The organism is Rodentibacter genomosp. 1 (assembly GCF_001999285.1).
In the GTDB taxonomy this organism is placed as follows: domain Bacteria; phylum Pseudomonadota; class Gammaproteobacteria; order Enterobacterales; family Pasteurellaceae; genus Rodentibacter.
This window is the reverse complement of record NZ_MLHN01000001.1, coordinates 57672-115342: the sequence shown is the minus strand read 5'-3', so window position 1 is coordinate 115342 and position 57671 is coordinate 57672. Positions and strand designations below refer to the sequence as shown.

Annotated in this window: 43 protein-coding genes and 3 pseudogenes (1 of these 46 only partly in view); 17 read left to right on the top strand and 29 right to left on the bottom strand. The window is 40.1% G+C overall.

What is annotated here, in order from left to right:
- On the bottom strand, positions 1-161 hold the beginning of the coding sequence (locus BKK54_RS00510) for a recombinase (protein WP_077540527.1). It extends 1792 nt beyond the left edge of the window; only the first 161 of its 1953 coding nucleotides appear in the window; it begins with the start codon at positions 159-161; the stop codon falls past the left edge of the window.
- A gap of 359 nt (positions 162-520) precedes the next feature.
- On the opposite strand from BKK54_RS00510, the gene BKK54_RS00505 reads away from it, so the two are divergent.
- Both BKK54_RS00505 and BKK54_RS00500 read left to right on the top strand, forming a co-directional pair.
- A complete protein-coding gene (locus tag BKK54_RS00505; RefSeq protein ID WP_077540476.1) occupies positions 521-3445 on the top strand; it encodes a YadA-like family protein in 2925 nt (974 codons plus the stop codon).
- Positions 3446-3538: 93 nt separating this feature from the next.
- Positions 3539-4675 (top strand): DUF2827 family protein, encoded by a 1137-nt coding sequence (locus tag BKK54_RS00500; RefSeq protein WP_077540474.1) that lies wholly within the window; start codon positions 3539-3541, stop codon positions 4673-4675.
- A gap of 173 nt (positions 4676-4848) precedes the next feature.
- Here BKK54_RS00500 and fbpC read toward each other — a convergent pair whose 3' ends face one another.
- The 3 genes from fbpC to BKK54_RS00485 all read right to left on the bottom strand — a co-directional run bounded on the left by fbpC (position 4849) and on the right by BKK54_RS00485 (position 9369).
- The gene (gene fbpC / locus BKK54_RS00495) at positions 4849-5898 is read right to left on the bottom strand and encodes a ferric ABC transporter ATP-binding protein (protein ID WP_077540472.1); all 1050 of its coding nucleotides are present in this window, start codon (positions 5896-5898) and stop codon (positions 4849-4851) included.
- A 60-nt stretch (positions 5899-5958) separates the two neighbouring features.
- On the bottom strand, positions 5959-8010 hold the full coding sequence (locus tag BKK54_RS00490) for an ABC transporter permease (RefSeq protein ID WP_077540470.1): 2052 nt from the start codon (positions 8008-8010) through the stop codon (positions 5959-5961).
- Positions 8011-8328: 318 nt separating this feature from the next.
- Entirely contained in the window at positions 8329-9369 is a 1041-nt protein-coding gene (locus BKK54_RS00485) for an ABC transporter substrate-binding protein (protein WP_077540468.1), read from the bottom strand.
- Between the two features lie 165 nt (positions 9370-9534).
- On the opposite strand from BKK54_RS00485, the gene udk reads away from it, so the two are divergent.
- Genes udk through BKK54_RS00465 form a run of 4 tightly spaced genes read left to right on the top strand, consistent with a single transcriptional unit; the run spans position 9535 to position 13138 of the window.
- Positions 9535-10176, top strand: coding sequence for a uridine kinase (gene udk / locus BKK54_RS00480; RefSeq protein WP_077418073.1), 642 nt, complete (start codon positions 9535-9537; stop codon positions 10174-10176).
- An 8-nt stretch (positions 10177-10184) separates the two neighbouring features.
- Positions 10185-10769 (top strand): dCTP deaminase, encoded by a 585-nt coding sequence (gene dcd / locus BKK54_RS00475; protein ID WP_077540466.1) that lies wholly within the window; start codon positions 10185-10187, stop codon positions 10767-10769.
- The gene (locus tag BKK54_RS00470) at positions 10770-11960 is read left to right on the top strand and encodes a hypothetical protein (RefSeq protein WP_077540464.1); all 1191 of its coding nucleotides are present in this window, start codon (positions 10770-10772) and stop codon (positions 11958-11960) included.
- On the top strand, positions 11960-13138 hold the full coding sequence (locus BKK54_RS00465; RefSeq protein WP_077540462.1) for a sugar transporter: 1179 nt from the start codon (positions 11960-11962) through the stop codon (positions 13136-13138). Before BKK54_RS00470 ends, BKK54_RS00465 begins: the two co-directional genes overlap by 1 nt.
- A 48-nt stretch (positions 13139-13186) precedes the next feature.
- On the opposite strand, the gene BKK54_RS00460 is transcribed toward BKK54_RS00465, so the two are convergent.
- The 14 genes and pseudogenes from BKK54_RS00460 to BKK54_RS11940 form a co-directional block, all read right to left on the bottom strand.
- The gene (locus BKK54_RS00460) at positions 13187-14173 is read right to left on the bottom strand and encodes a peptide ABC transporter ATP-binding protein (RefSeq protein ID WP_077540460.1); all 987 of its coding nucleotides are present in this window, start codon (positions 14171-14173) and stop codon (positions 13187-13189) included.
- Positions 14170-15171: a dipeptide ABC transporter ATP-binding protein gene (dppD, locus tag BKK54_RS00455; protein WP_077540458.1), complete on the bottom strand. Its 1002-nt coding sequence runs from the start codon at positions 15169-15171 to the stop codon at positions 14170-14172. Before dppD ends, BKK54_RS00460 begins: the two co-directional genes overlap by 4 nt.
- A gap of 8 nt (positions 15172-15179) precedes the next feature.
- Complete coding sequence (locus BKK54_RS00450; protein WP_077540456.1) at positions 15180-16067, bottom strand: ABC transporter permease subunit; 888 nt, start codon at positions 16065-16067, stop codon at positions 15180-15182.
- 14 nt (positions 16068-16081) lie between these two features.
- Entirely contained in the window at positions 16082-17083 is a 1002-nt protein-coding gene (locus tag BKK54_RS00445) for an ABC transporter permease subunit (protein ID WP_077540454.1), read from the bottom strand.
- 206 nt (positions 17084-17289) lie between these two features.
- Positions 17290-19470, bottom strand: a complete 2181-nt coding sequence (gene uvrD / locus BKK54_RS00440) for a DNA helicase II (RefSeq protein WP_077540452.1) — start codon at positions 19468-19470, stop codon at positions 17290-17292.
- Positions 19471-19835: 365 nt separating this feature from the next.
- The gene (gene cas2 / locus BKK54_RS00435; RefSeq protein ID WP_077540450.1) at positions 19836-20129 is read right to left on the bottom strand and encodes a CRISPR-associated endonuclease Cas2; all 294 of its coding nucleotides are present in this window, start codon (positions 20127-20129) and stop codon (positions 19836-19838) included.
- Positions 20130-20182: 53 nt separating this feature from the next.
- Positions 20183-21196, bottom strand: a pseudogene (gene cas1c / locus BKK54_RS11865) (type I-C CRISPR-associated endonuclease Cas1c).
- 287 nt (positions 21197-21483) lie between these two features.
- Positions 21484-23328, bottom strand: a complete 1845-nt coding sequence (locus tag BKK54_RS00425; protein ID WP_077540448.1) for a DUF262 domain-containing protein — start codon at positions 23326-23328, stop codon at positions 21484-21486.
- A 60-nt stretch (positions 23329-23388) separates the two neighbouring features.
- Entirely contained in the window at positions 23389-24042 is a 654-nt protein-coding gene (locus tag BKK54_RS00420) for an IS1595 family transposase (RefSeq protein WP_077540447.1), read from the bottom strand.
- Positions 24043-24152: 110 nt separating this feature from the next.
- Positions 24153-24329, bottom strand: a pseudogene (locus BKK54_RS12200) (CRISPR-associated protein Cas4); the annotation flags it as partial.
- Positions 24330-24354: 25 nt separating this feature from the next.
- A pseudogene (gene cas5c, locus BKK54_RS00410) lies at positions 24355-24944 on the bottom strand (type I-C CRISPR-associated protein Cas5c); the annotation flags it as partial.
- An 80-nt stretch (positions 24945-25024) separates the two neighbouring features.
- Positions 25025-26860, bottom strand: coding sequence for an ATP-dependent nuclease (locus BKK54_RS00405; RefSeq protein WP_077540444.1), 1836 nt, complete (start codon positions 26858-26860; stop codon positions 25025-25027).
- A gap of 207 nt (positions 26861-27067) precedes the next feature.
- Positions 27068-27595 carry a CRISPR-associated endonuclease Cas3'' gene (locus BKK54_RS00400; RefSeq protein ID WP_244153065.1) on the bottom strand — a complete coding sequence of 176 codons (528 nt, stop codon included), beginning with the start codon at positions 27593-27595 and terminating at the stop codon, positions 27068-27070.
- Between the two features lie 4 nt (positions 27596-27599).
- A complete protein-coding gene (locus BKK54_RS11940) occupies positions 27600-27875 on the bottom strand; it encodes a CRISPR-associated endonuclease Cas3'' (protein ID WP_244153064.1) in 276 nt (91 codons plus the stop codon).
- Positions 27876-28335: 460 nt separating this feature from the next.
- Between BKK54_RS11940 and BKK54_RS00395 the strand changes: the two genes are divergently transcribed.
- Positions 28336-29376, top strand: coding sequence for an ABC transporter substrate-binding protein (locus tag BKK54_RS00395; RefSeq protein WP_077540442.1), 1041 nt, complete (start codon positions 28336-28338; stop codon positions 29374-29376).
- 66 nt (positions 29377-29442) lie between these two features.
- Here BKK54_RS00395 and fdhD read toward each other — a convergent pair whose 3' ends face one another.
- On the bottom strand, positions 29443-30255 hold the full coding sequence (gene fdhD / locus BKK54_RS00390) for a formate dehydrogenase accessory sulfurtransferase FdhD (protein ID WP_077540440.1): 813 nt from the start codon (positions 30253-30255) through the stop codon (positions 29443-29445).
- 271 nt (positions 30256-30526) lie between these two features.
- Here fdhD and fdnG point away from each other — a divergent pair, with 271 nt between their 5' ends.
- From fdnG to fdhE, 4 genes are all read left to right on the top strand, one after another.
- Positions 30527-33610, top strand: a complete 3084-nt coding sequence (fdnG, locus tag BKK54_RS00380; protein WP_143541388.1) for a formate dehydrogenase-N subunit alpha — start codon at positions 30527-30529, stop codon at positions 33608-33610.
- A gap of 3 nt (positions 33611-33613) precedes the next feature.
- The gene (fdxH, locus tag BKK54_RS00375; RefSeq protein ID WP_077540435.1) at positions 33614-34537 is read left to right on the top strand and encodes a formate dehydrogenase subunit beta; all 924 of its coding nucleotides are present in this window, start codon (positions 33614-33616) and stop codon (positions 34535-34537) included.
- Positions 34530-35240: a formate dehydrogenase subunit gamma gene (locus BKK54_RS00370; protein WP_077540433.1), complete on the top strand. Its 711-nt coding sequence runs from the start codon at positions 34530-34532 to the stop codon at positions 35238-35240. The genes fdxH and BKK54_RS00370 overlap by 8 nt, the downstream gene beginning before the upstream one ends.
- Positions 35241-35309: 69 nt before the next feature.
- On the top strand, positions 35310-36221 hold the full coding sequence (gene fdhE, locus BKK54_RS00365; RefSeq protein ID WP_077540431.1) for a formate dehydrogenase accessory protein FdhE: 912 nt from the start codon (positions 35310-35312) through the stop codon (positions 36219-36221).
- A 39-nt stretch (positions 36222-36260) separates the two neighbouring features.
- On the opposite strand, the gene rimI is transcribed toward fdhE, so the two are convergent.
- The 3 genes from rimI to BKK54_RS00350 are packed head-to-tail and all read right to left on the bottom strand — an operon-like array spanning position 36261 to position 37698.
- On the bottom strand, positions 36261-36701 hold the full coding sequence (gene rimI, locus BKK54_RS00360) for a ribosomal protein S18-alanine N-acetyltransferase (protein WP_077540429.1): 441 nt from the start codon (positions 36699-36701) through the stop codon (positions 36261-36263).
- Between the two features lie 4 nt (positions 36702-36705).
- Positions 36706-37110 (bottom strand): DNA polymerase III subunit psi, encoded by a 405-nt coding sequence (holD, locus tag BKK54_RS00355; RefSeq protein ID WP_077540427.1) that lies wholly within the window; start codon positions 37108-37110, stop codon positions 36706-36708.
- Between the two features lie 9 nt (positions 37111-37119).
- Positions 37120-37698: a hypothetical protein gene (locus BKK54_RS00350; protein ID WP_077540426.1), complete on the bottom strand. Its 579-nt coding sequence runs from the start codon at positions 37696-37698 to the stop codon at positions 37120-37122.
- Between the two features lie 112 nt (positions 37699-37810).
- On the opposite strand from BKK54_RS00350, the gene rsmC reads away from it, so the two are divergent.
- From rsmC to BKK54_RS00320, 6 genes are all read left to right on the top strand, one after another.
- Complete coding sequence (rsmC, locus tag BKK54_RS00345; protein WP_077540424.1) at positions 37811-38803, top strand: 16S rRNA (guanine(1207)-N(2))-methyltransferase RsmC; 993 nt, start codon at positions 37811-37813, stop codon at positions 38801-38803.
- 3 nt (positions 38804-38806) lie between these two features.
- Positions 38807-39751 carry a LacI family DNA-binding transcriptional regulator gene (locus BKK54_RS00340; RefSeq protein ID WP_077540422.1) on the top strand — a complete coding sequence of 315 codons (945 nt, stop codon included), beginning with the start codon at positions 38807-38809 and terminating at the stop codon, positions 39749-39751.
- 307 nt (positions 39752-40058) lie between these two features.
- Positions 40059-41474, top strand: a complete 1416-nt coding sequence (gene treB, locus BKK54_RS00335; protein ID WP_077540420.1) for a PTS trehalose transporter subunit IIBC — start codon at positions 40059-40061, stop codon at positions 41472-41474.
- Between the two features lie 13 nt (positions 41475-41487).
- Positions 41488-42336: a class A beta-lactamase gene (gene bla / locus BKK54_RS00330; RefSeq protein WP_077540418.1), complete on the top strand. Its 849-nt coding sequence runs from the start codon at positions 41488-41490 to the stop codon at positions 42334-42336.
- A 58-nt stretch (positions 42337-42394) separates the two neighbouring features.
- Positions 42395-44020, top strand: a complete 1626-nt coding sequence (gene treC / locus BKK54_RS00325) for an alpha,alpha-phosphotrehalase (protein ID WP_077540415.1) — start codon at positions 42395-42397, stop codon at positions 44018-44020.
- Between the two features lie 79 nt (positions 44021-44099).
- Positions 44100-44597: a YbhB/YbcL family Raf kinase inhibitor-like protein gene (locus BKK54_RS00320; protein ID WP_077540413.1), complete on the top strand. Its 498-nt coding sequence runs from the start codon at positions 44100-44102 to the stop codon at positions 44595-44597.
- Between the two features lie 24 nt (positions 44598-44621).
- Here the strand turns inward: BKK54_RS00320 and uhpC are convergent, their stop codons facing one another.
- From uhpC to BKK54_RS00285, 7 genes are all read right to left on the bottom strand, one after another.
- The gene (gene uhpC, locus BKK54_RS00315) at positions 44622-45893 is read right to left on the bottom strand and encodes an MFS transporter family glucose-6-phosphate receptor UhpC (protein WP_077540411.1); all 1272 of its coding nucleotides are present in this window, start codon (positions 45891-45893) and stop codon (positions 44622-44624) included.
- Position 45894: 1 nt separating this feature from the next.
- Positions 45895-47406: a signal transduction histidine-protein kinase/phosphatase UhpB gene (gene uhpB / locus BKK54_RS00310; protein WP_077540409.1), complete on the bottom strand. Its 1512-nt coding sequence runs from the start codon at positions 47404-47406 to the stop codon at positions 45895-45897.
- Positions 47403-48011, bottom strand: coding sequence for a response regulator (locus tag BKK54_RS00305; RefSeq protein WP_077540407.1), 609 nt, complete (start codon positions 48009-48011; stop codon positions 47403-47405). Before BKK54_RS00305 ends, uhpB begins: the two co-directional genes overlap by 4 nt.
- Before the next feature lie 246 nt (positions 48012-48257).
- Positions 48258-49646 carry a hexose-6-phosphate:phosphate antiporter gene (uhpT, locus tag BKK54_RS00300; RefSeq protein ID WP_077540523.1) on the bottom strand — a complete coding sequence of 463 codons (1389 nt, stop codon included), beginning with the start codon at positions 49644-49646 and terminating at the stop codon, positions 48258-48260.
- Positions 49647-50026: 380 nt separating this feature from the next.
- On the bottom strand, positions 50027-52759 hold the full coding sequence (locus tag BKK54_RS00295; RefSeq protein WP_158074603.1) for a M16 family metallopeptidase: 2733 nt from the start codon (positions 52757-52759) through the stop codon (positions 50027-50029).
- 86 nt (positions 52760-52845) lie between these two features.
- Entirely contained in the window at positions 52846-55479 is a 2634-nt protein-coding gene (locus BKK54_RS00290; RefSeq protein ID WP_077540403.1) for a Plug domain-containing protein, read from the bottom strand.
- Between the two features lie 170 nt (positions 55480-55649).
- Complete coding sequence (locus tag BKK54_RS00285) at positions 55650-57437, bottom strand: ABC transporter ATP-binding protein/permease (protein ID WP_077540401.1); 1788 nt, start codon at positions 57435-57437, stop codon at positions 55650-55652.
- Positions 57438-57671: the final 234 nt, after the last annotated feature.

Sequence of the window (57671 nt, the reverse complement as noted above, 5' to 3'; positions counted from 1 at the left end):
TCTTTATCTTGTTTTAAAATACGTCTGATTAAACGGATATGAGGGACAATCTGATATACTCGGCTTTCCCGTAAAAGTTGGCACCAACCTTCGATCAAGCCAAAAGCATCATTTTCAGCCACTTTCTGACGAATAAATTGTGGCAGAATTTCCGGTTTTATCGTTAGTTTCAAAGAATCCTCCTCTATTTTTTATAAAAGCGCGCCATTATACAGAGAGAACAGAGAAAGGGAAAAGAAGAAAAGTGCGGTCAATTTACCATTTAAATAGATCATGTTTATCAAAAAAAATTGCTCATTTTTATTAACTTTATCCGCAGGTAGTATATAAACACTTTCTTGCAATTTTTACTCATCTTCTCTCCGTTTTTTCCCATTGTAAAAATAATTCCAAACAGATAGAATCCGATCCCAACTTTACATTAACTTGGTATTAGGTACTTACACTGGGATAAATACTATATTTATATGTTAAGTTACTTGTAAACCCATTCTTCCACTCTAAATACTAGGAGAGTTTTATGAATAAAATTTTTAAGGTTATTTTCAATCATGTTTCTCAAACTTGGGTCGTGGTATCCGAGTTGAGCCGTGCAACAGGAAAAACCAAATCATCAACAAATCAACAGTCCTCAACCAAGAATAAAATTTCTGTTTCAGCGACATTAGTACTAATGTTAGCCAGTGCTAATGCACTGGCTGCGGTTCAAATTGGTTCAACTAATGGGGATACAATGAGCGCTAACGGAGCAACAGTACCTACTTCACCAAATAACCATATTGCGATTGGTAACGCTAGTGCTGGTGTAAAGGATGATGGTCAAGCTGGAGCAGGTGCTTCTATTGCGATTGGTAATGAAGCTAATGCCAGTGGGGAAACAGTGATAGCGATTGGTTCAAAGGCTGTTGCAACAAGTGGTGGCACAGTGGCCATTGGTCAGCGTGCAACGGTTAACACTAATCACGGTATTGCCATTGGTCAAGATGCTAAAGTTCTTCAAGGAAAAGAGGCAGGTATTGCAATAGGTATTAGTGCCACCGTTAATCATGAAGGCTCAGTTGCCTTAGGTCGTAACTCAGTAACAAGTGCAAATGACCAAATATCTGTTGGTAATAACGATTTAAAAAGAAAAATTGTAAACGTGGGAGATGCATTATTAAACGCCTCTTCAGCTGATGCAGTAACCGGTAAACAGCTCTATGCTACCAATACCGCCGTAAGTACAGCCCAATCTACGGCTAATACTGCTTCAACAGCAGCAGTGGCTGCACAAACAACCGCTAATAACGCTTCAACGGCTGCATCGGCTGCACAAACAACTGCTAATGCCGCTTCAACGGCTGCATCGGCTGCACAAACAACTGCTAATGCCGCTTCAACGGCAGCAGTGGCAGCACAAACAACCGCTAATAACGCTTCAACAGCAGCGACAGCTGCTCAGTCAACAGCAGATAAGGCTCAGAGTACAGTAAGTGCGGTCTCAACTGCAGTAAATAACAAGGCAGATTCCGGTCGAACATTTACTTTTAGTGTAGAAAACTCTTCTGCAGAGCTAAGCAATAATTCCGGTAATGCGGATCAATGGACATTATCAAATGATGATTCTTTAACTTTTGGTGCAACTACTGATCTTAGCGTGACAACGGATGGATCCGGAAAAATTATTTATGGCTTGTCTTCTACTGCAAAAGCTGCAGTTTCTGCTGCAAGTACAGCGGCTCAAACTGTTAGTGATAATCTAGCTAAAATTGAAACTGCCGCATCAGCAGCGACCAGTGCCGCCTCAGCTGCTGCAAGCTCTGCAACTAAAGCAGATTCTTCTGCCACTGCCGCATCAAACTCAGCGTCTGCCGCTGAAAGCTCTGCAAGCAAAGCAGATTCTTCTGCAACCGCAGCATCAAATTCAGCCTCTGCCGCTGAAAGCTCTGCAAGCAAAGCTGACTCTTCTGCCACTGCGGCATCAAACTCAGCGTCTGCTGCTGAAAGCTCGGCAAGCAAAGCAGATTCTTCTGCAACCGCAGCATCAAATTCAGCGTCTGCCGCAGAAAGCTCCGCAAGCAAAGCAGACTCTTCTGCCACTGCAGCATCAAACTCAGCGTCTGCAGCTGAAAGCTCCGCAAGCAAAGCGGATTCTTCTGCCACTGCAGCATCAAATTCTGCTTCTGCGGCTGAAAGCTCTGCAAGCAAAGCAGACTCTTCTGCAACCGCAGCATCAAACTCGGCGTCTGCTGCTGAAAGCTCTGCAAGCAAGGCTGACTCTTCTGCAACCGCAGCATCAAACTCGGCGTCTGCTGCTGAAAGCTCTGCAAGCAAGGCTGACTCTTCTGCCACGGTAGCATCAAACTCAGCGTCTGCCGCTGAAAGCTCTGCAAGCAACGCGGCTTCATCCGCTACTGCTGCTGATAGTTCCGCAAGTAACGCAGCAGCATCTGCAACCTCTGCTGATAGTTCCGCAAGTAACGCAGCATCATCTGCAACTGCTGCCGATAGTTCCGCAAATAATGCTGCTTCATCGGCAACCGCTGCTGATAGCTCCGCAAGTAACGCGGCTTCATCTGCAACCGCTGCCGATAGTTCTGCAAGCAGCGCAGATTCATCTGCAACCTCTGCCGATAGTTCCGCAAGCAACGCAGCTTCATCTGCAACTGCTGCCGATAGTTCTGCAAATAATGCAGCATCTTCTGCGAATGCAGCAAGTAGCTCTGCTACTGAAGCAAATGCTGCTGCAAGCAGTGCAAGCTCTTCATTGCAGAAAATTGAAGATTCTGGTTTGATCAGTGCAGATGGTAAAACTTCTTTCGGTGCTGATAATTCTGATAATGATGCAAGTGCTAAGGCTACAGGCAAAAACTCAACAGCTTTAGGTTATGGTGCTGAAGCTACCGCAGAAAATACGACAGCAGTAGGTAATAAAGCGAAAGCAACAGGATCAAATGCGACTGCAACCGGTCAAAATTCAAAAGCAACGGCAAATAAATCAACCGCACTTGGTCAGAATGCTCAAGCGACTGCAGAAAATTCTGTGGCACTAGGAGCGGATTCTGTAGCAAATGAACCAAATACGGTTTCGGTGGGCAGTGAAGGCAAAGAGCGCCGAATCACGAATGTTGCACCGGGTGTAAAAGGTACAGATGCGGTCAATATGAATCAACTTAACCAAGTGAAGGGGGATGTTGAATCCGTTCGTAAAGATCTAAGAAAAACAGATAAAAAATTACGTGGCGGTATCGCAGGAGCAACAGCCATTGCTAATATTCCACAAGTCACTCAAGCAGGTGCAAATGTTGTGGGTATTGGAGTGGGTAACTACAATGGTCAAAGTGCAGTAGCGGTCGGTTACTCTAAATTAAGTGATAACAACAAAGTTATCTTTAAAATGAGTGGTGCTGCGACAACACAAGGCGACTTTAATGTAGGTGCCGGCATAGGCTACCAATGGAAATAAGCTAGTCTTAAATCACTCAGGCACTTGCTGTCTGAGTGATTTTTTATGGACTTAAGAAAAAATAAAGCTCTTTTTTTATCTGATTAACTTCGTATGCGTAAATATAAAATTGGTATAACTTTTAATTTAGAAAGCAAAGTCACTGATATTTGGGCAAATGGTGCCAATCAAAATATTATCCATTTGTTTCATTTATTTCAGCACTCCACAATTATTGAAGATGTTGTGTTAGTTTCTTGGGGACCGGAAAAACGAACAGAGCCTCCCGCCGGTTTTATGTTAGATGACTTAAATCTTAAATTTGCCTATATTGAAGATGTCATTGATGAATTAGATGTGCTTATAGAGGGAACACTGACTATTGAGCCACACCAACGTGATCGTATACATAAACATGGTGGAAAAGTTGTAACCTATAAAATAGGTAATGATTTTATTATGGACATGGAATATTTCTTATTTGATAAGCCCGCTGGTCGAACGTTTAACGGTACAACTTTTGATAGTGTTTGGCTAATTCCACAACATGAAAATACGTGCCGATCTTATTTTTCCATCATGTACTCTAGTCCGGCTTACGTTGTTCCTGCTATTTGGTCACCAATATTTTGCGATAAGGTAATAGAAAGGCTCAAAAATCAGCACCAATTATCTTTTGGTTATCGTCCAAATCAGAATATATCAAAGCGGATAGCCTGTTTTGAGGCGAATATTAATGTGGTTAAAACAAGTTTTACGCCTATTCTCATTTGTGAGCAGGCATACCGTACTTCACCGGAAAAAATTAAACATTTTTATGCTTGCAATACCTACGATAAAAAAGATAATCCGACATTTTTTAATTTTATTGGGCGTACCCGTATTGTTAAGGATAATGTGATGACAGTTGAAAGCCGCTATCAAATGCCCGATTTTCTAACCCGTTATGTTGATGTGGTGCTAAGCCATCAATGGGAAAATGGGCTTAACTATGCTTATAATGATGCACTTTATGGCGGTTATCCTTTTATTCATAATTCTAAACTTTTACCTAAAGGTGTTGGTTATTATTATGATCAATTTGATGCGTTTGAAGGTGCAAAAGTGTTATTAGATGTCATTGACAACCACGATCAGCATCACGAAGAATATGTTAAACGAGCCAAAGAATATCTAGATTCATTGTTGCCAACCAATCCTGTCAATATTTATTTATATGAAAAAGAAATTAAGCGTTTATTTGAACAGTAAAAGAGGAAACATACTGCGTTTATCCGAATTTTAACGTATTGAAATAATTTAATTTTATAACGGACACACGCAGTGTGTCCCTACCTGTCGTTAACATTTCTATTTTTGTGCATTTGCGACATAATATCGAAAATTCATATTGTTTTTTAACCGCACTTTTTTGATATATCACCCTACTCTTTTTTCAATAGGAAGATCCCCTGTTCTGCGAGATTGATATAAGCTTGTTTAAGATCAGCCTCAAAATCTTCCGGTTTACAATTCACCAGTAATTCTTTTCCTGCCCAAATCGCGACCACTTCCCAATGGTTGCCCATATAGACCGCACTTTTAATCTCACAACGTTGATTATCTGATCCTTCATTGCTTAGATAAACCGCTTCGGGACGAATCCCCACCAAACATTCTCCATCAGCCAAACCAAATTGTGCCGTATTAAAAAGGGTGATTTGATAACCATTAATATCCACCGTATCATTTTGTAATTTTCCCTCAAAAATACTGGACTCGCCCATAAAATTCGCCAAAAACAAGGAATTCGGACGAAGATAAAGCTCTTTTGCCGGTGCTTTTTGCATAATTTTACCTTTATGCATCACAATAACTTCATCAGATACGGCAAAGGCTTCGGTTTGATCATGAGTAACATATAAGGACGTGATACCCAATCGTTGTTGTAATTCACGAATTTTTTCACGCATAGAACGGCGAAGGTTCGCATCTAAGTTACTTAACGGCTCGTCAAATAGCAAGACTTTTGGTTTCAGGACTAAAGCACGGGCTAACGCCACACGCTGTTGTTGCCCGCCGGAAATTTGATCCACATAGCGATCTTCAAAACCGGCTAAATCCACCAATTCGAGGGCTTCCTTGACCCGCTGAGTGCGTTCTTGTTTGCTCACACCTTGCATTTTTAAGCCGTAACCCACGTTATCGCCAATACTCATATGCGGAAATAAAGCATAAGATTGGAACACAATACAAATATCACGATTTTGAATGGAGGATTTCGTTACATCTTCACTGTCAATAAAAATTTGACCACTTGTGGGATTTTCCAACCCTGCCACCAATCTTAATACTGTCGTTTTGCCACAACCGGACGGCCCAAGCAAGGTCACCATTGTGCCACGTTTAATGGTTAAATCTAAATTATCAATTACGACAGCCTTACCAAATGCTTTGGTGATATTTTTCAATACTAAAAAATCGTTGTTCATCATTACTACCTTTTAAAAACTATTTATTTTTATACCGCACTTTTATAGATGTTCAGACGGTGCTTAATTCATTTTTTTCGCTTTGGATCGACTAATGCGGGTATCCCCCACGAGCCAGTCAAAAAATAGAATAATCGCCATCATGACGACAATGAGAATCGAACCGTAGGCAATCGCCACACCATATTCACCGTCCTCTACTCTATTTAAAATATAAGATGTCGCAACACGGGTATCGGCAGTGACAAGAAAGACGATAGCACTCACTGTTGTCATAGAGCGGACAAAACTGGTGACTAATGCAGATAATAATGCCGGCTTAAGCAATGGCAGCACAATAAATACAAGGGTTTTAAATGAGCTGCCTTTAAGTGAGAGAGAGGCTTCATCGAGGGATTTATCTAATTGTCCCAATCCTGCAATCGCAGCTCGCATTCCTACCGGCATATTACGCATTACCATAGAAAGAATAATGATTAATCCCGTTCCTGTGATATAAATCGGTGCGCTATTAAAAGCAAGGATATAGGACACCCCCGCAACCGTACCCGGTACGGCAAAACAAAGTAAGGTGAGAAATTCTAACGTCTTCTTCCCTTTAAAATCACGGCGTACAGTAATGTAGGCAATCAATAACCCAAAGAGCGCCGTAATTGGAGCTGCCGCGGCGGAAAACAATACGGTTTGAATAAGAGACGGCCAAGCCCCATCGCTAAAACCTTGACCAAATAGCGCAAGATAATGTTTGAAAGTTAATGTGTAATCTACGCCCCAATTAGCGGTAAAACTGCCGTAGAAAATGCTGCCGTAGAGAACCACATTGAATAACACCCAAAAACCTAAAATCAGCATAATAGCGTATTTCATAAGATTCGGCAGATCTTGCACATCACCACGATAAGATTTACCGGAAACTGTCACATAGGAGCGATTACCTATCCATACATACTGGATCACGAAAATGGATAGCGAGAAAATAAGTAATAAACTCCCCAGTGTACTGGCTGAAGCATAATCAAGTTGTGAGCCTGCAATAAAGAAGTAAATTTGTGAGGAAATGACATCAAAACTACCGCCAAGCACCAATGGCGTACTAAAATCCGCTAAAGACTGAATGGCAACCACAAGGAATGAGTTACCCAGTGCCGGTTTCAATAATGGGAAAATGATATTGAAAAAGGTTTGATAACGGTTCGCACGCAAAGTGTATGAGGCTTCTTCAATGGAAGGGTGAACAGATTTAAGCGCCCCCTCCAAAATCATAAAAGACATGGGTGTCAATGCCAGTGTATGAGCAATGACAATCCCTGTAAAACCGTATAACCAGTTGTTATTAAAGCCGAGATACTCCACTAAAAATTGCGTTACATAACCTGAACGTCCAAGCATTAACGTTACTCCTAATCCCACCACAAACGGCGGGGTAACAATCGGTAAAATGGAGAAAATTTTACCGATAAAAGCGGTACGTTTGGCGATACGTGTCGTATAAAGGGCAAAAATTAAACCAAATAGCGTTGCCAAAATACCAATCGTTGCCGCCACACTCAATGAATTGAAAATGATGCGAATAATATAGGGCTGTTCAAGGATTGTTAAGAATTGGGTTGGAACAAATTCCGAACCGTCATAAAACATAGAAATAAAAATTGCCAAGGTAGGATAGACGATAAAAAAGAAAATCATCAATACAATACTGATAAGTGAAGCGATGATAAATTTATCACCTTGCATTATTTTCATTTTTGCCAGAGCATTCGTTGCCATAGCAATCAATGACACCAGCAAAATAAAAATTGAATAACCTAAACTCATTTTAGCAAGTGTTGCTGAGATAAAGATAAATGTAACAATTGTACAAATCAGCAGAAATTCAAATAATCCTTGTTGGCGAGCCTTCTGCCTGAAAAAATGCGAGATAACAGGAATCAGCAATAATGTACCGAACCAAAACCAACTAAGATTAGGAGCCATCCATCCCATCGCCTCCAGCAGTTCCTCTGGAGTTGATTCAGCGATGCCATAATAAAGTGCCGTAGAAGGCAAACAAACGAACCCCATTAGGGCAATAGCAATCCAAAACCAATTGCTTTCAAAAAGCGCCTGCTTTCTCATTAATACCTCCGCAAGGCTATTTGGCGTTTTCTGTAGTATATACGAGAGACTCACGCCACAAATTCATCTCATATTTATAAAACAAGATCAAAGTGCGGTCAAAAATTGATAATTTTCCAGTATTCTGCAGCAGTTACACAAATCTGTTTTCTGGTTAGCTAGCTTGTAGGGACACACTGCGTGTGTCCGAATTTTAACATATTGAAATGATTTGATTTTATAGTGGACACACGCAGTGTGTCCCTACATGTCGTTGAAATATCTATTTTTGTGCATTTGCTACATCATACCGTAATTTTCAACCGCACTTTCAGAATATTATTTCGCTAATTTAATCTCTTGAACCCATTTTTCAATAAGACGTTTACGTTCTTCTGTCGCACCATATTTTTCAAAGTCGTAATTGATTAAATTGAGTTTGGTCGGATCAAATGCTACCGGAGATTGCTCAGCTGTGGTATTGGTTAAAATCTGTAAAGATTCCCCTTTCTTCCAAGCCAGCTCCTGTCCTTCTTTCGAAAGTGCCCAATCTATAAATAATTTGGCATTATCAAGATTTCGAGCACCTTTAAGGATACTCACTCCGCCTAATTCATAACCCGTTCCTTCACAAGGTACGATTAATTCTAATGGTGCGCCTTGCTGTTTTTCTAGTGCATAATCGTGTAAAAAACCAATGCCAATTGCGGTTTCAGCCCGTGCCGCATTGCGTGATGGTGCAATGCCGGATTTGGTGTATTGTGATACGTTTGGATGTAATTGTTTAAAGAAATCAAAGGCTTTATCTTCTCCCCAAAGTTGTACAAAGGTCGCGATGGCAGTATAAGCCGTACCGGAACTTTGCGGATCGGCGATTTGAATTTCACCTTTTAAATTTGGATCCGTTAAATCTTTCCAACATTTCGGGACTTCTTTAATACCTAGTTTAGCAAGACGCTCGGTATTCACCCCAAAACCTAAAATCCCCATATAAATGGCGGAGACATAGTGACCTTTCGTTTTTGCTGGATCACGGAACGATTCAACAATTTCATCAATATACTTAGACTTATAGGGCTCAATCAACCCTAATTCTGCCGCTTGCGCTTGCGGATCAAAGGTACCGCCAAACCACACATCCGCTTGCGGATTATTTTTTTCCGCCTCGACTTTTGCAAAGGTACTGCCCGAACCATTGCGGATAAACGACGTTTTAACATCATATTTTTCACCAAAAGCCTTTGTGGTGGTTTCACACAAAATATTCGTAGCACTACAATACACCACTAATCGACCTTTTGCATTTACAGCTGAAGATATCATTAAACCGCCCGCTAAAAGTGCGGTTGAAATAGAAAGAGAAATTTTATTGAATGTCATAATCAACTCCTATCTGAAGAAAAACGCCAAAATACTACGTGAAAACGAAGAAGAATACCGTGACTCTCCTCACAATTTTGTGAATTGATGGCATAAAATACAGGTGAAATTGACCGCACTTTTCTTTATAATTCAGGCAATTTTATCAGCCTCTAGGTTATATTTATGCCAGATTCATCTTGTATCATCATTGCTATCACCGGCGCCTCTGCCTCAGGAAAAAGTTCTATTGCCTCTACTGTTCACAAAGAACTCTGTAACGAATTAGGTTGTCAGCAAATCGGTATTATTGCAGAAGATAGTTACTATAAAGACCAAAGCCATTTAGAAATGAGCGAGCGCGTAAAAACCAATTATGACCACCCTAACTCGATGGATCGTGATTTACTCATTCAACATTTAAAAGATTTAAAAGCCAATAAAGCGGTGGATATTCCCGTCTATAGCTATGTAGAGCATACTCGAACCGCTGAAACCACGCACTTCACCCCTAAACGCATCGTTATTTTAGAAGGTATTTTATTACTCACTGATGAACGAGTACGCCAATTAGCGGATATTTCCGTTTTTGTGGATACCCCGTTGGATATTTGTTTTATCCGCCGCTTGCAACGTGATATGGAAGAACGTGGACGCTCACTTCAATCTGTGATCGACCAATATCGCTCAACCGTGCGTCCAATGTTCTTACAGTTTATTGAACCGTCTAAACAATACGCTGATATTGTCATTCCTCGTGGTGGTAAAAACCGCATTGCGATCAATATGTTAAAAGCTCAAATTCTTCATTTATTAAACCAAAAATAGGAGAAATTATGCGTCTTTGTGATACCGATATTGAACGCTATCTTGATGATGGCATTATTTCTTTAACCCCTCGTCCCGCTAATGACAAAATTAACGGTGCAACCATTGATGTACGTCTGGGTAATTCTTTTCGGGTATTTCGTGAACATTCTGCGCCTTATATTGATTTAAGCGGGCCGAAAGAAGAAGTCTCGGCACAATTAGAATCGGTCATGAGTGATGAAATTATCATTCCTGATGATGAAGCTTTTTTTCTACACCCCGGCGTATTGGCTTTGGCAACCACTTTAGAATCCGTCAAATTACCGGCGAATATCATTGGCTGGCTAGATGGGCGGTCTTCCCTTGCTCGTTTGGGATTAATGGTACACGTCACCGCTCACCGTATTGATCCGGGTTGGGAAGGAAAAATCGTGCTGGAGTTTTACAATTCCGGTAAATTGCCTTTAGCCTTACGCCCGAATATGGTGATCGGTGCACTCAGTTTTGAAGTGTTAAGCGGGGAGGCTGCACGCCCTTATAATCGCCGTAAAGATGCGAAATATCGAAATCAACAAAATGCCGTGGCAAGTCGCATTGATGAGGATAAATAAATGAAAAAGATCGCAATAAGCCTGTTGATCGTGCTTGTTGCGATCTTTGCTTTTTTTTACATCCAACTTCAACAAGCTAAAACACAACTCACCGAACAATTAGCCCAACACAATATTCAAGTAAAATCCCTTGAGTTTAATCTCTTTCCTCAACCTTATTTTTCTATTGAGCAACTCAACTATCATGAGATTTCCCTCAAACAAATTGAGGGAAGATTGGCATTTTTACCCTTAATTCTCGGCGATCCAAAACTTGAACAGCTCGCTATAACGCAAGCAAAAGTAGGGGAAAAAAGCCTCAATTCTGCCAAAATAACCATGTATTTTTCAGATTTTTCACTGAAAAAATTATTGGCAAAAAGTATTTCTTTTAATGGGGAAAATCGAATCTCAATTGAACTTGAAAAACCGATTTACGGTAGAAATACCACCTTTAATCTTGCTTTTACTAAAGGAAAGATTGCCCTAAATCAAGGCAACGAATCTTTACTCCAATTTGATGGTGTCTCTTTAAATGGGCAGCCATTGGACTATATCGAGGTACACAGTGATTTTTCTAAACCACAAAAAATACTGGCTGCCTATATCAAGCCCTACTGTACTACCGATTGTTTAGCGATACTAAAATTCAACAGCCTTGCACAAAAAAGTGCGGTCAAATTTTCCGGTAAAAATTTCCCAATGGAACGCTTACTCACCTTATTGAGCTTTCCTAATACCATGACGGGTACGACTGATTTTAATGTCCAACTTACCTTTTTCAATTCAGAATTAACACAAGGAAAATTTGATTTTAATGCACGGGATGGCGAGCTTTTGGGGCTAAATTTACTTGACCTCGCCACACAGTATTTTCCAATTAATTACAATGATGAACTTTTACAAGGGAAAAGTATGAATACTGCCTACCAAACCTTTATCTCATCATTGAACCTCGAAAATAATTTATTAACTGTCAATAAAATCAGCCTAAAAACAGCCGCACTTTTAGGCGAGGGTAATGGGACGATTGATTTGCATACCATGCAATGCGATATTAATCTCAACCTTTCTGCAACGAATGAAAAATACCAAAACCTTAAACTGACTATTCGCTTTTTTGATAGTTGCTATTCTCCCCAGTATAAACTGGAAATAAATAAAGATTTTCGGAAACAATTAAAACATCTCATTAAAGAGAAATTAAAATAATGTCCTTTTACCAGCAAGCTGAAAAAATCCAAACTTGGCGAGTCATCATCATGGCTTGTGCCGCATTTATTTTCAACACAACAGAATTTGTGCCAGTTGCATTACTGACAGATATTGCTCAAAGCTTTGATATGCAAACCGCTGAAACCGGGCTAATGATGACAGTCTATGCATGGACTGTACTGGTGATGTCTTTACCGGCAATGTTGGCGACAGGAAAAATGGAACGGAAAAGTTTACTCATTAAACTTTTTGTGATTTTTATTATCGGGCATATCCTCTCTGTGATTGCATGGAACTTTTGGGTATTGCTGATTGCCCGTATGTGTATTGCATTGGCTCATTCTATTTTTTGGTCCATTACTGCCTCTCTCGTGATGAGAATCGCCCCCAAAAATAAAAAAACGCAAGCGCTCGGTATGTTAGCAATTGGTTCGTCCCTTGCCACAATTTTAGGCCTACCTCTCGGACGTTTAATTGGTCAGCTTGTCGGCTGGCGGGTCACTTTCGGCATTATAGCCCTCCTAGCACTATTGGCGATGTTCTTAATTATTCAGCTTTTACCTCGTCTCCCAAGTAAGAATGCCGGCTCACTTGCCAGCTTACCCGTTCTCGCCAAACGCCCATTGTTAATCGGACTTTATCTCACAACAGCACTCATTATTTCGGCACATTTTACCGCCTATACCTATATTGAACCTTTTATGATTCAAATTGGACAACTAGCACCAAATCTTACCACGATAATCCTCCTTGTATTTGGCTTGTCAGGCATTAGTGCCAGCTTACTGTTTAATCGGTTATACCGCTTCAACCCCAAAAAATTTGTTCTCAGCGCAATGGGATTATTCATTGTCTCACTCACACTTTTGCTCGGTTCAACCCACTATATAGCTACAATATTTTCCCTTGCTTTTATTTGGGGAATCGGTATTTCCTGTATCGGTTTGGCACTACAAATGCAGGTGCTGAAACTTGCTCCCGATGCCACTGATGTCGCCACCGCCATTTATTCAGGTATATTTAATGCGGGAATCGGTGCCGGTGCGCTATTAGGCAGTCAAATCATGAATTATGTGGGATTGGAATACATCGGATTGAGTGGTGCAATATTGGGGATTATCGGGTTAACAATTTTTCTTGTTTTCCAATTTCGCTATCCGCAGAAAAATATTTAAAAAAATAACCGCACTTTAATCAAAGTGCGGTCGTTTCCCTTGTTGTTTTTATTCATCAACGTGAAAACAAGCAATCAGCTTGCCATCCGAATAAGAAGATAATATTGGTTTTTCTTCACGGCATTTTTCAGTGGCTTTCCAACAACGGGGGTTAAAAGCACAGCCTTTTGGTGGGTTAATCGGGCTTGGCAATTCTCCACTTAATTTAATACGTTCACGGCGTAAATGAGGGGAGAGACGTGGCGTAGCCGAAAGCAAAGCCTGGGTATAAGGATGTTGTGGATTAGAAAAAATCTGTGTCGTTGTGCCTTTTTCCACACAATGCCCGAGATACATCACCATCACTTCATCAGCAATATGTTCCACCACGGAAAGATCGTGGGAAATGAACACATAAGAAAGCCCCAATTCCTCCTGTAAATCCATCATCAAATTGAGCACTTGTGCCCGCACGGAAACATCTAACGCAGATACCGGTTCATCTGCTACTACAATGTCAGGTTCTAACATTAAACCGCGCGCGATAGCAATGCGTTGGCGTTGCCCACCGGAAAACATATGAGGATAACGATCGTAAAATTCCGGACGTAATCCCACTTTTTCCATAATAGAAAGTACTTTTGCTTTACGCTCTTGAGCAGAAAGTTTGGTATTGATGACTAACGGTTCTTCCAAAATTGAACCGATTTTCTTACGCGGGTTCAACGAGGCATAAGGATTTTGAAAAACAATTTGAATTTTCTTACGGCGTAAGGCTTTGGTTTCCGAATTATTCTCTAAAAAATTCTGTCCGTTGTAATACAATTCCCCCTCTGTGGGCTGCTCAATCATCGCAAGCAAACGCCCCAACGTGGATTTACCACAACCAGATTCCCCTACCACTGCCAGGGTTTTCCCTCGCTCTAGTTGGAAAGAAACGCCATCTAAAGCCTTCACCAGCTGAGGTTTGGCAAAGAAGCCTTTTTTAACCGGATAATATTTCTTTAACCCTATCGCATTCAGTAAAGGGGCATTCTCTTTGATATGATTTGTCATTGATTATCTCCTTTACGCCATTTAATCGGTTCACCATTAGTATTCAGTGGTGTATGGCATTTCACTTTACGATCACCAATGTGATGTAATTCCGGTTCAACTTGTCGGCAGTATTCCGTTGCATAAGGGCAACGAGGATTCAATAAACATCCGCTTGACCGGTCATAACGTCCTGGAACAACACCCGGTAACGACTGCAAGCGAGATTTGCCTTCTGCAAATTCAGGTAAAGATCGCAATAATGCTTGCGTATAAGGATGTTTAGGTTCGCGGAAAATATCCTCAGCCCGCCCTTCTTCGACCACCTGACCGGCATACATCACCACAATTCGATGTGCCGCTTCGGCAACAAGTGCAAGATCGTGGGTAATTAAGATTAACGACATACATTCTTTTTTCTGTAAATCGAGTAATAAATCCACAATTTGCGCTTGAATCGTCACATCTAATGCCGTAGTTGGCTCATCGGCAATCAATAGCTTTGGTTTACAGGCAATTGCCATGGCAATCATCACCCGTTGGCTCATTCCGCCCGAAAGTTGATGAGGATAAACATCAATACGGGATTCCGGATCGGGAATACCAACCAAACGTAATAATTCCAAAGTGCGTTCACGACGTGATTGTTTTGAACCACCTTCGTGGACTTTTAGCGCTTCCATAATTTGAAACCCCACGGTATAGGCAGGATTCAGGCTGGTCATCGGATCTTGGAAAATCATCGCTACATCCGCACCAATGAGAGAGCGTTTATCTTTAGCACTCAGTGTTAATAAATCTTTATCCTCAAATATTAAAGACTCTGCCGAGACTTTCCCTGGATAATCAATTAACCCCATAATGGCGAGAGAACTGACGGATTTACCAGAACCTGATTCACCAACAATGCCTAACACTTCGCCTTGTTCCACTTGGTAACTCACCCGATCTACCGCTTTAAAGGCAGTGTTTTTCTCACCGAAATGAACTGAAAGTTCTTTGACTTCTAATAATGCCATTCTCACCCCTATTGTTTGAGTTTTGGATCGAGGGCATCACGTAAACCGTCACCCATTAAATTAAATGCCAATACCAAGGATAAAATCACTAAACCCGGAATCGTCACAAGCCAATTCGCCGCCTGCATAAAACTACGGGCTTCTGAAAGCATAGTACCGAGTTCAGGTGTTGGAGGCTTCGCACCAATACCAAGGAAACCAAGGGTAGCAAGTTCTAAAATGGCATTAGAAATTCCCATCGTCATTTGCACAATAAGGGGAGCTAAACAATTAGGCAAAATCACAATAAACATCAGACGTAAAATGCCAGCTCCTGCCACTTTAGATGAGGTCACATAATCACGATTTTTTTCATTCATCACTGCCGCACGGGTTAACCGGACATAACTTGGAATGGAAACCACCGCAATGGCCAAGGTAGCATTCACTAGAGAAGGTTCAAGAATTGAAACCACAACAATCGTCAGTAGTAAATTTGGAATAGCGAGCATAATATCAATTAAGCGCACAATAACTGTATCCAATGCCCCTCCATAGTAACCGGCCACCAAGCCTAAACTTGTGCCTAATAAACAAGAAAGGAGTACGATGATGAATCCGGCAAAAACTGAAATTCTCGTCCCATAAATAATGCGGGAGAGAATATCACGGCCGATATCATCAGTGCCCAGTAAATAAGCCGCATTCCCTCCCTCATACCAAGCAGGCGGTAATAATAAGGCCGTGCGATTTTGCTCAGCGGGATCAAAAGGCGCAATGTAGGGAGCAAATAGACTGATTAACGCCACAATTAAAATAAAAATTAACCCGATAAGCGCCCCTCGATTTTGTCTAAAATAGAACCAAAATTCTTGTAGAGGTGTTCTAGGCGCTAACATTGAAATCCTGTCTGTCATTCTTTCTCCTACAATTAATGACGAATACGCGGGTTCACCACGCCATAAAGTAAATCAATGGTTAAATTCACCACAATAATAATCGTGGCAATAATTAAAACAGAGCCTTGTAGCACCGGATAATCACGTGCATGAATCGCATCAATGATCCATTTCCCAATACCCGGCCATGAGAAAATAGTTTCCGTTAATACCGCACCGGAAAGCAGTTGACCAACAATTAATCCCACCACGGTCACGACCGGAATCAATGCATTACGCAAAGCATGTACCATCACAATACGAGTATAACTTAGCCCCTTCGCTTTCGCCGTACGAATATAATCTTCGCCTAGCACTTCCAACATAGCAGAACGGGTCATTCGTGTAATAATGGCGAGCGGTATTGTGCCTAATACAATAGCAGGCAAAATCAAGGATTTCACTGCATTTTTAAAAGCACCCGGTACACCGGAAAGCCAAGTATCAATCAGCATAAAACCTGTTGGTGTGTCTATCCAAAAATCGTTCTCTAAACGCCCCCCTTGTGGTAAACCCAAGGAAGGGGACACATATAAAATAAGGATTAAGCCCCACCAAAAAATCGGCATTGAATAGCCGGTTAATGACACGGTAGTCACAGTATGAGAGAGCCAGCTATCTTTTTTTACCGCGGCAATAGTACCCAGAATCACACCACCGAGTAGCGACCAAAATAGCGCAAAAAAAGCCAATTCAGCCGTCGCGGGGAAAAGGGTAAAAAACTCGGTAAGAACAGGCTGTTGGGTTCGAAATGATGCACCAAAATCACCTTGAAGCACATTACCGATATAGTTGAAATATTGCTGATATAAAGGGAGATCCAAGCCTAATTGGTGCATCATTTGCTGATGAACCTCAGGTGTTAAACCCCGTTCACCCATCATAATCTCTACCGGATCACCAGGAATAAAATGCACGAGTGCAAAGGTCACAAAAGTAATAGCGATAAAAGTTGGAATCACCATTAAAATTCGTTTGAAGATAAATTTAAACATTCAATCACTCTGTAACAAAAAGGAAAAGTGCGGTCATTTTCACCGCACTTTTAGAATAAAGCCTTTAGACTCAAAATAAAATGCCTTTGGATTCTACCGCACTTTTTCTAATTTTTCCAAATCACCAATTGCTATTAATCATTCTTTTCCAGAATATACCAATTTTCATTGCTGAATCAAAACACCCTTTAATATAGGAATAAAATCTACCGAACTTTCTCCAATTTTGCCAAATGTGCGATTAACCACTTAATACCTTGTGCTTGGAACGCAATTTGTAACCTTGTATTATTGTCACACCCCTCAACATTGATCACCGTTCCCAAACCAAATTTTGCATGTTTGACTTTTTGTCCCATTTTCCAACCGTTTTCACTTTCTATCGACTGTGCCAGCGATCCGACTTTGGCTAAATTCATTGCACGTGTCACCGTTCCCCGCAGTCGGATTTCTTGGATACATTCTTGTGGTAACTCAGCAATAAAACGGGAAGGCAAATGTCGCTCTTCTTTTGCGTATAAACGGCGGCTTTCCGCATAAGAAATCGTGAGTTTTTGCTTTGCTCTCGTAATCCCCACATAGGCCAAACGGCGTTCTTCCTCTAGTCGTCCCGGTTCTTCAAAAGAGCGAAAACTCGGAAATAGTCCTTCCTCAACGCCCACCATAAATACCCGTGGAAATTCTAACCCTTTGGCCGAATGTAATGTCATCATTTCTACACAAGATTGATGAGGAGAGGCTTGCTCTTCTCCTGCTTCAAGGGACGCATGGGTTAAAAAGGCGGTAAGTTCCGTCATCTCATCAGCATCATCCGGTTTCACAAACTCACGAGTAGCGCTAACCAACTCTTCTAAGTTCTCTATCCGCACTTCACCCTTTTCACCTTTTTCCTGCTTATACATATCATACAAACCGGAATGTTTAATTACAAAATCCGTTTGGGCAAAAAGTGGCATTTCTGCTGTATCCAATGACAAGGAATTAATCAGCTCTTGGAAACGTAACAAAGCTGTGCTAGCACGACCTGTGAGCATATTTTCTTGTATCGCAACCTGTATCGCTTGCCATAAGGTAATTTGTCGCTCACGAGTTAGATTTCTCAAAATATCTAAGGTGCGATCACCAATGCCACGAGGTGGCGTATTGATCACACGCTCAAAAGCCGCATCATCTTGACGGTTATTAATTAAGCGTAAATAAGCCAACGCATCTTTAATTTCTTGGCGTTCAAAGAATCGCATCCCCCCATAAATACGGTAAGGAATTTGACAACGGATTAGGGCTTCTTCAATCACACGGGATTGGCTGTTGCTACGATAAAGCACCGCACAATCATCCAACTTCCCTCCATTTTCAACCCAATCTTGAATTTGAGATGACACAAATTTAGCTTCATCAAGTTCATTAAAGGCAGCGTAAATACCAACCGGCTCGCCCTTTTCCCCCTCTGTCCATAAATTCTTACCGAGACGATCCGCATTATTAGCGATTAATTCATTCGCACTATTTAGGATATTGGCAGTAGAACGATAATTTTGCTCAAGGCGTATAGTTTCCCCCTTGAAATCCTTAAGGAATCTTTGGATATTTTCAACCTGAGCACCACGCCAACCATAGATAGACTGGTCGTCATCACCCACTATCATGACTTTGCCGGTTTGTCCTGCAAAAATTTTTAGCCATTGGTATTGAATTTTGTTGGTATCTTGAAATTCATCCACCAAAATATGTTGAAAACGTTGTTGATAACGCTGCAAAATCAGCGGTTTTTTAGCAAATAATTCATAAGCACGAATTAACAATTCTGCAAAATCAACCAGACCGGTACGATCACAAGTATCTTGATAAATCTGATAAATTTTAATCCATTCACGCTCTTGCCGATCATTAAAATCCTCAATCTCTTGCGGTCGTAAGCCTTCATCTTTTTTGTTATTGATATACCAACAAGCCTGTTTTGGCGGAAAGGCTTTTTCATCAAAATTATGTAATTTCAACAAACGTTTCACTAAACGAAGTTGATCTTCCGAATCCAAAATTTGGAAATCCTGCGGCAATCCGACATCTAAATGATGAGCACGTAATAAGCGATGAGCAATACTATGAAATGTACCAATCCACATACCAAATAAATTTGAGTTGGAATATTGGCTCAATGTAGTTTGAATACGGTGACGCATTTCCGCGGCGGCTTTATTGGTAAAAGTCACTGCCATAATGCTACCTTCGGAAATATTCTCCACCGCCACCAACCACGCAATACGATGGGTCAATACACGGGTTTTACCGCTGCCCGCCCCTGCCAATACTAAATAATTGCCAAGTGGTGCGGTCACCGCCTCACGCTGTTTATCATTCAAACCATCAAGTAATTCAGAAATATCCATAACATTATTTCATCTGTTTAAATTTACAGTTATTATAGACATTATTTGTAAGTGAATCTAGCGTTAGTTATAGTAATCATTTAATACTCAACTGTTCCAAGACGGAGGCTTTAGATTTGAGAGTAGATGAATACTACAAAAATGTTTCAATACACAGCCGCCTGAAGGCGGCTGGATCCTAGGTTTTGAAGCCTTTCGCTATAAGGTTTTACGGCCCTTAATTCGCTAAGCTTTTACCTTGGAAGTGATGTGAAGTATACCACTGCTCTTCTTGCCATACTTCAATTTTATAAGCCACTAATTTTTAAAGAACTTTTATTATCGCTAACCACTCAGTTTTTTCTTGACAACTACAGGTTAGCGAATTATAAAATCAGCGTATCATTAAATATGTCTATAGATTGTTTTGCTCCGTGATGTTCTACTTTATTACGCCATTTACTACCCAAATGGTAAAACCGTAGACTATCACATTTAGGGGCATAAGTATTAAGAAGTTTCTCTTTTAGAACCACCCATTGATCAGGCGTTACATCACATTCAAACACTGAATATTGCGCGCGAACGCCATAATCCAAACAATGTTTAGCTATTCTACTCAACCTTCCTTCACCATCATCTGCCTCAAAAGAGATATCATAGGTAATTAACATCATCATAAATGATTCACTCCCAAAAACATCAAAATTTTCTCCTTCATTTTATTGATGAATTATCGCATCAAAAACGGGGGGATATTCCGTCAAATCGCCGCGTAAATGCCTCTCTAGCAACATGGCTTGAATATGCGGTAACAGACCGATGACCACCTCTTCCTGTAAAAATGGATGCACAATCTTTTCCTGTTTTTTCACCTGCAAAGTTTGGAACACTAGCTTTCGTGCCTCCGGTTTGATATTCACCACTCCACCCTCCTCGGTCACAAAATCCTTAGGCTTAATTTGACCTCGGTTAATTAACGATAGCACCAATCTGTCCGCCCACCACACTCGAAACTCCTCCAAGATATCTTGCGCCAAACTGTCTCGCCCCGGACCATCGGCATGTAGAAAACCCACCTGCGGCTCTAAACCCAAGCCTTGCAACGCGCCACTGATATCCTTGCCCAAAATACTGTACACAAATGACAGTAGGGTATTCACCTCGTCATGTGGTGACCGTCAGTTGCGTCCGTCGAAAACAAAACAACTGTTTTCACGTAGCAAATGGCCTGAACACACCAAAATAACGTGCCACAGCATCGCCCTCAATTCCGCAAATTAACTCCAAGCTTTACGCCCTCTTCAATTACCGTAAAGCGAAATTCATCGCAGACACAGCCACTTGAATCACCTCAAGTTCACCGTGATTACGTAGTCGCCGCTGTAACACCTGCTTACCCGACTGAATCTTCTCCGCAATAATATTCCGAGCAATCGGCACCGGATTTTGTTCCGACAGACGATATTGTGTCCATCGCAGTAACATTACCACTCTGTCGCCCTGCAACCGTCCTAAAAAACGTCCGTTTTCGGTGAAAAACGCCAGATTCACATTATTTTCTTTTCTCCGCAAAACCCCATCAAAAATGGTGACACTAGCACATTGCCGAAACAGAAAATATGCCCGATGGAATGTACCGGCAACTGAGCCACCTTTTTGTATTCCTGTTCCACCACCAACGTTTCCCACTCCTTATGCAACTGCCCTGCGTAGTGATGTAGAGCGTATTTTGCAGTTTTCGCATGGTTGAAAAACTCCCTTGATTTTGATCGCACTTTTATTTTGGAACCGATTGTTGTTTAGACCGTCTGAAAACGATTTTAGTAGGTCGGACATTTATGCTCGACTTTTACTTGACCACGGGCTATAAATGCCCTACCTACTTCATGCGTGTAGCACAAGCCACACACATATTACCCATTGGAGGATTTTAAGTCCGTCTGAAAAAAATCAGGCTTTCAGACGGCGTAGAACAAAAAAACAGATAACCTATCAACGCGTGCGTACACAAGGACACACACCCTACGCTTGCTAATTTTTCAATTCATTATTCCAGATTTGCTCACAAATAGCCTGATAAAGCCTCTGCCTTTTATCAACATCTATTTTTTTAAACTCTATGTGAGCTTGAAATGGCAATTTCAGTTCATTTTTTAGGCAAGTAAAATTTGGATTATTTTCATATGCTAAAGGACAGAGAGATTTGACCAATAAATTTTCTTTAATGTAATGAATATGCTTTTTCTCATAGGTTAAATCACCATATGACTGATTCGTTCCACGCGGCAATAACACTAAATCGCCTATTCTATTGCGATAACTATTAAATTCATGCTCTTGCTGAAACTCGTCCTGATAACGTGAAAATTTATTTGCCCAAATATGTTCAACCTCAAAAGGCTTTCCTGCAGTTGGTTGATAATAAGTTATAAAATTAGTATCCATTCCAGCTTTCTTTTCTATCCAAGCAGTCATGCGAGACAATAAAAATTTCACAAATCGATAATTTTGCCCATGAAGACGAAATTCATTCATGCCATCAAAAGATTCTTGCATTTCAGAAAGTTTCTTGGAAAGTATTTGTTTTAATTCATGAACATCCTTCCCCCGAATTTCTTTCACTAAGTTATACATAGTATAACGTATAGAATTTGCTGAGAATTTTCGGAAATTTATAGAACGTCTAACGACAAACGTTTCAATATAGCGAGCAACAATGTTTATTTTTTCACAAACAATTTCATTACTATCATTTATATTTAACGAGGCCAACATCAAAGGAAAGCTTAATGTTGGCGCAATTCCCCAATGATTGATGTAGTAGACATATTCAAGTTTTAAATTCAGCTCTTTCTCTGCTTTAAGGATCAGAATATATGCATCCAAGTAAAACTGAAATTCTTTTTGAGCAAAATTCTCAAAAGTTTTACTATTTTCAGGATCCAAACCAATTTTAGATAAATTGTCTCTTACCCAACTGTGAAAACGGGTGCCAATTTTCTCAAAGTCTTCATTCTGAGAGCCTGCCTTACCGGTACGAATACTATCGGCATATTTAGCCCGTAACCAAGATTGGAAAAAACGTTGATCTTCATCTTTGTCATAAACTTTTAAATCAAGCACTGCTTTTTTCCACGCCTCATTAGCTTGCTCACGCTTATTCAGATTATCAAACCGAGATAAAATAAATCCTTTAAGCATTTCAGAAGGCGTGAGATTTAACCCTCTGTCATTCATAGTCTCAAAAATGTTATAAGCATTTTCATCGGAATAAGCAATAATTTCTACCATAATGACGTTATACTTTAACCAATCAATAAAAAATGGAAAAGACTCATTTTTTAACTCGTCGGGAAATATTTCTTCTATATCTTGATAACGTTCGGTCATATTAATAACAGACATATCATCTTTATCATTACTAATGTATCTACCGTTATTAAATAAAGCTTCTAGACAAGGAATTCGACTTTCCACTGTAATATTGAAAGACTTATTTCCTCTTAATTCCGAAAAAATCATTGATTCAATTTTTTCTGTCTCACCCAATTCTTTTTGCAAATTATGAAGATAAATTAAAAATAAAGTAAGAGAAGTAAGGCGTTGCTGACCATCAATGATGCTACGCTTACCATCTTTGACACTTACCACAAATGGTCCTAGATAGTAATTATTGTATTTTTCTCCTTCTTCACGCTTATCCCCTGGCATATACTCATTAAGAAAAGAAGATGTTAAATCTGTTATTAACGCCTCAATATGTTTCCTTTCCCAGCTATATTCCCGTTGAAAATAATCTACCGTATATTTTTGTTCACTCAATACATCAAACAAGTTCCGATGGCGAGCCTCAATTTTATTTTCAAGATTGCTCATTAAAATTCTCCAATAACATGTGATTATGAAAATTAATTTAGGGGCTGACGTAGATTAGCCCTAAATTTCACACCATTTTCGCAATGTTTTTAACTGCTCTTTTGGTGTACCAAAGTTAAACCGAAATTCGCATTCGTTCAAGAATAAAGGAAAACTTTTTCGCTCTATTCCATTATATTTTCGAAGTATCCGCTTAGCTTGACTCCAAAAATTTTCAATTCCATTAATATGGTTTTGTTTCACCGCAAACAACTCTGAATGGTTAATCCGTTCGTGGTAAAATTCGCTTACATCAAGGGCATCATAACTACGATAAGTATCGGTATAAACCCGGCTATCAGGCTTGATTTTCCTTGCTATAACAGGCATCAGCGTTGTTGTCTTCGTATCATTGACGACCACAGTAAACACTTTACCTTGCCGTTTCAATATCCCAAAAACAGCCACTTTTCCTGCCGCTCCACGACCTCGTTTTCCTTTACGATGTCCACCAAAATAGCTTTCATCCAACTCTATTTGTTTGTCAAATACTTCATCCACTTCAAGGGCTAAATGATAGCTGATGACCTCACGGATTTTGCGGTAAAACAGGATTGCTGAATTAGGCTGAATACCGAGTAAATCTGCTGCTGAACGAGCCGTTACTTCTAATACAAAAAACTCAAGGCGCTTTTTCTGTATAGATTTCTTTAATTTACAATGAGTTATCTTCATTTTTGTAGATTAACATACTAGCTAATCTACGTCAGCCCCTTGATTAATTTAATTTGATATTCCCAAAACAACCCCTCCACATACCCAACCGACCGATCCCGTTCCAACAACTACGGCTGGCAAACTTCCACCAGAGAGCAGGCTTTGCAGCGTTTGCCATACACTGGTGACGGGGTTTTCCCGCCTGCCAAAAGTTCGCGCACTTGGACGGTAACAGTCAGTGTTTGTGCGCGTAGTTCGTCTGAAAACAGCACAGGTACGCGGTGGCAGGTTTGTATATACCACAGCGCGCCCTTTGCGATACGCTGTCTCGTCATCTCCTTCGGCACGGAAAAATTTCGGCAGATTGCCGTGGTCGAAATCAATATCGTGCAACATCCAGCCAAAATCGCGGTTGGCTTCGCTTTCAGACAAGCATGATTCGGGGAAAGCTCCGTTATCGACCACCCAGGCAAAATGCTCTGGAAACTCGACGCCCTCCGCTTAAACATCTCGATATGCTTAGTGCTCGTATCGTCCTCGCCCGCTTTGGCCGTCAGCACCGCATGGGCTTCAATCACATAGTCCACGTCTTTCAGCACTGTTGCCGCACGCTGCTGGAGATCGTCATCAATCATCGTATATAAATCAACCACACTCTTGCGCCTCATCTCCCCGCTCACCTTGCTTTCAGAAATCTTGCTGCCCAATTCATTACGCCGCACCGATTCAAAACGGATCGGTTTCAATACATAAATGCGATCAATCACCCAGAGTATCGCAGGTTTCCAGTGCACTGCTAACAGAATCCCTCTCGCTGCCGATGGCATGATGATATCGTAAGACACCCGCTCCACCTTCATTTCCGGACGGGTAAAACAGGCGTAATCCCCCCCCCAGATGTGTAGGCGTACCCGATTCATTTTTTGTTCTCCTATGATTTTGTTAACACATCCCCTTCCGGGGAGAAGGGGCAGATCATATATAATCCATATTTATACTTTTAAAATTTGTAACAAGGCTCGTCCTGTTTATGATGAAACTCAATCCAATTTTTTAAAGTTTCTTCATAGTTAGTACCATCATTACTTGGAATATCATTGCATACGCTGATTAATTCTTTCAGTATAGATTCTACACTTGAACGCACTTTTTCCTTCTCTTGAACAGCTTTCCAACTTCTAAATGGCTTATCTTTAGATGGCAAGTCCATGTTATGATGAATTTCAAAATTAGGACATGAACAACGATAAGTAACTGTTAATCCAGCTTTACGTGCCTCAGTTACGGCCTCTGAAATTGCTCTATTTATAGAGTATGCCGAATTAGCCCTATCACCAGACGAAATTTTAGGAGAGTCTATATCGTGCAATACAGAAAAATTAATTTTAAAATGAGATAAGATTTTTACTAAAATAGTAATTGTCGCTTTTCCTCTAGCTCTAATAATAAGAGGACGTTGGCTAACAGGATAATCCGCAGGATTACTATTCATAACTTCATGAAAAGCAGCAAACTCAGTATCCCCTTCGACAATAACAACTTTATCTCCAAAAAAAATTTCAGAAACATTAGAATCAAAAACCATTAATGCTTTCAGATTATCTAATTCATCATCACTAAAATTTATTGTTTCTGATTTATATATATTGGGTTCTAAATGCTTATCTAATCGATGTAAGCGAACAATGGTTGTATGATCTTTTATAGGATCAACAAAAGCAGGATGATGAGTACTCAACATGACTTGCCAACCTGCTTCAGACGCTAAGTTATATAAATGTTCTTTAGCTGCACGAATTGCTGAGGGATGTAATGCCGTCTCAGGCTCATCAATCAACAACATGTACCCAGGCAAAAAGAAATCGCTTGAACCATTTTGAGATTGAGATAATTGGCTCTTAAGATTTTGAATTTTTTCTTTATCTTTCGAAGTTTGTGATTTTTTGCTTTCTAATTTTTGTAATTCCTTTTGTATATCAGAAACTCTACTTAACTCAGATCTTACCTGAAGAATAGACCAAAATAGTGCTCGCTGTGAGCCTGTTCCTTGCTGATCCCAGCGAGCAACGTTGCCTGTTTCAGAAATATCAATTCTTGAACCTGATAGCAAAGATTTTGCAGGATCAAAACCAATATCTCCAATCCCAATGTTAAGATGAATTCCTGATGCACTAAATACTTTGCAATAGGATGAATTAATCTGTTGCTGGATTTTTTCAATGTCACTACGAAGTTCTGATATTGGATCATTTGCCAAGCTCTTCAGTTCCTTAATTTTATTGCTTAATTCAGATTCTTCATTTTCTATAATTTCTTTATATTTATTAATTATTGGTTCAAGTACAAGATTTAATAATTTTTTATGCTCTTCTTCAGGATTATCTAAAGAACCTATTCTAAATGGTTTGGGCAAACGGCTATTAAACACAGTATCTAATCCAGCAGCTTTACCGTCATCCGCATATTCTCTCTTCTCTGGATCCCAAGTGCGTCTAGTAGGTTTTCCTCCTTCTAAAGGCCATTCCCACTTAGAACGGACTAGCAATAATCCATCTTCTGTTGCCTCTTTCCATTTTTCATCAATGTTGCCTGCACTTTTAGGAATATGAACCCATAATTCGACCGTAGCAGGATTTCCATTTGCATTACAATTAAAATCTTTTATATCTAACTTTTCTTGCTGAACTGCTAATTCATATGCTCTTAATACTGTTGTTTTACCAGCATTATTTGCTCCGACTAAGCACACAATATCATCTAATTCAACTGTCAAACCCTCATTACCGATACAGCCAATATTTCTAACACGCATACGTACAAGATGTGAACGTTCCATAGTTTTACCTTCTTAATAAATTTATAAGTTTAAAAAAATATTTTTAATAATGGATTGAAAACTTTCTTAAACTAGAAAATCAAATTCTCCTCTCTTAAAAAATTAGTATCCTCCCAACTAACCCCCGCCACATCATCATACAAATCCAACCCAATCAGGCAGTAAAACTGTTTTCCGAAGGTGTATTCCTTGATAGTTTCAATGCGTCTAGCTTTCAACAAGGCATCTAGTGCGCTTTCGGGGATTTGCACGGTGTAATGCTGGAGTTTGCGCAACGGCATGGTCGAGAATGTTACTGCGTAGGCGATTAAGCGCAGCGCGATGTCGCTCGGCTTCGTTTGCCGGAGCCTGCTTGGCTATCTGTCTGAAAGATTCGATAAAGGTGTTGAAACGTTGTTGCAGAGCGTTTAAATCGGGATAGCCGCCGCGCTGTATGGATTTGCCTTCAACGCAAGCATAAAAGGCTTCGGTATCAAGAAAATCAGCATCCACCAGGCAAAAATACAGCATACGGATAAAGAAGGCATAAGAAAACCATTTATGATGGGCGTCAGGCTTCAAGGGCGGTGCGGGCAGTTTTTCAGGCAACACGATTTCCTGCTGCCAAACAGGGTCAAGCTCGGGAATATCTTTGCCGAAAGCAAGAGCAAGGCGTTGCGCTAAGGTACGACGGTTATCCCCCTCTCCATTACCGTTTGCCAAGCCGGCATGATGACCGGCAATGCAGAAAGCCATCAGCTTACCTGCCCCCCCCCCAACGCTCAACCGCAATCTTCGCACCTGCGGTAGCATGGTCAACGGAAGGACCACCTCGCAGTCGCCTATCAAATGCTTCTGTATATTTGCCTAAGTCGTGCAATTTAGCCGTATTCCTTGCTATCTCTTGTGAGCCAAAAAAACAAGCAAAATTAGCTGACATTTCGGCGACTTGAGACAAGTGATTCTGTAAAATTTGCCACTGAGATTCTGAAAGACTTTCGCTAGAGTGAGCGTAATAAATTTTCTCTTTTTTCATAAAAAATAACCTTGACTAAACATCTAAATCTTACAAAAAGAAAAACGAAATGTGTATTGGCAAAAGTTATTTATGAGAGGTAGATCAATTTTTTATTTACAATAAATTTACTACTCCGTTTTAACAGAACGGTCTTTTCAGACCTATCACTTTCAATACATTGTAAACCTTGTATAATTAATGTGTTAAAAATACCGCTACCCTATATTTCAAGCATTATTTTTCATGGCAAATAACACTTCTACGTAGGTACATTTTAAATACCACAACGACAACAATAAACAGATCCGACTTTACAAAAATAAGATTACAAATTATAGTCTTGGCTTGGTTAGTCAGGGTGCGAGAATCGCTGAGAAACACCCGTGAACCTGAAGCAGTTAGCACTGACGTAGGAAACTAATCTTCTCTTCCTCAAGGGCTGACTTACTTTTTCTTTATTCATTAAGTAAGGATGCATATGATTCCCTATACTCATTTAAAAAATGCCTTTAAATTAACCGCACTTTGTACATTATTAAATATTGGTCTGCCAAACACAGCTAAGGCACAAGGAAAGTTGGTTGTTTATTGTACGGTACAAAACACAACCTGTGAAAAGGTGACCCAAGCTTTCAGTAAAAAATATGATGTAAATACACAATTTGTCCGCAATAGTACCGGTACAGTACTAGGCAAACTCAAAGCGGAGAAAGACAATCCTCAAGCGGATGTTTGGTATGGCGGAACATTTGAACCCCACTTGCAAGCCCGAGATGCAGGTTTGCTTGAAACCTACCGTTCACCTGAGCAAAAAAATATTTTGCCTCAATTTAAAAACTTGGTGGAACAACGCGGTGATACCACTTCCATTATTTATTTAATGGATCTTGGCATTGGGATTAATGAGAAATCCCTTGCCGAAAAAAATATCGCCACACCGCAGTGTTACGCTGATTTATTAAAACCGGAATTTAAGGATTTGGTTCAATATCCTGATCCACGCGTATCCGGCACAGGATATAGCATTATTGCCACTCTTGTCGAGCTGATGGGCGAAGATAAGGCGTTTGATTATTTGAAGGCATTAAACAAAAACATCAACCAATACACTAAAAGCGGTATGGCGACCAGCAACCTTTCTACCGGTGCAACAACTGCCAATATTGGATTTATGCATGCTTATGTTCGGGAAAAAGACAAAGGTGCACCGGTTGCCGGTATTCTTCCTTGCGAAGGCGTTGGCTACACCTTGGGGGCGGCAAGTATTATTAAAAATGGGCGAAACTTAGAAAATGCCAAACTTTTTATGGATTTTGTACTTTCCGCAGAAGCTCAAGAAATTCCATGGCGTGAAGCAGAGGCTTATCAGCTTCCAACTAATATTTATGCTAAAGCCCATCCTAATCTGCCGAATCCAACAAAACTCAAACTCATTGATATTGATTTCATTCGATTTGGTTCTGATCAGGAAGCAAAACGTTTGATTGAGCGTTGGGTAAAAGAAGTGAAGGGAGAATAAAGATTCGACTTCCAAAAGGGCAAGATGGTTTCTTGCCTTTTTATAAAATCCCGTAAAAATTCTCTCTCAGAAAATCAAGCGCTCTTCCCCATTATAGATATTTCCCTTACCTGTTCTGGCAAATCCAACCAAAGTCAGATGATGTTTTTTTGCCATATTAACCGCCAAATCCGTTGCCGCAGAAATCGCCACTAATATTTCCACCCCACAAGCAATCACTTTTTGCACCATTTCGTAGCTTGCCCGACTTGAGGTGAGTATCATTCCTGATGGCTTACCCACACTAACATACCAGCCAATCAGTTTATCTAAGGCAACGTGGCGCCCCACATCTTCTCGAATGGCAAGTAAGTTACCTTGCAAATCAAAAAATGCACAGGCATGTGTTGCGCCAGTCTGTTTACCTAATTGTTGATTTTCCTGCAATGTAGCAAGGCAATTATCTAGCAAACTAACATCAAACTGAAAAGTGCGGTCTAATTTAGGAAAATTTTTGTAAACCTGATTGAGTTGCTCCGCCCCGCAAATGCCGCATCCTGTACGTCCGGTAAGATTTCGTCGATGTTCTTTAAGTGCCATAAATTGACGACTGGAAAGCTCTATTTGCACTTCAATGCCGTTGCATACTTCTATTACATCAATTCCATAAATATCTAAAGGACTATCAATAATCCCCTCTGTTAAAGAAAACCCTAAGGCAAAATCCTCCAAATCTTGTGGAGAACACATCATCACTGCATGAGAAATGCCGTTATAGACAAGCGAAACCGGAATTTCAACGGCAAGAAAATCATTTTTTGTTTCTAAAAGTGCGGTCGATTTGCCTGATATTTTTGTTTTTTTTAAAAACTTGATGGATTGCTCAATGCTACTATTCATTGATAGCCTACCTATTCAGTTATGTAACAATAATGTTATTTTTTTGCTAACTTCGTGATCTAAATCACATCCTTTCAGGGATATAATGTATTTTGATTATGGATTTATCGTAAAAAAATCGGTATCCTACTCTCACCTTAAATTGGTGTTTTTCTATACGCAATTTAGTCTGTTGATTAAGGTTATTCTAACGAAATCAACTCAATTTTCTAGATGAATTTCTTTACTATCTAATTAATATCTCAACAAACTATTGTTGAAAGGAGTGATTATGCAGGTCTCAAGAAGAAAGTTCTTTAAGATCTGTGCAGGTGGTATGGCGGGAACTTCTGCTGCGATGTTAGGCTTTGCGCCGGCAAATGTGTTAGCAGCACCGCGTGAATATAAATTATTGCGCGCTTATGAATCCCGTAACACTTGTACATATTGTGCCGTCAGTTGCGGTATGTTGCTTTATAGTACCGGTAAACCTCATACAGGATTAAGTAGCTACACCGGTACCAATACCCGTTCAAAATTATTTCACCTTGAAGGCGATCCTGACCATCCAATCAGTCGTGGTGCACTCTGTCCGAAAGGCGCTGGTGCGCTTGATTATGTCAACAGCGAAAGCCGTTCCTTATATCCTCAATACCGAGCACCGGGTTCCGACAAATGGGAAAGAATCTCTTGGCAAGATGCAATCAAACGCATTGCCCGATTAATGAAAGATGATCGCGATGCCAATTTTATCGAAACCGATGCAAGCGGAAAAACCGTAAACCGTTGGGCAACCACAGGGATTATGACTGCCTCAGCCATGAGCAATGAAGCTGCGTTACTCACGCAAAAATGGATTCGAATGCTCGGGATGGTGCCGGTATGTAACCAAGCGAATACTTGACACGGACCAACGGTAGCAAGTCTTGCTCCATCATTTGGTCGCGGTGCCATGACAAATAACTGGGTTGACATCAAAAATGCCAATTTAATTATCGTTCAAGGCGGTAACCCTGCCGAAGCTCACCCTGTTGGCTTCCGTTGGGCAATTGAGGCGAAGAAAAACGGTGCGAAAATCATCGTTATCGATCCACGCTTTAACCGCACAGCCTCTGTCGCTGATCTTCATGCTCCAATCCGTTCAGGTTCTGATATTGCGTTCTTAATGGGCGTGATTCGTTACCTATTGGAAAATGATAAGATTCAACACGAATATGTTAAACACTACACTAACGCCTCTTTCTTAGTCAACGAAGGTTTTAAATTTGAAGACGGATTGTTCTCAGGCTACGATACAGAAAAACGTAGCTATGACAAATCAACTTGGAATTATCAATTTGATGAGAACGGTCAGGCTAAACGTGATATGACATTACAACATCCACGTTGTGTAATTAATGTATTAAAAGAACATGTTTCCCGTTACACCCCTGAAATGGTCGAACGCGTAACAGGCGTCAAACAAAAACTATTCTTACAAATCTGTGAGGAAATCGGTAAAACCTCCGCACCAAACAAGACGATGACGCATTTATATGCATTAGGTTTTACAGAACATACTATCGGTACGCAAAACATTCGCTCAATGGCGATGATCCAATTGCTATTAGGTAATATGGGAATGCCAGGTGGCGGTATTAACGCATTACGTGGACACTCAAACGTACAGGGTACAACAGATATGGGATTGTTACCGACTTCCCTACCCGGTTATATGCGTTTGCCAAACGATAAAGACTCCTCTTACGAGCAATATATCAATGCGATTACGCCAAAAGACATCGTTCCGGGTCAAATCAACTATTATCGCAATACGTCAAAATTCTTTGTGAGTATGATGAAAACCTTCTATGGTGATAATGCGACCAAAGAAAACGGTTGGGGTTTTGATTTCTTACCGAAAACCGATCGTTTATACGATCCAATTACTCATGTGAAATTAATGAACGATGGTCAGTTACACGGTTGGATTTTACAAGGCTTTAACGTATTGAACTCGTTACCGAATAAGAATAAAACCCTTGCGGGTATGAGCAAGTTAAAATTCTTAATCGTGCTTGATCCACTTCAAACTGAAAGTTCTGAATTTTGGAAAAACTTTGGCGAATCAAACAATGTCAATCCTGCGGATATCCAAACCGAAGTATTCCGTTTACCAACGACTTGTTTCGCAGAAGAAGACGGTTCAATTTCCAACTCCGGTCGCTGGGCACAATGGCACTGGAAAGGCTGTGATCAACCGGGTGAAGCTTTACCTGATGTAGATATTCTTTCAATGATTCGTGAAGAAATGCACGAGCTCTACAAAAAAGAAGGCGGTCGTGGTATTGAATCTTTTGAGGCTATGACATGGAATTATGCGCAACCACACTCACCAAGTGCGGAAGAATTAGCAAAAGAATTAAATGGTTATGCTCTTGAAGATCTTTATGACCAAAACGGCAACCTGATGTATAAAAAAGGGCAATTACTCAATGGTTTTGCTCACTTACGTGATGACGGTACAACCACATCAGGTAACTGGCTATACGTAGGTCAATGGACAGAAAAAGGTAACCAAACCGCTAATCGTGATAATTCAGATCCGTCCGGTCTAGGCTGTACTGTAGGTTGGGGCTTTGCTTGGCCGGCAAACCGCCGTGTCCTTTATAGCCGTGCGTCCTTAGATATTAATGGTAAACCATGGGATAAACATCGTCAGCTAATCAAATGGAACGGTAAAAACTGGAACTGGTTTGATGTTGCCGACTATGGTTCTCAACCACCGGGTTCTGAGGCAGGGCCGTTTATTATGTCCGCCGAAGGTGTAGGTCGCTTATTTGCCGTAGATAAAATCAATAACGGCCCGATGCCGGAGCATTATGAACCGGTTGAAAGCCCGATTGACACTAATCCACTCCATCCAAATGTGGTAACAGATCCTACCGTACGTATTTACAAGGAAGACCGTGAATTTATCGGCTCAAATAAAGAGTTCCCATTTGTGGCAACCACTTATCGTTTAACCGAGCATTTCCACAGTTGGACCGCACAATCTGCACTTAATATTATTGCCCAACCGCAACAATTTGTGGAAATCGGGGAAAAATTAGCCGCAGAAAAAGGTATCCAAAAAGGCGATATGGTGAAAATCACCTCAAAACGAGGTTATATCAAAGCCGTTGCCGTTGTTACCAAACGTTTGAAAGAACTAGAAATTGACGGTAAAACCGTTCACCATGTGGGTATTCCGATTCACTGGAATATGAAAGCCTTAAATGGAAAAGGTAATCGTGGATTCTCCACTAATGTTCTCACACCATCTTGGGGTGAAGCTAATACACAAACACCGGAATACAAAACATTCTTGGTAAATATTGAGAAAGCGGAGGCATAAACAATGAGTGTACAATCTCAAGATATTATCAAGATCTCCGCAACCTCAGAGCTCACCCCGGCACCGCAGGCGCGAGATCACAAAGTTGAAGTGGCAAAGCTGATTGATGTTTCCACCTGTATCGGCTGTAAAGCCTGTCAGGTGGGCTGCTCTGAGTGGAATGACATCCGATCCGATGTCAATGCACAATGCGTAGGCGTTTATGACAACCCCGTTGATCTTAACGCCAAAGCATGGACAGTCATGCGCTTTAATGAAGTGGAAGAAAACGATCGTTTAGAATGGTTAATTCGTAAAGACGGTTGTATGCACTGCTCAGAACCGGGCTGCTTAAAAGCCTGTCCTTCACCGGGAGCAATCATTCAATACAAAAACGGTATTGTGGATTTCCAATCAGACAAATGTATCGGTTGCGGTTACTGTATCGCAGGCTGTCCATTTAACATTCCTCGAATGAATCCGGACGACAATCGTGTGTATAAATGTACCCTTTGTGTCGATCGCGTTTCTGTCGGACAAGAGCCGGCTTGTGTCAAAACCTGTCCAACGGGGGCGATTCGTTTCGGCTCAAAAGAAGAAATGAAGATCTATGCGGAACAACGCGTTGCCGATCTTAAATCACGTGGTTATGAAAATGCCGGACTTTATGATCCACCGGGAGTCGGTGGCACGCACGTGATGTATGTGCTACATCACGCAGACAGACCTGAACTTTACAATGGTCTCCCGAAAGATCCGCAAATCGACCTCAGTATCACTTTATGGAAAGATGTGTTAAAACCGGTTGCGGCTGTCGCAATGGGAGGCTTAGCCTTAGCTGAGCTAGGTCATTACTTAACTGTTGGCCCAAATGTTGAGACGGATGTCGAAGATCACCATGAAAAATTTGAGAATGAAGATAAACATGGAGGAAAAAAAGATGAGTAAATTTGAAATTACGAACGATACCCGTATCTTTCGTCATCGAATTCCTGCACGTTTAAGTCACTGGTTCTTGGTGATCACCTTTTTCCTAACCATGTTTACCGGGGTTGCATTTTTCTTCCCTGATTTTGCCTGGCTAACGGATATTTTAGGTACGCCACAACTTGCACGAGCAGTTCATCCGTTCACAGGGCTTTTAATGTTCGTTGCCTTTATCTTCTTATGTTCTTTATATTGGCATCATAACATTCCTGAAAAAAATGATATTCGTTGGTTAAAAGGTGTCGTTGAAGTCCTAAAAGGTAATGAACACGAAGTGGCATACAACGGAAAATACAATCTTGGTCAGAAAATGCTATTTTGGACATTGATTCTTGCTATGTTCACCTTATTAGCAACCGGTATTGTGATGTGGCGTCAATATTTTTCACACCACTTTTCAATTCCAGTTCTAAGATTTGCAATTCTTCTCCATTCTGCAAGTGCATTTATGCTCTTCACCGGTATTATGGTGCATATGTATATGGCATTCTGGGTGAAAGGTTCAATTCGCGGGATCATAGAAGGCTGGGTCACCGTTCGTTGGGCGAAAAAACACCATCCAAAATGGTATCGTGAAGAAATTCTACCTGAATTAGAAAAAGACGGAGAACGTGAAGCCAAAGGTGAAAAAACCAAAGCTTTATTTAAACGTATCTCAGACTAAGTCCAGTTCACTCACTCAAAAAGTGCGGTCATTTTTAACCGCACTTTTTACTTATAGACAGAGAATATTATGAGTATCAAAATTCTTTCCGAAGCTGAAATCAAAGAACAGAAAAAAAATGCCTACGAAACACCCGCCGTACTGTTTGCCAATCCGAAAAATCTTTATCAACGCCGAGCCAAACGCTTACGTGATTTAGCCCAAGATCATCCATTGGCAGATTATCTTTTATTTGCTGCCGATGTCGTAGAAAGCCAACTAGCAACCCTTGAGAAAAATCCGCTTCCTCAGCAAGAGATTGAAAATACAAGCGGTATAGAACCACTTAATGCCAAAATATTTAAACGTGACGGCATTTGGCGTGAATACCTTGCAGAAATCCTGCACAACATCAAACCCAAAGCCAATGAACAAATGGCGGCAACCATTGAGTCTTTAGAGAAAGCCTCCAGCACAGAGTTAGAAGGAATGGCAAGCCAATTATTGGCGGAAGAATTCAATCTTGTAAGCAGTGACAAAGCCGTATTCCTTTGGTCGGCGCTTTCCCTATACTGGCTACAACTCTCTCAACAAATTCCACACGCAAGCCGTCTAGAAAATACGGAGAATATCCATTATTGTCCTGTGTGTGGCTCAGCACCCGTGGCAAGTATGATCCACATCGGCACCTCACAAGGTTTACGCTATTTACATTGCTCACTATGTGAAAGTGAATGGAATCTGGTACGGGCACAATGCACCAATTGTAATGGCCACGATAAATTAGAAATGTGGTCACTCAATGAGGAATTAGCACTCATTCGGGCAGAGACCTGTGGCAGTTGCGAAACCTATCTAAAAATGATGTTTCAAGAAAAAAATCCAAATGTTGAAGCGGTCGCCGATGATTTAGCCTCTATTTTCTTAGATGTCGAAATGGAAGAAAAAGGCTTTTCTCGAAGCGGGCTCAATCCATTTCTTTTTCCTTCACAAGAAATGTAATAGAAAACGGTCGTTATTTCCTCAATAACGACCGCTCTTTTATAAATAACACGCCATAACAACCGCATTCTCTCTTTTCCCATCAGGCAATGGATAGTAATTTTTACGGATATCCACCTCATTAAATCCCTGCTTTTCATAGAGCCAACGAGCCGGATTTGATTCCCTCACTTCAAGCCATAGAGTTTGGATTCCCTTTTCTTTAAGCTGTTCTATGAGTTCCTTCAAAAGGAATGAGCCAAATCCTTTTCCTTGCATAACAGGTTCAATGGCAATATTAAACAAGGTTGCTTCATCTAATACTTTTTGGCAAATTGCGAACCCGATAATTCGATCATCTTTAACCAATTTCAGATTCAAATACCGCTCGCCTTGATTATTTTTTAGCGTTCCGAAAGACCAAGGCACTAAATGTGCTTGTTGTTCAATCTCGTACAAACGTTCAAAATCGCATTCTTCAATAGTAAATATTTTAGGCATAGCATTAAATTTGTTGAATTTGCTTCCAAAGTTCACGTTTAGCAGCGGGGGAAGATTGGAAATCCCGATAACACGGTGAGCGATAAATACGTTCAGCATGCAAACAATGGGGTAAAGTGCGGTCAATTTTCTCCGTATTTTCAGCAAGTAGCCAATAACGTACGGAATGGTTTAACTCAAGATGTTGAATTTGATCGTAATTCAAACAAAGGCAATCCTCTTTTTTCAATGTTAGGCTTAACAACACATCCGTAAATAAAGGCGACTGACTCAAATTTTCATCAGATACAATAATAAACCGAATATGCTCCGCCACAGCAATCCCTACCTCTCCTTGCAAAACTTCAGGGCGGTGTAATTGCCATTGGGTAATCCCCATTTCTTTCAAAAGAAGATTGCGTCTGTCCATATTAAATGATTAGCGGGAAATAGAATCAAACGGATAGCTCATTAAGCCTTTTACAATGGCTTTTTCTTCCACCTCTGTTGGTTTTTGTTGATAGGCTTTTAGGCTACGGAATGACAAAATATTTTTCTCTTTATGGATCACCGCAATAAAACGTTGGAAATCCTTACCATTACATACATAGTAAGAAGATGTATCATCGCTTAAGGTTTGCAAATCACATATTTTTTTATTAGCTTCTAAATATTTTGAAATTAGGTTAGGTTCATGAGCCAAATCTTTTAAATAATAAGTCTCACTGAGAATTGATTTTCTGTTTTTACGATCCACACTTGCCGCAAGACTCACAAAACGCGGTTCTTCACTCTTTATAGCTTGTGTTTGTTTCACATATTTTTCGCCATTAAATTCAATTTCAATGCCTGCTTTTTTCACACGCTCAAATTGAGCATCTAATTTTTTGTATTGTTCAATTTGTTCCGGTGTCTCTTCTATTTTAGAAGGTGTTTGAGGCTTACCTTGTAATTGCTCAATTAATTGACACCCTGACAACAACATCGCCATAGTTGTTGCTAATACGATTTTTTTCATAAAACATTCCTTAACAGTAAAATGGCATAATGCCATGAAATCATTTTTTATCAGTGCTATCTTTGTTAGAATAGCACGTGATTTTAAACCAATAATTCATAGGATTCAAAGCGTGATTTCTCTTGAAAGCGAAGTTTTAGAACGCCATCTTCCCCTTTTCCACGGTAAGTCCATTATCCTCGCTGGCGGCATTAAGGATCAATTTCCACAAAAATTAGCACCGTATTGCCAATCCATTCAGGTTTGGAGTGGCTATTTTGATTACGCCCGCACCCAAAGTGCGGTCAATTTTTCCATTGAATTTCAAGGCAAAGCCGATCTTATTGTTTATTATTGGACAAAAAACAAGCACGAAGTGCAATTCCAACTGATGCAGATCTTTGCAAATGCCGCTGAGGAACAAGAAATACTCATTATTGGCGAAAATCGTTGTGGTGTACGTTCGGCAGAAAAAATGTTCTCCCCTTTTGGAGACATTGCCAAAATTGATTCTGCACGCCGCTGCGGTTTATATCATTTTTCTCTGAAAAAACGACCGCTCTTTTCCCTCAATGCTTTTTGGAAAACCTATCAACATCCTCAACTACAAGGCTTAACAATCCATAGTTTGCCCGGCGTGTTCAGTGCAAATGAATTAGATGTGGGGACGGCACTTTTACTTTCGACACTCAATCACCCGATTAAAGGGAAGGTACTTGATCTCGGTTGTGGGGCCGGCATAATTGGTTCACTCATCAAAAAAACAAATCCTCAATCAACCGTCATAATGACCGATATTAATGCAATGGCATTGGAATCTGCCCGCAAAACCCTTTCAGAAAACCAATTAGAAGGCGAGGTTTTTGCCAGCGATGTGTTCTCTAATATTGAAGGAAAATTTGACTTAATTATTTCCAATCCACCATTCCACGATGGGATTGATACGGCTTATCAGGCGGTAGAGACACTGATTAGCCAAGCCAAATGGTACTTAAATCAAGGGGGTGAACTCCGTATTGTTGCCAATGCATTCCTCCCCTATCCCGATTTATTACAACAATATTTTGGAAAATTTGAGATATTGGCACAAACCTCTAAATTTAAAGTTTATTCTGTAAAAAATTAATCCATGACGGAAAAACATTATACGATTAAGGATATCGCAAAACTATGCCAAGTAGGGAAATCCACGGTTTCCCGTGTATTAAACCACGATCCTAAGGTCAATGAGACAACACGGAAAAAAGTCCAAACTGTCATTGATTCCATTGGGTTCAAACCAAATCGTTCTGCCCGAGCGATGCGTGGTGCACAAGATCCCGTAGTGGGCATTATCGTTTCAAAGCTCAATTCAAGCGGTGAATCTCAAACATTACGCGCGATTTTGACCGCACTTTATCGCCAAAAAATTACGCCGATCATTGTTGAAAGCCAGTTCAATGAAAAACAAGTTGCCCACCATCTCAATTTATTCAAACAACGCCAGGTAGATAGTGTCATTGTCTTTGGGTTTTCCCCTCTTTCCAAAGATATACTACAACAATGGCAGGGCAATATGGTTGTGATTGCACGCTATTTTAAGGAGATTTCTTGCGTTTATTATGATGATCAAGGTGCAATTCATGCGCTTATGCATAAACTCCATAGCCAAGGCTATCACCATATTGGCTATCTCGGCATACATGATCAAGATGAAACAACAGGACGATTACGAACGCAAAGCTATTTGGATTTCTGCCACCGGTATAAACTCCCCCCTAATTTTTCCCTCACTGAACTTAATATTGAAGCGGGCTATCAGCACTGTGCTCGACTCAGTCTCCCGATTGATGCCTTATTATGTGCCACCACCAGCCTTGCTGTTGGTGCGGTAAAGTATTTACAAGAGCAGAAATTAATGTGCCCGCTTGCTTACATTGGACAAAATCCCCTTTTAGAACATTTCGTACCAAATTTGATAAGCCTAGATTTTGGCTATGAACAAGCCGGAAACCAAGCAGTAGACTTACTACTGGCACAAATTCGTGGAAATAGAGACGTACAACAGCAATTAGTTTCGTTTCAGTTATCTTAATTGCTCTCCCTAAAAAATTAGGTAAAATTATGAAGTCAAAACATAATTATGCTTACCTTACATAATTTTGCATAAAAGGAATAAAAAATGACCGCACTTAAGCCTGATCTATTCTATTTCCCCTGTCTATAACTTGCCGATTTGCTTACATCTCATACAAATAGTCCATAATTTCTCAATTTCGTGATCTTCCTCACATTTCTGATATAAACTTTTACCATTATGGGAACGTTCCCATTTACTTTCTCTATCTAAAGCGTATAATCCGAAACGGTTTAATTTTTATACGAAAAAGAAGGTTTTTCTTATGGCAAAACAAAAAATTGATCCGCAAAATGTGGATAAGCTGATCGTAGCGATTGGTGGACGTGAAAATATTGCAACAGTGACACATTGCATTACCCGTTTACGTTTCGTGTTAAATGATGAAAGTAAGGTTGACGCCAAGGCGATTGAAGCCTTACCAATGGTAAAAGCCAATTTCTCAACCGGTGGACAATATCAAGTTGTGATCGGTCAAGAAGTCGGCGACTATTACAAAATTTTGCTTGAAAAAACAGGCTTGGCAAGCGTGGATAAAGAACAGGTAAAAGCAGCCGCACGTCAGAATCAAAAATGGTACGAAAGCCTAATTTCGCACATGGCGGATATTTTTATTCCCCTTCTACCGGCATTAATTAGCGGCGGTTTGATTCTTGGTTTCCGTAATGTGATTGGCGATATAGCCATGTTCGACGGTAAAACGCTAACACAAATCAGCCCATTCTGGAACAGTATGCACAGTTTCTTATGGTTGATTGGTGAAGCCATTTTCCATTTCTTACCGGTGGGAATTTGTTGGTCTATTGCCCGTAAAATGGGTACTTCGCCTATTTTAGGTATTGTTCTTGGGATTACCCTTGTTTCCCCACAATTGATGAATTCTTATGCTCTTGGTTCACAATTGCCGGAAGCTTGGAATTTTGGTTGGTTTAGTATTGAAAAAGTCGGCTACCAAGCACAAGTGATTCCGGCAATTATGGCTGGTTTAACGCTCTCTTACATTGAGCGTTTGATGACAAAAATCGTACCTGATTTCTTAAATCTTATCATTGTACCGGTTGTCTCCATTATCCTTGCCGTGTTCCTAGCTCATAGCATTATCGGGCCTATCGGTCGTGAAATCGGTAATGGCGTAGCCTTTGTGGTGAAATATGCCATGACGGGAGATTTTGCCCCAATCGGTGCAGCATTATTCGGGTTTCTCTATGCGCCGCTTGTGGTTACGGGCGTACATCAAACCTCACTTGCGATTGATATGCAGATGATCCAAAGTATTGGCGGAACACCTGTATGGCCAATCATTGCGTTGTCCAATATCGCTCAGGCATCTGCGGTTGTCGGAATTATCTATGTGAATAAAAGTGCGCAATCTCGCGAAGTGGCAATTCCTGCCGCTCTTTCCGCTTATCTCGGCGTAACCGAACCCGCCATGTATGGGATTAACCTCAAATATCGCTTCCCGATGTTATGTGCAATGATCGGTGCAGCCGTAGCAGGCTTAATCTGCGGTTTATCCGGCGTGTTAGCCGGTAGTATTGGTGTGGGCGGCTTGCCAGGTATTCTTTCCGTTCAACATCAATATTGGGGCGTATTCAGTCTTGCAATGCTCGCAGCGATCGTGATCCCATTTGTGTTGACAACCATTGTTTACAAACGTAAAGCCGCAACAGGAACCTTATAATAGGAGAACCCTGATGTGGAATAAGGGAATTTTAGTCTTCAGTTTACTTTTGGCATTGCCCCTTACGGCAATGTCAAAGGCAGATTGGAAACAAACCATTACGCAGCAAGAACAAAAATTAAAAGCGGATATTGGGGTAGCCCTGCTTTCATCAGATGGAAAAGTACTCTTTGAATATCAGGGAAACCGTGCTTTTCCGCTTAATAGTACCCATAAAGCTTTCATTTGTGGGATTGCATTAGATTTAGCGGAAGACAATGCTCTTTCTTTCACACAGAAATTGCCGATTCAGGCAACGGACATTGTCAGCTACTCACCGGTAACCAAAAATAAGACCACAATGAACTTGGCGGAACTTTGCTCAGCAGCGGTCAGTTATAGTGATAACACGGCAGCCAACCTCATTGTAAAGCAAATTGGTGGCGTGAAAGCAATCAGTGATTATTTCAAACAGCACGGGCTAAATAAAACCCGTCTTGATCGGCGTGAACCTGAGATGAACAGAGATAATCTCCAAAAAGGATTAGATCTCACCACCCCAATTGAAGCGGCTCGATTACTTCACCAATTTGTTTTTACTGATCTACTCACCGCTCCCTCAAAAATGCTGCTCACCCAATGGATGTTAGATGATCAAGTAGCCAATGATCTACTTCGCTCAACCTTGCCAGAGGGGTGGAAAATTGCCGATAAAACGGGGGCAGGAAGTCATGGCTCAAGATCAATCATTAGCATTTTCTGGAAACCTGACGGCACCGGCTATCTGCTCTCAATTTATCTCACAAACACCCGAGCAACAATGGCACAACGCAACCAAGCTATTGCAGAAATTGGCAGAGTAATTTTTGAGCAATTGCCTTGATTAGACTAATAAATTGATGTCAATCACTTTTGGCACAAAATATAAAAAGGACAATAAAATGAATAACCAAAACTGGTGGAAAAATGGCGTTATCTACCAAATCTACCCAAAATCATTTCAAGATACGACAGGCAGCGGTACAGGTGATATTCAAGGTATCATCAAACGTTTAGACTATTTACAAACGCTCGGCATTGATGGCATTTGGATCACGCCGATGTACGTTTCCCCACAAATTGACAACGGTTACGATATCGCCAATTACCGTGAAATTGATCCGATCTACGGTACGATGGCGGATTTCGAGCAACTGATTGCCGAAGCCCATAAACGCAATATTCGTATTGTGATGGATATGGTGTTTAATCATAGTTCTACTTTCCACCGTTGGTTTGAAGAAGGGGAAAATCCACAAAGCGAATACCACGACTACTATATTTGGCGTGAAAACCCGACTAACTGGAAATCAAAATTTGGCGGTTCGGCATGGAAATGGTCGGATAAAGCACAAAAATATTATTTGCACTTATTCGCCCCCGAGCAAGCAGATTTAAATTGGGAAAATCCCAAAGTGCGGTCAGAATTGTTTGAAATTTGTCGTTTTTGGGCAGAAAAAGGCATTGATGGATTGCGTTTGGATGTGGTGAATTTGATTTCTAAACCTGAGCATTTTGAAGATGATTTCGAGGGAGATGGTCGCCGTTTCTATACCGATGGACATAAGATCCACGAATATTTGCAAATGCTCAATCAACATGCTCTCACGCCTTACGGCTTGATGAGTGTGGGTGAAATGTCTTCCACCAGTCTTGAACATTGCCAACGCTATGCCAATTTGAACGGTACAGAATTATCTATGACCTTCAATTTCCATCACCTCAAAGTGGATTACCCGAAGGGTGAAAAATGGACATACGCCCAACCTGATTTTGTCGAACTGAAGTCAATTTTTAACTACTGGCAACAAGGCATGCACGGCAAGGCGTGGAATGCCTTATTTTGGTGTAACCATGATCAGCCTCGTATCGTTTCACGTTTTGGCGATGAGGGGGAACTTCGTGCAATTTCCGCTAAAATGTTAGCGATGCTGCTTCACGGTATGCAAGGTACGCCTTATATTTATCAAGGTGAAGAAATTGGTATGACGAACCCAAATTTCACCACGATTGAAGAATATCGCGATGTGGAAAGCTTAAATGCGTATGAGGAACTGAAAGAAAAAGGCATCAATGACGATCTGATTATAAAAATTCTGGCACAGAAATCCCGTGATAATTCCCGCACGCCGGTACAATGGGACGAGAGTGAAAATGCCGGTTTCTCCACAGCCCAACCTTGGATCGATGTGGCACGCAACTATACTGAAATCAATGTAGAAAAAGCGTTAGCGGATAAACACTCGGTGTTCTACACTTATCAGGCACTCATCAAACTTCGCAAAGAATTATCTATTCTAACCGAGGGCAATTACACCGATTTACTGCCGAATCATAAGTTCGTTTGGACATATCAACGCCAAGCCAACGGACAAACCTTGACCGTGTTGGCAAACTTAAGCGATCAACCACAACAGATTGCGTTAAATGTGAAAGGTGAGATTCTAATGAATAACTATAATGATCTGTCATTAGAAGAAAATAAAGTGTTGTTAATGCCTTATCAAAGCATCTATTTGTTGGATTAACCTCATCAGTGGTGGTTTTCTAAGCAAGATATGCTAGTATTTCAGACCACCGCTTATTACTCAAAATAAGGAGAATATGATGATCGTAACCAGCTCCGCTATCAAAAATGGCGTATTCGAAGACAAATATGGCAAACGAGGCACACAATTTAGCCCAAACGGTATGCCAACTTATTCCATTCCCTTTGAAATCAAAGATGTGCCGGAAGGCACAAAATCTTTTGCTGTGGTGCTTGAAGATAAAGATGCCATTACCGCAAGCGGATTTGTCTGGATTCACTGGTTAATCGCCAATCTTGAACGCACAAGCGTACAAGAAAACGAAAGTCAAACCGCAACGGATTATGTGCAAGGCGCCAATTCTTGGGCAAGCGTATTAGGCAAATTTGAGCTTGAGGAAGCCTCCGCTTACGCTGGAATGGCACCGCCTAATTGCTTACACCGCTATGAATTAATCGTCTATGCTCTTGATACCAAACTCGATCTCAAAGCGGGATTTCGTTTCAACGATCTCCATTTTGCTATGCAAGGGCATATTTTAGATCAAGCCATGGTAATGGGCACTTATGATGTTTAACGAAAAATAAACAGAGGAAAAAAGCTATCCTTGCGCTTTCAAAAACGGTAATAAGGAAAGCGCAATGCCGGCGGCACAACAAACCACCACGATAAAAAATCCAGTCCAATGGAATTGTTGCACGATGAGAGCTAAAGGATAGCCGGCAATCGCTGCTCCAAGATAAGCAAATAATCCCACAAACCCGGTCGCTGTGCCAGGTGTTTTTTTATGGGAACATTCTGCCGCTGCCATACCAATTAACATTTGAGGGCCAAAAATAAAAAAGCCAACCACAAAGAAAAGTGCGGTCTGTAAAATATAATTTTCTTTTGGTAGCAACCATAAAGCGGTAATGGAAAAGAAAATACCAATGGCGAAAAGCAATGCCATCGGCCCACGATTACTGGAAAACAGGCGATCCGATCCCCAACCGGCTACAAGTGATCCTAAAAAGCCCCCCACTTCAAATAACGCTAAGACACTGTTGGCTGAAACCAAGTCGTAATGGTATTTTTCAGTAAGATAAATATTGCCCCAATCATTAATCGCTGTTCGCACCACATAAACGAGGGTATAACTTAACGCTAACAACCAAATATATTTATTCAAAAAAACATAACGGCGCAAAATTTCCCGCCAACTTAAATGGGGAGCTAGAGATTCTTGCTTGAGTTCCAATTCGTCATTTCGCCAATGTCCGACACTGGGTAGTCCCATGGACTCCGGTGTATTACGTAATCGCCATAACAAGAAAAAACCAATAAAAATCGCCAATCCCCCGGCAATGGCAAAACCATAGCGCCAACTATAATGTAACGTCACATAACCAATAAGCAAAGGAATCAATGCGCCTCCCACATTGTGCGCGGTATTCCAAATCGACCACCAATGCCCACGTTCATGACGAGAATACCAACTCGTCAATAACTTAGAACAGGCAGGCCAGCCCCAGCCTTGAAACCACGCATTAGCCACCCAAAGTGCGGTAAAAAACAACACAGAATTTGATAATCCAAAGACAATATTAAGAATCCCCGTCATAATCAGACCCATTGCCATAAAATGACGAGGATTTGATTTATCGGAAAATATCCCTGAAAAAAATTTTGATCCGCCATATGTGATATAAAATAAGGTCGCCATCAGCCCAATATCACTTTTTTCAATACCAAGATCGGTGATCATTTCCGGTACGGCAAAATTAAAACTCTTTCTTGTGAGATAAAAGCCTGCATAACCGATATACATGGCGATCATCAAATGCATACGCCAATAGCTATAAGTGCGGTCAATTTTTGAGGAAAATATTGTCATCTTAAATCCTTGGCAGAGTAATTTTAATCGTTGTGCCGTGCTGCTTTGGCGATATTCTTTGTTCACGGGAAATCAATTGAAATGTCCCACATAAAATATCAACCCGTTCTTGCATCCCTTTCAAGCCAAAACCTTGTTTGACTTTTGTCGGAGCAAATCCCTTACCGTTATCCTGAATGATTAATTGAATATCTTTACGAATAATAATGGAGAGACTCAGCGCAGTAGCAGCAGAATGTTTAACAATATTATTCAATCCTTCTTGACATAAACGATAAAGGGTAATTTCTTGGATATGCTCAAGCTTTACATTATCTTTATTTTCCCAAGAAAGTGCGGTCGAAATTCCGTGAGTTTTGAGATCGAGTTCTAAAAATAAATTCTGAATCGCCTGCTGAAGTGAAACATCATCCAACATTTTAGGGCGAATACGGTTTAATAGTCCCTTTGTAGTATCGTAAATGTTTAGAGAAAGTTGCTCAATCATCCTAACCACTTCCGTTATTTTAGGTGAAGGTTCCAAACGTTTCATAATAGAAGCCTGCATACGAATTGCCGTGATGTTTTGTCCTATTTCATCGTGTAATTCACGGGAGATGTCTTGACGAATCGCCTCTTCCGTATTAATAAGTTTCCGAGTGAGATGGCGATTACGATTCAGTTCTGTCGACAAACTTTGATTCAGATCCCGTTGCTGCTGAATCGCCAAACCGAGAAAAATTCCCGTAATCGTTTGTGCAGAAAGGGAAAGTAACAAATCCGTTAATGCCCCACTCGAAAAATTCCCCATCGTCGCCGTGAGCGCAATACTATTTAACAATGTACCAAGCAATGCCCCCTGCCAACCATAGGCATAGGCGAGCAAAATAATGGGGACAGAGAGGAAAAATAAAGTAAACCGATGAAACTCTTCCGGCGTATAAATTTGAATAAGTATATTCAATAAAAACAATAAGATATAAATTAGAATATGTTTGGCTCGTAACGAAATCGGCTTATGTACCAATCGTGCGGTAAGCGGAATCCAAGCACGCTTAAAAAGATATTCATCGACTAAAAAGCAGGCGGGCATTATCAATAACATTCCGGTAAAACTGACCAGAAACGTATAAAAAAAGGAAAATGAAAGTATCGCCCCAACCAAGCCATTCATGAAACTCATCACAAGTACTAATCCACTCTGTACGATGAGCTTACGGATTTCATTACCTTGGTAATATTCCTTTATCACCAGCGTAATAGGCACACTAATAAGAGCCAAAATGCCGGGCGATAAATAATACTCATCCTGTGACGCATAGATTAGCAACCCCAAGACAGAAAATTCAGCACCATAACTTACCCACCAAAATACTTTTGGCATATGTAAATTAACCCCTAACCGAAAAGCAAAAGGTAAAAACAGTAATGCCATTAAGGTATTTTCGAGTAAATAATCGGAAATCACCCACAAAGAAAAGTAGGCACAAAACAAAATGAAACCACTGTAAAGAAAGGTCAGCAATGACGTCATACTTTATAATGTTGGTGAAATAAATTCGTCAATTCTACGTTATTTTTCACTTCTAACTTGCTCATAATATTGGCACGATGGGCATGAATCGTTTTAAAACTCAAGCCTAATTTTTCGCCCATCTCTTTAGCCTCAAGTCCCTGACTTAGCAATTCGCAAATTTGCAATTCACGTTTTGTTAGCAGATCAAATGGGTTGCCGGTGCGATTTGAAACCAATTTCACCGTCAATTCCGGCATTAAATAAACGCCACCGGCATACACGGTGCGAACAGCTTGTATCAGCTCATCAGGACTGCAACGCTTGCTTAAATAGCCTTTTGCACCTTGTTCCAACGCTTTTTTAACCACAATTTCGCTATCATTTACACTGAGCATAATGCAATGAATACCGGAAGGAATACTTTTTAGCAGTTCCAATCCGCTTTCATCGGGCATTGAAATATCAATAATGCAGATATCCGCTTTTGTGTGAGGTAACTTTTGGCGGGTTTCTTTCGCCGAACCAAACTCCCCCACGACAACAATCTCTTCTTCCAGTGAAAGTAACTGCGCAAATCCTGAGCGCACAATGATGTGATCATCAATGAGTACAACTTTTATCATTGTGGTTTCCTCGTTTTTTAGAACGGGACGGATTTTAGCACTGAAAAAAGTGCGGTCAATTCTTGATGATTTTATGGCATGATGTAGCAATCGCACAAAACTGTTTTTGGGATACTTGTAGGGACAGCCAACCACTGTCCCTATATTTAGTTGGAATTTCTATTCTTATGCATTTGCTACAAATACCAAAAATCTTTCTATTTTGACCGCACTTTGCATAATGAATGATGGGATTAAACGCTTCTTCTAAGATTTTGCTGCTTCTCGTTTTTTCAAATAACGGATTTTACGTTCTTCAGCAATCACCACAAAGGCCAATAACACCATACAGACTACCGCAGAAATATCTAAGGCGGCGAAAGTGCCTTCCCAACCGGTTAAACCAAAAATAGGTGTACCATCTGCAATCATTCCCAAGCCTAATTTCGCAAAACTATCACCGATTAAATAAGCAAAAGTTCCTTTTACACCATCTGCGACCGCAATCGCTTTTTTCGGCACAAAACCAACAGCGGCAACCCCAATTAATAATTGCGGGCCAAAGACTAAGAAACCAAGAATAAATAAGGTGACTAAATACATGGTCTCATTTGTTGCAAATTGATAGAACTCAAGAGAGAACACAATAAGGATTAATGCCACACACGCCAACAACGTACGGCGACCATTCGCTAAATCAGATAAATATCCCCACAAAAATGTCCCAACAAGCGCACCGACTTCAAAGAGAGCGAAACCGGAAATAGCGGCATCTTTTGAAAAACCTAATTCTTGGTAAGCATACACAGGAGACCATTGGTCAATACCGATACGCACAATGTAAAGAAAAATATTTGCAACGCAAAGTAACCAAATTACTTTGTTTTTCAAAACATATTGGATAAAAATCTGCTTTTTCGTGAGTTGATTTTCTTCTGCATCTTTATCTTCTTCAGAAATTTCCTCCCCAAATAATTCCTCCGCTTTGCCTAAACCATAAGCTTCAGGAGAATCACTTCCATAACGCAAACCAATAAAACCGATGATTAATGCAACAATTGAAGGGAACACAAACATTCCTAGCACATGGCCATCAAAAAATACATTTGCACCAAACAATGCCACCCCCGCTGCGGCTGCACCACCCACATTATGGGAAAGATTCCAAAAACCTAAAAACGTGCCACGTTTTTTACGTGGTGTCCATTTTGTAATGGTAGAATAACTTGAAGACCCGCCGGTACTTTGGAAGAAACCACTTAACGCATAGAATGCCACCATCAGGAAAATTGCAACGCTACCGCTGCCCATACTTGCACTGAATCCCAACATACAGAGGGCAGAAAGAATTAACATAAACGGAACAAATTGCTTGGTATTTTTCCCGTCTGCATAATAAGACACCACGGTTTTACCAATACCGTAAGTGATGGAGAATCCCAACCCTATCATCCCTAATTGGGTTTTGGTTAGCCCATAAGTATCGATCATATCATTTTGGGCAATATTGAAATTTTTACGCACCAAATACATGGCCATATAACCAAAAAATACAACCAAATAAGATTGCATAAAAGGTTTAAACCACATTTTGCGACGTTCCTCAACCGGTAAGTCAAGTGTCGGTTTTCTCACTTCGTTTAAAAAATTAAGCATAATATAGACTCCGAATAAAATAATTTTGCGCATATTAGATCGGAATCCATTATTTCCCTTGCAAATATCACGTAGAAACCCTAAGAATTTTTCCTAGATTACAGTGTTTTCTTATAAAAATGTGAGGTAGATCACAAATTGAAAGAAAAAAGTGCGGTCAATTTTCACCGCACTTTTTCTTTTATTCGGTATTATGTAGCAAATGCACAAAATAGAAATTTCAACGACATTGTAGGGATACACTGCGTGTATCCGTTATAAAAATCAAGTTATTTCAACAGGTTAAAATTTTGACGGTTTGAAATGATTTGGTTTTATAACGCCCCTATATTTCATTGAAATACTTTTTTGTTTATTGCTATGAACTTCCCATAGAAAATTTATTTTTTATGCGTTGTAATAAATATCCGTTGATTTTCAGGATTATAGAGATATTTCGCAACAGACTTTACTTCATCAAGGGTAATGCTTTCAACAAGCTGATTAATTTCCGTTAAATACTGAGGGGTATGAAAACGGTTTTCACTATAAATGAGTCGCTCTAACCATGCCTCAGGAGATTGCTGTTGGCTTTCTTCCGTTTGGTAAAAATAACGTTTTGCCGTATCAAATTCTTCTGCCCTGATGCTGGTAGGTAAATCAGCTAATACCCGTTTTGCCATTTCAATCAGTTTATCTGTCATCTCAGGATTGGAGGAAAAAGTTAATGTTGTTTGTATTCGGTTAGTCTCCGCTTGTAAGCGGCTTTTAAAGCGTTTGCTATAAATACCGAGTGTTTCATCCCGCATTTTTTGGCTTAATTTTTCCGAAGCAATGTTACCGGCAAATTCAATCATCAAGGCTTTTTTCGCTTCCCAGTTATCCGGCGTAAACCACGAGATATACACGTTATCCTTTGGCTCCGGATTCATCGCAAATTTTTCTTCTAAAGACCCCGACTGCACTTTTAAGGGCTCGGTTTCAATATTTTTTCCCCGTTCAATCCCAGCTAAATTCTGTTCCAGAAGTGACCGCACTTTTCTTTCTTCCATATTATTCAGAATAAAGTAGGTAACCGGTACACAAGAAAGAGCCTGCCATTGTTGCATCAGATCTGACTCTGTGAGCATTTCAATTTGTTTAATACTCGGTTGAGGATTGATAGGATGCCCGTAAACAAAGGTTTCCCATGCTAAATTACGTTTAAAGTCATCAGACTGAGACTGTAACTCAACACTGCGGATTTTTTCTCTTTTCGTTTTATCAAATTCTTCTTTTATTGTCGTTTCTTTCTGTTGTGCATAGTAGAAACGAAGTAAGTCGGCAAATTTATTGTTTTCAACGGTACTGAGAATATTAAGCTTGTCAAAACTTTGCCGAATAACAAGGGGAATATGATTATTTTCTTTCCACTCCAGCATTTGATTACGTGTCCAATTGAGTGGTGCATTATTGCCAATAAGTTGTATTGCCAATTTACCTTTCCAATCTTGAATAATCGGGGCATTGGAGCCGGCCTGATTTTGTGCAACAAAATAGCTTTTTGTTTTTGCAATCGGAGATTTTAACCAAACGACAATATCCCCATTAGAAAGCGTCCAACGCACAGTATTTTGTGTTGGAAAACGTTGCTCTTTCACAATACGACCTTGTTGTTTTAGTGGAGAAAATGTCATTTTCTCATTTGCACTTTCTGTAGGGCGACGAAAATCAGCTTGTCTAGCGATTTTCCTCCATTGTTGAATTTCCGTCAGTTTAATTGGCGACATTTCAACATTTAATGGCGGCATATATTGAAAAACTTGATCGGAGGCATTGAGCCAATCTTGAATACGCTGATTAATCTCCTCCAAACTGATTTTTTCTATTCCATTTTTAGTCATTTGTTCAATTTGAACTTGGTTATAGTAGGCTTTCTCATTCAGTAGGGTATTAATCATAGCTTGCACCCAATCTTCAAAGGTGAAATTTTGTTGGGTTACCTTGTCGTTTTCTAGCTGAAATAAAATTTTTTCTTTCTGTTTATCCAATTCTGCCTGTGTAATCGGATAACGTTTTAGTCGCTCGGCTTGCTCAATAATATAATTTGCCCCAACACGATGTGATTGTTTCTCAACATTAGCCGAAAGAACTAAAGCTGATGTTATTTTTCCTACTGGGATCTGGCGGGCAGAGAGAGAAGACAAGGTTGTCGGTATTTGATCTTTTTCGTTTCTAAAACGCTGATTTAAACTATTTACGGCTAATTGATTAATAAGACGTTGTTCAAACCCCATCTCTGTTTGAGCTTGGCTTGCACTGTCATCAAACCGCCATAAATAGCTCACTTGACTATTGCTATTTTGGGGATCACTAAGCCTATCAACTTTAATTTGTTCATCTAATGCAGGCTCATAATAATCGTTACCCCGAGTAGGAAGTACTTTTCGAGGCAAATCGGCAAAAAACGTTTTGATTAATTTTTCAGCCTCATTTGCTTTAATATCTCCAACAAGCAGTAACTGCATATTATTGGGTACATACCACGTTTTGTAATATCGTTGTAATTCAGTAACCGGCATCGTGTTGATACTCTTTTCCGTACCAATCACCGGGCGATTTTCATAACGTGAACCAACACGATAAGAACTTTGGCGTTGTTCAAAGAGACGTCGTTTTGAGCTGTCTCTTGTCCGCCACTCCTCTAAAATAATTTTACGTTCATCTTCCCAATCACTCGCCGTAATTTGAGCCTTAAAAAGCATTTGTTTCACCACATCCAATGTTTCCGTTAGGCTGAATGCTTTCGGTGGAATATAAATATAGGTCGTGTTTTCTTGGTTGGTAAAGGCATTGTAATTTTTTCCCCGTAACCAACCTTGCTGATGAAGGTAGGGCATCACGCCTTTTGAATGAGTTTCCGTGGCACGAAACGCCATATGTTCCACCATATGAGCAACGCCACTTTGTGCCGGCGTTTCATCAATCGCACCGGCATAAACCCGCATAATGACATCAACACGCTGTGGCTGGGTATGAATAGGTAAAATCGTGTAACGTAAACCGTTTTCTAATTGTCCCTGAACAGGAATAGGGGAAACGGCAACAACGTTTGCCGAAAATAAAAATAAGAAAAGATAAAATAGGTTACGCAAAATCAACTCCATAAACTGCAAATAAAAACCACGTTAGGACATCATCATCCTAACGTGTTCTCTTTTTTGATAAATAGATATATTGGTTACCAGTGGTAAGCAATGCCTAGCCAAAATTGACGGCCTAATTCATAACTCGTTGTGCTTTGGCTTTCCGTTCCACCTAAATATTCAGAACGAGGACTCGCGGTTGCAATCCGACTGTTGAAGACATTCAATACATCAAGGCTCACTTCCATTTTTTGTTCACGGATAGGTAATGCCCAAAGTAAATGCCAATCTAATGTAGCTTTTCCACTGTATTTTTTCAGACGGTAATCATAAACCGCCCCACTATAATCACCACAGGCTTGAGGCTGGCTTGAGTTCACACATTGAGCAACATCATAGCGGTTATAAGCTTTATAGCCCGTTTTATAATTAAGAGTATGTGTCCACTTTAAATTCCAAGCCGGAATATCGGTTTGAAGTTCAAGAAAGCCTTCCCAAGGTTGATTAAAGTTAAACGGTGGTAATTCATTTACCGTGGCATAACGTTTCCCTTCAAAAAGGTAGTATCGACCATTAAATGCAGCGGGATCGAAAACTAAGCTATCATCATAATTACCATGATAATTCACATGTCGATTTTGATAGCGTAAACCGGCACGATAGTTCATCAATATTTTACCCAATTGATAGGCTTTATTATTTTGGAAGCTAAGTGTAAAGGTGTTTGTTTGCCCTTTACCCTCATTTGACATTTCTTTAGGGGCGTTCTTTTTTAAATCCTGTTTCACTGGTGTAAATTGGCGCTCACTTTTACGATGAACCCAGTTAAATACCAAGGTGTGATCCGCTAGCCGGTAGTTAAAACCAAGGTTATATTCATCACTATAAGGTGTTTTTAAATCCCGACTGTTCGCCCAAGAAATAGAGTTGTTGATACAATCACCAAATTTCCATTCTCCCGAACCATTTTTATCCGCATAACGCTCTCCTTCCCGATTACAAGGAATATTTGAACGTAACGCATAAGCCAACATATTGTTAGCAAAATAACGGTTATAACCCCCTGTAATATTAAAACTGTCATCATTTAACACATTAATATTAAAGGCAAAACGAGGGGCAATATTGAGATTTTTTAAGAAGCTGTCATAGTTTACATTGACACCCGGTACAAATTTAAAACGTTGCCAATAAATTTCGTCAGAAAAATAGAGATTATAGTTATTCACATTGACTTTCGTATTAAAAGCCGGGTAATAGGTCATTCTATTTTGAAATTGTTCAGTTGGAATACAATCAAGGCAATTTTTTCCCGTATTTCTGAATAATGAATTAAAATTTGGCGCTAAAACAACCCGTCCATCTTTTCCGTTATAATTAAGAACTGATTGCATATAACGCACAGCATTTGGACGCTCAGACTGTGCGGAAGCAAAATCTATCTGCCAGCCCAAAGAGAGCTTATGTTCGCTCTTTCCCCAATTTAGAGGCTCTAATTCATAATCTTGTTTCAATGTTAATGTTTTAAGCTCTGAAGATAACTCACCGATTCCCCCTTCTCGCTTATAATCACATTTTCCCGATTTTTTATTTTTTAACGAACACCATTCTGTGCCGGCTGTACTCAGCAAAGTATTCCCTACCCAATTGTAATAATTTGTACCTGCATCATAAGCGATTCGATTGCGGTTATACTGATAAGCAAGAATACTCTTCACTATCCCCCAATCATCTGCATATTGTGATTCAATGTTAGCACGCCAACCACCACCATCACTTACATAGCGCCCATTTTTAACATTGTCGTTGTAATACACACTTTCATGAGGAGAATATAGTAATGTAGCCAATAATTTATGTTGATCACTTGTTTGATAGCTGCCTTTCACCAAAAAGGTTTCTGCTAAACGCCGCTCTTTTTCCCAACGATTTCGTCCCTGATGATATTCCGGCATTTTAGACTGTGTACGGTTATAGCTGAATAATATACCGGCTTTATCATTAATAGGCTGATTTAACGTGAAATCAAAAATATGTTTAGTAAATTTTGGTTGGACATTGCTTTCAGCGTAAGCATTATCAAATTCTAACCGCTCTTCATCACTAAGTTGAAACGATGTCCAACTATCACGAGTGGTACGGTAGCTGATTGAACCACTTGATTTTGAGACTTCAGGTTCTTTAATTTGTGCATCGACAACACCACCGGTAAAGCGAGAATATTTTGCCGGTACATTGCTATCATAAACAGCAACATTGCCTAATAAACGACTATTAATGTAGAAAGATTCCGGCGACCCGGGGGCAATATACATAGAAGTAGGTTGAGTAAAATCCTCAGCAGATCGATACCCTCCATTAGATGAACCAGGGTTAAGCATATCACTGTTTGATAAACCATCAATTAAATAGCTATTGTTATAATAGAGCTCACCATGAAAACTGACTAAATCAGGGGCAATTTCACCCGCCTGTGCTGAATTATTTGTTGTACCGCTAAACTGTACTGCCGGATTATTCTTAAGTAATTCTGAAATATTCCCATTTCTTGCCGGTTTACGGGCGATATCCTCCGATGAAAGTGTTACAGCGCCGGAAAACCCCGATGATGAGTTCGCAATCACAGAAATCGTCTCTAATTGATTTTCCGATTCCAAACTATCAGCATAGGCTATTGAAGTAATAAATAAAGAAGAAATGAATGTCGCAACCTGTGTTTTTTTCATCATAATAAGCTAAACCCTTTTTCAAATAAGAAAGATTATCATTAAGGATTTTAGAGTGTACTAAAAATAAAATGAAAAAAATGAGAGATAGATCACAAATTCAAACAAATGAGGGAGATATTTTCAATAAATCTCCCCCCAAAATTCAAAAAGAATTCATATTCGAACTATGGTTAAAGGTTAGTTAAGTACCAAGTCCCATCAGTATGAAGTCGTAAACATTGCTGGTGATGATGAAATAATGTAGAACGATGTCCCACACTAATAATGATACTTCCCGGCAGCGCTTTTCTCAGAAGAAGATACATCTGCTCTTCCAGATACTCATCGAGTGCTGACGTTGACTCATCTAAAAAAATCATCATAGGACGATAAAGTAATATTCGGGCAAAAGAAATACGTTGTTGCTCACCAAGCGATAAAATTCTTGTCCAATCATTTTCTTCCTCTAATTTTTCAACAAGATGTGCTAATTGAACCCTATCTAAAACGCTTGCAACATTACTGAGATCAACATCAGTAGGCACAGTATTTGGGTAATATAGTGCATCAATCAAACGACCTTGAGGTAAATACGTTTTTTGAGCAATAAATAAACTATTATGGAATGGGTAAGATATTTTTCCTTCTGCATATCGCCACAAACCGGCAACCGCTCTCAATAGGGTCGTCTTCCCTGAACCTGAAAGACCTTGAATTAATAATGTATCTCCTAAAGATAAATGAATGTTAAGTTCCCTAACTAAAACCTCCCCTTCAGGGGTTTTAACAGTAAGATCTTCAAAAATAACGTTATTTTTATCTTCTTCAATTTTAATATTGACAAAATGGCGGGCTTCCCCAGTGGCTTGATAAAAACCGCTCAAACGTTCCAACACCGCACGATAACCGGCAAAATCATCATAAATATTACGGAAAAAAGAGAGAGAGGACTGAACCCTTCTAAAAGCTTGAGCCGTTTGCATTAATTCACCTAATTGGATTTGCTTCTCAAAAAAGCGGGTCGCCTGAATTAAAAAGGGAAAAATTGTCGACACCTGTGTCACCGCAAGATTAAATCCATTAAATTTTAGGGTTCGATGTACAATTTTCCAAACATTATCAATCACTTTGTTAAATTGAGCGAGTAGCTGATTTTTTTCTACTTTTTCACCTTTAAAAAAGGCGATAGTTTCGGCATATTCTTTCATACGCATTAAAGAGTAACGATAATTAGCGTTCAATCTCTCATTATTAAAATTAAGCCTGATTAGAGGTTTACCAATTTTAAAAGCAAATACGGTGCTGGCTAATACATAAATAAAAACCAAAAACACCATAGCATGAGGCAACGTAAAATCCCCTATCTGCATAGGACCTGATAGCCCCCATAAAATAATCGTAAATGACACCATTGAAGTCACGGACTTGATTAATCCCAAGGATAAATTTAAGGAATTTGTAATATAAGCGGTAATATCCTGTTGAATACGTTGATCCGGATTATCGGTTTTTTCACTATCACAGAGCATTTTATAATAGGCTTGATTGACAAACCATTTATCTAAAATGGCTTCATTTGCCCATTTTCGCCAATGAATCGTGAAGGCTTTCTGTACATAATAAATTAACAAGGCATTGGCAATATACACGCTTGATAACACAGCAAAAATAATAATTTGCCCCCAAAATTCAGCGGCATCCAACTTTTGCAATGCGTTGTATAAGGCTTTATTCCATTCTGATAATAAAATATCAATTCGAACTGTCACCAAGCTAAAAAATAGCACAGTGAAAAAATAAGCCAAAGGTTTAATTCTGCGTTTAATTGAAAAATAATCAGCACTTAAAAGCCAAAACTCTCTTCCCCACTTAGTCATCCTGCTCAAAAGGAATACAACCAGGGGAGAAATCGTCAAAATAATCCCCATGACACTGATTATCCAATAAAAAGAATTCAACAATTCTTGCGTCCAATTCATTTCGCGTCCTTAGTGGATAAGTAAAAACCATTTATGGTTTCGCAGTATAACATTAAACTCTAGTTGATAATCAATCGTAATAAGAAATGATTTGATATTATTTCACTTCAAAAGTGATAATGTTATGTGGCAAGTACAAAACAGAAATTTCAACGAACGTAGGGAGATACTGCGTGTGTCCCTTATAAGAAACAAATCATTTCAATATATTAAAATTTTGGCACTTGCAATATA

Excerpts from the sequence above, each read along its gene's own strand:
- BKK54_RS00505 (WP_077540476.1), top strand. The coding sequence starts at position 521 with ATGAATAAAATTTTTAAGGTTATTTTCAATCATGTTTCTCAAACTTGG.
- BKK54_RS00500 (WP_077540474.1), top strand. The coding sequence starts at position 3,539 with ATGCGTAAATATAAAATTGGTATAACTTTTAATTTAGAAAGCAAAGTC.
- fbpC (WP_077540472.1), bottom strand. The coding sequence starts at position 5,898 with ATGATGAACAACGATTTTTTAGTATTGAAAAATATCACCAAAGCATTT.
- BKK54_RS00490 (WP_077540470.1), bottom strand. The coding sequence starts at position 8,010 with ATGAGAAAGCAGGCGCTTTTTGAAAGCAATTGGTTTTGGATTGCTATT.
- BKK54_RS00485 (WP_077540468.1), bottom strand. The coding sequence starts at position 9,369 with ATGACATTCAATAAAATTTCTCTTTCTATTTCAACCGCACTTTTAGCG.
- udk (WP_077418073.1), top strand. The coding sequence starts at position 9,535 with ATGCCAGATTCATCTTGTATCATCATTGCTATCACCGGCGCCTCTGCC.
- dcd (WP_077540466.1), top strand. The coding sequence starts at position 10,185 with ATGCGTCTTTGTGATACCGATATTGAACGCTATCTTGATGATGGCATT.
- BKK54_RS00470 (WP_077540464.1), top strand. The coding sequence starts at position 10,770 with ATGAAAAAGATCGCAATAAGCCTGTTGATCGTGCTTGTTGCGATCTTT.
- BKK54_RS00465 (WP_077540462.1), top strand. The coding sequence starts at position 11,960 with ATGTCCTTTTACCAGCAAGCTGAAAAAATCCAAACTTGGCGAGTCATC.
- BKK54_RS00460 (WP_077540460.1), bottom strand. The coding sequence starts at position 14,173 with ATGACAAATCATATCAAAGAGAATGCCCCTTTACTGAATGCGATAGGG.
- dppD (WP_077540458.1), bottom strand. The coding sequence starts at position 15,171 with ATGGCATTATTAGAAGTCAAAGAACTTTCAGTTCATTTCGGTGAGAAA.
- BKK54_RS00450 (WP_077540456.1), bottom strand. The coding sequence starts at position 16,067 with ATGACAGACAGGATTTCAATGTTAGCGCCTAGAACACCTCTACAAGAA.
- BKK54_RS00445 (WP_077540454.1), bottom strand. The coding sequence starts at position 17,083 with ATGTTTAAATTTATCTTCAAACGAATTTTAATGGTGATTCCAACTTTT.
- uvrD (WP_077540452.1), bottom strand. The coding sequence starts at position 19,470 with ATGGATATTTCTGAATTACTTGATGGTTTGAATGATAAACAGCGTGAG.
- cas2 (WP_077540450.1), bottom strand. The coding sequence starts at position 20,129 with ATGATGATGTTAATTACCTATGATATCTCTTTTGAGGCAGATGATGGT.
- BKK54_RS00425 (WP_077540448.1), bottom strand. The coding sequence starts at position 23,328 with ATGAGCAATCTTGAAAATAAAATTGAGGCTCGCCATCGGAACTTGTTT.
- BKK54_RS00420 (WP_077540447.1), bottom strand. The coding sequence starts at position 24,042 with ATGAAGATAACTCATTGTAAATTAAAGAAATCTATACAGAAAAAGCGC.
- BKK54_RS00405 (WP_077540444.1), bottom strand. The coding sequence starts at position 26,860 with ATGGAACGTTCACATCTTGTACGTATGCGTGTTAGAAATATTGGCTGT.
- BKK54_RS00400 (WP_244153065.1), bottom strand. The coding sequence starts at position 27,595 with ATGGCTTTCTGCATTGCCGGTCATCATGCCGGCTTGGCAAACGGTAAT.
- BKK54_RS11940 (WP_244153064.1), bottom strand. The coding sequence starts at position 27,875 with ATGAAAAAAGAGAAAATTTATTACGCTCACTCTAGCGAAAGTCTTTCA.
- BKK54_RS00395 (WP_077540442.1), top strand. The coding sequence starts at position 28,336 with ATGATTCCCTATACTCATTTAAAAAATGCCTTTAAATTAACCGCACTT.
- fdhD (WP_077540440.1), bottom strand. The coding sequence starts at position 30,255 with ATGAATAGTAGCATTGAGCAATCCATCAAGTTTTTAAAAAAAACAAAA.
- fdxH (WP_077540435.1), top strand. The coding sequence starts at position 33,614 with ATGAGTGTACAATCTCAAGATATTATCAAGATCTCCGCAACCTCAGAG.
- BKK54_RS00370 (WP_077540433.1), top strand. The coding sequence starts at position 34,530 with ATGAGTAAATTTGAAATTACGAACGATACCCGTATCTTTCGTCATCGA.
- fdhE (WP_077540431.1), top strand. The coding sequence starts at position 35,310 with ATGAGTATCAAAATTCTTTCCGAAGCTGAAATCAAAGAACAGAAAAAA.
- rimI (WP_077540429.1), bottom strand. The coding sequence starts at position 36,701 with ATGCCTAAAATATTTACTATTGAAGAATGCGATTTTGAACGTTTGTAC.
- holD (WP_077540427.1), bottom strand. The coding sequence starts at position 37,110 with ATGGACAGACGCAATCTTCTTTTGAAAGAAATGGGGATTACCCAATGG.
- BKK54_RS00350 (WP_077540426.1), bottom strand. The coding sequence starts at position 37,698 with ATGAAAAAAATCGTATTAGCAACAACTATGGCGATGTTGTTGTCAGGG.
- BKK54_RS00340 (WP_077540422.1), top strand. The coding sequence starts at position 38,807 with ATGACGGAAAAACATTATACGATTAAGGATATCGCAAAACTATGCCAA.
- treB (WP_077540420.1), top strand. The coding sequence starts at position 40,059 with ATGGCAAAACAAAAAATTGATCCGCAAAATGTGGATAAGCTGATCGTA.
- bla (WP_077540418.1), top strand. The coding sequence starts at position 41,488 with ATGTGGAATAAGGGAATTTTAGTCTTCAGTTTACTTTTGGCATTGCCC.
- treC (WP_077540415.1), top strand. The coding sequence starts at position 42,395 with ATGAATAACCAAAACTGGTGGAAAAATGGCGTTATCTACCAAATCTAC.
- BKK54_RS00320 (WP_077540413.1), top strand. The coding sequence starts at position 44,100 with ATGATCGTAACCAGCTCCGCTATCAAAAATGGCGTATTCGAAGACAAA.
- uhpC (WP_077540411.1), bottom strand. The coding sequence starts at position 45,893 with ATGACAATATTTTCCTCAAAAATTGACCGCACTTATAGCTATTGGCGT.
- uhpB (WP_077540409.1), bottom strand. The coding sequence starts at position 47,406 with ATGACGTCATTGCTGACCTTTCTTTACAGTGGTTTCATTTTGTTTTGT.
- BKK54_RS00305 (WP_077540407.1), bottom strand. The coding sequence starts at position 48,011 with ATGATAAAAGTTGTACTCATTGATGATCACATCATTGTGCGCTCAGGA.
- uhpT (WP_077540523.1), bottom strand. The coding sequence starts at position 49,646 with ATGCTTAATTTTTTAAACGAAGTGAGAAAACCGACACTTGACTTACCG.
- BKK54_RS00290 (WP_077540403.1), bottom strand. The coding sequence starts at position 55,479 with ATGATGAAAAAAACACAGGTTGCGACATTCATTTCTTCTTTATTTATT.
- BKK54_RS00285 (WP_077540401.1), bottom strand. The coding sequence starts at position 57,437 with ATGAATTGGACGCAAGAATTGTTGAATTCTTTTTATTGGATAATCAGT.